Source organism: Candidatus Nitrosoglobus terrae (assembly GCF_002356115.1).
Lineage (GTDB): Bacteria > Pseudomonadota > Gammaproteobacteria > Nitrosococcales > Nitrosococcaceae > Nitrosoglobus > Nitrosoglobus terrae.
Window position 1 is genome coordinate 1 of sequence record NZ_AP014836.1, and the last position, 57,671, is coordinate 57,671.

Consider the following 57,671-nt stretch of genomic DNA (forward strand, 5'->3'; position numbering starts at 1 on the left):
TATTCATCAAATTTTCCAAATCAGCTTAATCAAGGATTAATTTTCTTAATTTTTTATACAATGTTAAATACTATAAAAACAAGGAGTATGTAATCTGTGTCATCCCCGCTTTGGGAACACTGCCTTAATCATTTAGAAGGAGAACTCAGTCCTCAAGAGTTCAATACTTACATTCGCCCCTTACAAGCAATGCAGCGAGATTCTACTTTACAGCTTTATGCGCCTAATCAGTTTGTGATTGATTGGGTACAAAATTGCGTTAAAAATCGTATTAATGCCCTCTTATTTTATTATAGTAATGGCTGCATAAATAAGGCAATCTTTGATGTTGGTTCTTGTAATCCTCAGCCACAAGTCCATGTCCAAGCACCGAGTGAGAACCTAGATCCCTCCACTAAGTGTATTAATTGGATATCTGATTCTCAGCTTAATAAATATTATACTTTTGATACTTTTATCGAGGGTAAATCAAATCAATTACCTCGTGCTGCCTCTTACCAAACTGCTGAAAACCCTGGAAATGCTTATAACCCTTTATTCATTTACGGAGGAGTGGGTCTTGGTAAAACCCATCTAATGCATGCTGTAGGTAATCATATTCGAATGCGTAGCCCTTATACTAAAGTTGCTTATCTGCATTCAGAGCAGTTTGTTGCTGGGATGATAAAAGCCTTGCAGCTAAATGCGATCAACGAATTTAAAGCTCGTTATCGATCAGTGGATGTTCTATTGATTGATGATATTCAGTTTCTTGCCGGAAAAGAGCGCTCTCAGGAAGAATTTTTTTATACTTTCAATACATTATTTGATGGCCAGCACCAAATTATCTTAACCTGTGATCGATTTCCAAAAGAAGTTATTGGATTAGAGGAAAGATTAAAATCTCGTTTTGGCTGGGGGCTAACTGTTGCTGTTGAACCACCAGAGCTGGAAACAAGGATCGCTATCCTAATAAGTAAAGCTAATCTTGAGAATATTTCCCTATCAGATGATGTCGCCCTTTTCCTTGGGCGACTCATTCGCTCTAATGTTCGAGAGTTAGAAGGGGCATTACGACGAGTAATTGCTTACTCTCGATTTACTAATCGCGCGATTACGATAGAGCTTACTCGTGAAGCATTAAAAGATTTATTAGCATTGCAGGAAAAACTAATTACAATTGAAAATATTAAAAGAACAGTTGCGGAATATTATAAAATTCGAATTTCTGATCTATCATCAAAATGGCGTTCTCGCGCTGTTGCACGACCAAGACAAATAGCTATGGCGCTTTCCAAGGAGTTAACTAATCATAGTTTAATTGAAATCGGAAACTTCTTTGGTGGACGCGATCATACAACAGTTTTACATGCTTGTCGCAAAATAAATGAGCTAACAAGCATTGACCCGCGAGTAGCTGAAGATTATGAGAATTTATTAAAAAAACTATCTACGTAATTGTGGATAACTCAGTGGATAACCCATGTATAACTATGTTAATAACTTTATACTTCAATTATATCAACATTTTTTCCACAGGGTTATACATGGGTTATCCACTGAGTTATCCACATGTTAAGATATTGATTTTTAATTAAATTTAGTCAAACCAATGTATTTTTAGCCCTTATACTACTACTACTATATATATATATATATATTAGTAATAGTATTTAATCTTTCTAAAAATTAATTTATACTAATTGCATATTTTATTTAATTAAAAGCTAATGTGGTTTTCTATCGAAAGAGAAGAGATCGTTAAACATCTAACAACCGTCTGTGGGGTAGTAGAACGACGCCATGTCCTGCCTATTCTCTTTAATGTTCTTTTAATAATTGAAGATTCACAACTTTCCCTAACAACTACAGATCTTGAAGTTGAAATAAGAACTATATTTAAAGTTCAGCAAATAGAAGCTGGAAGAATAACGGTTGCTGCAAGAAAATTCCTAGATATTTGTCGTATACTACCTTCTCGATCTACACTAGAAGTGCAACATAAAAATGGGCAGCTCCATATTCGAGCAGAACATAGTAAATTTACGCTTAGTACTCTTCCAGCAAAAGATTTTCCTAATACAAATAATTTTGATAAAGTTACAGAAATTGAGTTAACTCAAATTGAGCTAAAAAGCTTACTACAGAAAACTGTTTTCTGTATGGCTCATCAAGACGTTCGTTATTATCTTAACGGTTTACTAATAGAACTAGAGAAAGAAGAACTACATGCTGTAGCTACAGATGGACATCGACTTGCCATTGCCTCATTAAAAAAAAGACTGTTACCTGATGAAGGAAAAATTCAGGCCATTATACCTCGAAAGGCAGTACTAGAGTTAACGCGCTTATTGGAAGAATCAGATGATTTAGTACGGATTACGCTTGGAAATAGCCAAATAAGAGCTGAATTCCATGGACTATCCTTCTTTACTAAATTGATAGATGGCCAGTTTCCTGATCATAGACGGGTAATACCGATAGGCTGCGAGAAACAACTTATTATTAATCGAGAAGCACTCAAACAAGGGTTAGCTCGGGTAAATATTCTTACAAATGATAAACACCATGGGGTACGCTTATATTTTTCAAATTCAACACTACAAGCCATAGTGACTAATTTAGAGCAAGAATCTGCTGAAGAAAAAATAGAAACTAATTACGAAGGAAATAGCCTTGAGATTGGTTTTAATAATTCCTATCTTATTGAGCTACTTAACATTATTGCTTCTGAACAAGTAAAACTAGAGTTTACAGATGCTAGTAGTGGTTGCCTCATTACCCCTCTAAATGGTGATACTAGTAAATATGTCATTATGCCTATGAGATTATAGGTTTACCTTAAAAGATATTAGCATCTAGCTAGATAGTTATCCCATACCACAAATTTACATAAATAGCAACATTTATTTGTTCACGTGAAAATGAGAATAGTTTAAAAATTAATAATGGAAGTTAACTCTACATATGACTCATCTCATATCCAAGTTCTAAAAGGCTTAGATGCAGTTCGTAAACGTCCAGGTATGTATATAGGAGATACTGATGATGGTACTGGTCTCCATCATATGGTGTTTGAGGTAGTAGACAACTCTATCGATGAGACTCTAGCTGGGTTTTGTAATAAAATTACTGTCAGTATATGTGCTGACAATATCATTGTGATTTCTGATAATGGACGAGGTATTCCAATTGATATTCATAAAGAGGAAGGGCGTTCTGCAGCTGAAGTTATTATGACTGTATTACATGCTGGTGGAAAATTTGATCATAATTCCTATAAGGTTTCTGGCGGATTACACGGAGTAGGAGTATCAGTCGTTAATGCCCTTTCTTCTTCCCTCGATCTAGAAATTCAACGTGATGGTAAAATCTATCGACAGCACTATCGAGAAGGAATCCCTGATGGTTCTCTGCTAGCCACTGGTACTACTGAACGTAGTGGAACAACAATTAAGTTTTCTCCAAGCCCAAAGATTTTCTCTAATATTTCTTTTAGCTTTGATGTTATTGCCAAACGGCTTCGAGAGCTAGCTTTTCTTAACTCTGGAGTCCATATTCTTTTAGAAGACCAGCGTACAGGAAAAAAAGAGGAGTTTTTTTATGATGGCGGTATCCAAGCATTTGTAAAACATCTTAATAAGAACAAAGTCCCTCTTCATAATAATCTTTTCTATTTTCAAGAAGAAAAGGATAAGGTTACAGTAGAGTTAGCAATGCAGTGGAATAACTCCTATCAAGAGCTTTTTTTCTGCTTTACTAATAATATCCCACAGAGAGACGGTGGTACCCATTTAGCTGGGTTTAGATCTGCCCTTACTCGAACTCTAAATCAATATATTGATAAAGAGGGTTTAGCTAAAAAAAATAAAGTAAATACGACTGGAGATGATACCCGGGAGGGATTGACAGCTGTACTCGCTATAAAAATACAAGATCCAAAATTTTCTTCCCAAACCAAAGATAAACTAGTATCTTCTGAAGCTAAAACTGTAGTTGATGCTTTAGTCTCTGAGCACCTTCAGTATTTCTTACTAGAATATCCTACTGATGCCAGAATTATCGGTAGTAAAATAATAGATGCTGCTCGAGCACGAGATGCTGCCCGCAAAGCCAGAGAATTAACTCGTCGTAAAGTATCCCTAGATATTGCGGGATTACCAGGAAAGCTCGCGGACTGTCAAGAACGTAATCCAGCGCTTTCAGAGCTGTTTATAGTAGAAGGAGACTCAGCGGGTGGTTCTGCTAAACAAGGGCGTGATCGTAAAAATCAGGCGATCCTTCCTCTCAAGGGTAAAATCCTTAACGTAGAAAAAGCTCGTTTCGATAAAATGTTAAGCTCTGCAGAGATTACCACACTGATTACGGCTTTAGGATGCGGTATCGGTAATGAAGAGTATAGCCCTGAAAAATTACGATACCATAGAATTATTATTATGACTGATGCTGATGTCGATGGATCTCATATACGTACATTATTATTAACTTTTTTTTATCGCCAAATACCTAAATTAATAGAATGTGGTTATATTTATATTGCTCAGCCTCCCCTCTATAAAATTAAAAAAGGTAAGCAAGAACAGTATATTCGCGATAATACAGATATGGAAAAATACTTAATTAATTTAGCTATAGATAACGCGAAACTTTACCTAGAATCAGAAGCAAAACCTATTGAGGGAGAAGCATTATCAAACTTATTAATCAATTATCTTCGATTAAAACGCACCATTGATCGATTATCTTATCGTTATGATCCACTGTTAATTGAACAATCTTTATATCTTGAAATAGTATCTACTGGCTTAGCAGAAAAAATTGACCAATGGAAGGATTTAGCTACACAATTGGAGCTTCGTAGTAATGTTGCAGCAAAAAATAAGATACGTTATGAAATAGCCGTAGATCAAGCATTTATCCTTCATGTAAAAATTATTCGTCATGGAATCACTAACCATCAGCGTATTGATAAAGCATTTTTTACCTCCACTGAATACCAGCATATTATAGAATGTGGGAGAAATTTAATTAAACTTATAAAGGCCGGAGCTTATGTGCAGCGAGGAGAAAAACAGCAACTAGTAGCTAATATTCAAGAAGTGCTGGATTGGCTATTAGATGAAGCAAAGAAAGGCCAAATTGTACAACGATATAAAGGTCTCGGAGAAATGAATCCAGATCAGTTATGGGAAACTACAATGAATCCTAGTACTCGGCGTCTAAGTCAAGTGCGCGTTGATGATGTTATTGCGGCAGATGAAATATTTACTACTTTAATGGGAGATCAAGTAGGGCCTAGGCGGGAGTTTATTGAGTCTAACGCGCTAAAGACAATTAACTTAGATATCTAGTTTAAAATTTAGATAAAACCTGATAATTTTAACAAAGCTAGAATTTTAAAGTGCTTTTTCTACTAGCAATTACAAATTATTAAAGATATCTTTATATTTCCATCTCGTATGCCGTATAAAATCCGCTTGGTAATTTTATCTATAGCTATTTATCTGAATATTTAGATTCTAGTCTATTAATAAAATAAATATTGTGAGTTATTGGTTAGCGAGCGTACGCAGCTTAGCTGAGGCTAAATGGCTTCTAGAATCATCCAATATTCCTGATATTCTTGATCTTAAAGATTCAGAAAAAGAAGCGCTTAGCCCTTTACCTACTTCGCTTATACGTCAAATAGTAAATCTAACTCAGAATCGCTGCCAAGTTAGCGCTACTATTGGGGGTTTACCCATGAACCCAATGCTAATCAGTAATACAATAAAGGAAGTAGCCGCTACTGGGGTAAATTATATAAAAATTAGTTTGTTTCTTGATGATCGGATATCTAATTATCTTGCAGTACTGCAACCAATGACGGCGCAGGGAATCTCTTTAGTAGGTGTGGTATTTGCTGACCAGTACCCTCTCCCTCTCTTTTCTGGGATACCTTTAATCCGGCAAGCGGGTTTTAAGGGAATCATGATTGATACCGCTATTAAAAATGGCTATAACCTGTTAACTTATTTTTCCATAAAAGAGCTTGATAATTTTATTAAGCTAGCTCATAACAATGGGCTGGCTAGCGGCTTAGCAGGATCTCTCCAAATCAGAGACATACCAATTTTACTCTCCTTAAAACCAGATTATCTAGGATTTCGCAGCGCTTTATGCTATAGAGGGCAGCGCGATTCTAATCTCAGTTTGAAGGCTATATCTTTACTAAAACGTATGTTAGAAGATAATTATACCTAATAAAATTACATAAATTAAATTTTTTCTTTTAGTACGATCTCATGAAACTATAGTAATTTACCCGCTTTAACATTTAATTAATAAGGATGAATAGTAATGCAAAATGGTATTTCCTTGGCTAAATTTATTATTGAGCAGCAGCGTAATAATCCTAAGATAGCAGATGATTTTACTGGATTGCTTAATGATATTGCTGCCACTTGTAAATCTATCTCCCATTTAGTTAATCGCGGCGGCCTTATTCATATACTGGGAACTGCTGGAACTGAGAATATCCAAGGGGAGAGCCAAAAAAAACTGGATATTATTAGTAATAATGTGATGATTAAATCCCTAGAGTGGACAGGGCATTTAAGAGCCATGGTTTCTGAAGAAGTTGAAGGAATTATTTCAATTCCAAATCAATACCCAAGAGGTAACTATCTTCTTCTTTTTGATCCATTAGATGGATCTTCCAATACTGATGTTAATGTATCAGTAGGAACTATATTTTCTATTTTACGTTGTCCAGATGGGGTGAATAACCCGATTGAGAAAGATTTTTTACAGCAAGGCATACACCAGGTTGGAGCTGGATTTTGTGTCTATGGGCCTACCACTATGATGGTGTTGACAATTGGTAGCGGCGTTAGCGGTTTTACACTTGATCACGATATCGGAGAATTTATTCTTACTCATCCTAATATGACAATTCCAACAGATACAGCAGAATTTGCTATTAATATGTCTAACCAGCGTTTTTGGGAGGCTCCGGTACAACAATATATTGAAGAATGTATAAAAGGAAAAGAAGGTTCTAGGGGTAAAAATTTTAATATGCGCTGGGTAGCTTCTATGGTGGCAGAAGTTTACCGAATTCTTATTCGAGGTGGGGTTTTTATGTATCCTAGAGATAATAAAGATCCAACTAAAGCTGGCCGAATACGCCTTATGTATGAAGCTAATCCTATGAGCTTTATTGTGGAGCAAGCAGGTGGTGCCAGCTCTACTGGTTATCAACCTATTCTTGAGGTGCAACCAGAAAATATTCATCAGCGAATACCGGTTATTCTAGGATCTAAAAATGAAATAGATCGAATAGTGGCTTATCATGCTCTTCTAGCATAGTGACAATGACAGTTATCGTCGTAGCCCAAGCATTCAGCAGCTTGACGGTATTAACTGCGGTGGGAGAAATGCTACTTGTATTAATACGGGCTATGTTATAACCTGTAATTGATAACCGTCTACTCACGTTTTGAATATAAAAGGAAATGGCCTCAATTGAGGCCATTTCTGTCTTAAGGGAGCACGCAAATGATGACGTTATACATTTGAGAGCTTTTCCTTCGCTGCTAATGATTATTTAAACTTTGATTAGAATTTCACCACGGCCTAGGTTAGCCATATCACCACAGTAACGGTGTACTCTTTGTATGATTTTATTAGGATCGCCAAATTGGGTTTCAAGGTTTTTATAGGATGCCAGCATGAAAGACAGAAAACCTAGAGTATGGGTACCACAATCGTTAAAGGTTGCGCTTAATTTATTTGGGCTTTGCCAAAGTAGTAATGTACCTCGTTTCATATTATAGCCAAGATAAATCCCAGTTTTACCCAGTACGGCTATTGTGCCAGCTATCATACCAGACCCTAAATAATCACCAGTATTGCCTTCAATGAGGAGATTCCCTCGGCGCATTTGATTTCCAGCGCGATCGCCAACATTTCCAGTTACAATAACCGTTCCTCCAACCATGCCCACGTTACTTCCTAAACGAGGCGATCCTAAGAAATCGCCGCTATCACCATTAATCTTAAGTAGTCCTCCTTTCATTTCGCAAGCAGCAAAGGCATTTGTATTACCATAAATATTAATTTGACCAGTTTTCATGCCTATTCCTATATATGAGCCGCAAGATCCTTGAACCTCGATTCGGCCTCCAGTAAGATCCTTACCTATATAATCTAGCTTATTAGTTTCTCCATCAAAAATAAGATAGTTGGTATCGCCTTCTGAGACTTTGAAAATTTCATCTACCCTTAAGCGTCGGTTACCCGCTACTAAAAGAAGAGATCTTATTTCTGTTTTGGATAACCCTGATAAATTTCTTGGAATGAGAGGAGAAACATCTATTCGCTGAGCAGGAGAAGTTTGTACAGTTAAGGTGAATACCTTCATTGATGATATTGATACTACTTTAGTTATATTCTCATAAATTTAATATGCTACTTCATGATCTCTTGGAGATGGAAATGAAATGAGCCTAGTTTACCTTCATAATTTCCAGCGCTGATACGACTGATTCCATTCTTTGCTCCAAGGTTACAGGCAGCAGAAATTCCAGCATACATAGCTTTTTTAATATCTTCTTTAGAAAGACCATCAATAATAATTTCCATCACTGACTCAATCTCAGGGGAAAGTTTAGTTGAAACCTGTCCTTTAAGAGTGGGACAAAAAGCTTCATTAGTAGAAGCCTTAAGTCGTTTGTATTTAGATCCTACTTTTGAACCTGATCGAGCTACACCTCCAGGAAAAGGTGTAATAACATTAGGGATTTTATTTATTGCGCCAACGGCTGCCTCACAAGCGGCTAGGGCTTGAGTCTGGGATTGCGCTAAAATAAAAAAATTACCTCCTCCTATGGCGGTAGTTATTCCAGTAGCCTCTTCAACGAGAAATTCACCTTCCATTACTGGAATTCGCCAATAACGACAGCCATTAATAAGCTTTGATATCTGGAAGCCGTCTCCGAAGAATCGAAGATTTTTTCCTAGCGGAATATCGCTTCCAGTAATCCCGGCAAATAAAGCAGAGGTTGGGGCGGTGAGCACACATTGACTAGCTCGGATTTCAACCTGTCTAGCTAATCCTTTACTGCTCATAGCAAATAATAGGACAGCAACCCCAGGCCTACCATCTGGTGTTTCATCTGGAGCTAATTCTCGTTCAATATCCGCCTCGCAGCCACAGCCAATTATTGAAGTGGCGAACCCAGTCATCGCTTGCGCTGAGTGATAAGCCCATTTGAGATTTTGAGCAGTAATAATGGCTCTTGTGGCTTTCATAGGAAAAGCTTCAGCGAAAGTGGCATCAATCATAACTCCATTAATGATCATAATGAAGCCTCTCTATGACAAGGATGAATTTGAATATCGCTGTGCCCACCTTGGAGAATCTCTTCATCCCTTATTTTAAAGTTGCTGAGCTTTAGAGAAAGGTAACGATCAAAATAATTATTCAGATCTTTCTCTATACTATTATCAAATGCAGGCCGAACCACATGAGTAGCACCCTGGGTAACTTTTACTATCTCTCCGTTTTTGGCTACCATTTCTCCATTTTTAAAGACATAGTCAGGTTTAGCAAACATTCTTTCCTTATCTTGATACTGGGTGTAAACAGTAATATCGGCTACCGCTCCAATACCTAAATGGCCTCGATCTGAAAGACCTAGTAGCTTAGCGGCTCCCGCTCGAGTTATAATGGCTATCTCATAGAGTGAATATTCTCGATTAAGAGTACTTAAGATGCTGACTTGAGCAGCATCTGGATGAATAGTTGTCAACATATCGTTACGAAAACTACGATCCATTAACAACCGGATAAGATGAGGATAAGTAATAAATGGTGCTCCATTAGGATGGTCAGTAGTCAGGCATATTTGCCAAGGATTGGTAACTAGAAGAAAAATTTCTAGACCAATAGCCCACTGGAGCGAGTTTACAAAAGATTTATCTTTGTACTTAAAGGGGACAACCCCACAACCCGAATCGCACTCAATATCCATAAAAACCCCTTTCTTAGGATAAGCACGGCCATAGCTTGCATATTGCTGCATACTATCCGCTGATACGGATGTAGTTTGCCCAAAGAAAATTTGGCCTACATCAATGGTAATATTGGGATGGTTATTGATTGCCTCTGCAATTTGAGCTGCCCCAGAAGAAAATTTCCGGTCTCCTTCTGTACCATAGCTGTGAAATTGAATATGAGTAAGGTGCATAGGTAACCCTTCACTTCCAGCAATGGTTTTTAGCGTGGTTTTTAGATTGCCAGGAACTCCTAGATTGCAGCCATGGACATGAAGTGGATGGGGAATACCTAGCTCATATACCGCGCGTGCTAGCTGAAGTAAAATTTGGCGAGGCGTAACACCATAATAAGGCCCAGGTTCATCTAAATTTAGCTGACGCTGATTAAATTTAAAGGCGTTGATTCCGCCCGGATTGACGACTTTGACTCCCAAACATTGGCTTGCAGTGATTATCCAAGCAACATAATTATTGAGAATTTTTTGATCTTTATTCGCTGCTAGTATTCGCAACATATAATCATCATTACCTAATAGGGCATAACCTCCTTTATCTATTATTGGGATATCGCCCATTTCTAGATGAGAATGACGGGCATTCATGGGTAATATAGCGGGCTCAAAAGCTGTGGTATAGCCTAATTTTGCATATTGATAACCCGTAATGAAAGCGCTAGGAGTAGCGCGTCCACTACCAGAACGAAGTAAATCAGTATGGGCTACTGAGTAGGCCCGGTGATCTTCTGAAAGTAAGGTACGAGCAATATTTATTTTGCCGCCACCAATATGGGTATGGATGTCGATTGCTCCTGCCATTACTATTTTATTGTGTAAGTTATATTCTTGATGAGCAGGAGCATCACTAGGGGGATCAATAATACGGCCGTCACGTATATATATACTGCGGACTTCACCTTTAATTCCATGCATAGGATCATAAACAGTGCCACTCGTGAGCTTGATAAGCATAGTAGAGTTATTTTTTAAAGGCTATATCTGAGTATAGCGTTAAGGATCTCGGCCGTACTAGGTAGCCCCGAATCTCGTAATTTATATAGCGGCATAATGACTGCGTTATCAGCGCGGTAGATATGCCCCTGATGATCAATCCCTGGAGTGCCTACTGGGATAAAAACTTCTGGTACTTGCATAAGATGCATGCCCGATCGTCCTAGTACTATTGTAGGAATAGAGGTAAGTGGTGGAATGATACGTTGATCAAAGGCAGAAATCCAAATTAAAGTATCTGCCTCCCCAGAATCAAGTAATTGTTGAGTAGCATAGTGATAAGGATCATAATCCGGGTAACTTGGTGCAAAGCTAATCCTTATAGGATAACCTGTTTGCCAAGTGCAAACATGACTGGCTGTGATCTCCCCATGTAGCCCTCCTAAAGGCAGACCTGAGCAGCGAGTAGTTTTATTTACCGCTTTAATTAGCTCACCAAGTACTTGGACAGTAAGTTCAGCATGAGGGAAAGTCCATTGCTCTGTAATCCAAGTAATAACTCCATAGCGAGCTTGTTTTAATTGGTTTGCTAGATCAGTTAATTCTTTTATTGTAATACTTGCTACTGTTTTAGCCTGTAGCAGATTACCTATAATTTGAGCTTTTAACGCTGCAATAACTTCAGGAAGATCTTCTAATTTACAATTAATAATTTGAGATGGATATCCATCAGGTTGGTGGGGTTTCTGGCCATTAGGCAATTGACCTAAATAGATAATTTTTCTCTGAGATGGATCCCGATCGAAGAGTGTGTTTGTATTCCAGACATAACGTTTGAAAAATTGAGGAAAACTAGCTTCAATATCGCTACCTACAATCATTAAGAGATCAAGTCGATTTTTAACCTCACTTAAGGTAGTAGTTATCCAGCTACTATTTTGAAATGCTAGGATATTGCTTAAGAGTGATTTAGAAGCTATGTGATCAACTACGGCTCCGTAATGATCAGCAAGTGCTAATATGGCTTGAATCCCGGCTATATCAGTAGCGAGGCCTGATAGTAAGGGCAAATGGGATTGATCTAGGATTTCAACAATCTGTTTAATAGCTGCTTCTAAAGTAACCGGCTTACCTTGGATTTTAGGGGTACTGTCACCTATTTCTTGCTCAAGGGCGTACTTAGTTATTGGGCAACTACTTTCTAGAACTGTGAGACGATTACCTTCTATCTTTACCTTAAGCTCATCCGTAATAGCACCACAAAAAGGGTTGGGTACTTCATCCCATATATCATCTTCAATCCGGCGGATCATGGTTTTTCTTCTAGAACTTGAGTTTATAAACTGCTATTTCGACTATACTCTTTCTCCCTTAGATTTATAGGTATATAAATAAATGAGTTTGGCTTAAGATCTGATTTTAACTAGCTGGCATTCTATCTGATTATCATGTAGATGATGCTGAATCTGATAGAGTTTAGCGAGATTAATGTTTGGACCAATACGGACTCGATGCCAAATATTATTATCGGTAGCCGCTGTTTGAATGGTAGCCTCTATTCCTAAGAGCGCTAAGGTAGCCTTACGCTTATCAGCTTGGGTGTAATTACGAAAAGATCCAGCCTGCAAAACATAAATATCAGAGGTAATTGATTTAGATCGAGAAGTTTTGGATTCTGAAGGTGATTCTACCCATATCTTAGATTGAATTTTTACTTGCTGCTGAGGAGGAAGCGGTGATTCGATCGCTGCTACATCCATCATTTTAGATCGGGATGGTTTGGGTTTAAGGGAAGGATCGGTTGCTATCTTAGGTTGAACTTTTACTTGTTGCTGAGGAGGAAGCGGTGATTCGATCGCTGCTACATCCATCATTTTAGATCGGGATGGTTTGGGTTTAAGGGAAGGATCGGTTGCTATCTTAGGTTGAACTTTTACTTGTTGCTGAGGAGGAAGCGGTGATTCGATCGCTGCTACATCCATCATTTTAGATCGGGATGGTTTGGGTTTAAGGGAGGATTCAATTACTATCTTGGATTGAGGCTTTAATTGCCGCTGAGGAGAGGTGGGTGGGCTGAGTGTTGCTACATCCATTTTTGGTAGCAAAGTATAGAATTCAAAATGAGCTAGATTAGATTTTTTTGTTCTAGTGTTTTCATCTTTAATAGTACCTTGCGTTGCTATATTTTTATCAATCCATGGATCCCAGCTTCGGAGTGAGAATACCAAAATGCCAGCCAGTAGTCCAATAATAGGCCATGGCCAAGGTTTTAACTCTTCGTCATGAGAAGTAATTTTTTTTTCTTCGTTAGAAAGCATAGCTTACATGTACTCCGGTGCTGAGACGCCAAGTAGCGTCAAGCCATTTTTGATAACTTGTTTAACAGCTGCAATTAAAGTTAGCCGAGCATCCCGTAATTCTGGAGAATCAACTAAAAAAGTGTGGCTATTGTAATAAATATGAAGCTCTTTAGCTAAATCTAAAAGATAGTAGGCTAACAAATGAGGTGCGCTCTGAGTAGCTGCATTTTCAACTGCCTCCGGATAATAAAATAGCTGATTAATAATCGTCATTTCATGGGATTCATTTAGCTGTTTTATTTGGAATTCATCTGATTTTTGATTCCATGTTAACCCTCGTTCTTTAAGCTGCAGGAAAACATTGGCGATACGAGCATGAGCGTATTGAATGTAATAAACTGGATTTTCATTACCTCGGGATTTAGCTAATTCTAGATCAAAGTCCATGTGTTGTTCGGGGCTACGCATTATATAAAAAAACCGCGCTGCATCTCTTCCAATTTCATGACGTAGCTCTCGTAGAGTTACAAATTCACCGCTACGCGTGGACATTTGTACTTTCTCTTTGCCGCGGTAAAGAATAGCAAATTGAACTAGATTGATCTCAAATTGCTGCGAAGTAACATTCAAAGCTTGAAAAAACGCTTTGATTCGGGGTATATAACCGTGGTGATCGGCACCCCAGACATCAATTATCTTAGCGTATCCTCGCTCTAACTTATCTAAGTGGTAAGCTGTATCAGAAGCGAAATAGGTAGGCTGGCCATTTTCTCGTACTATAACCCGATCTTTTTCATCGCCAAAATCCGTAGAGCGAAACCACCAGGCACCTTCCTTTTGGTAGAGTTGACCTAGTGCTTTGAGACGATCTATCGTATGGTTTACTGTATTAGCCTTTATAAGGGAACGCTCAGAAAACCACTGATCATAGGTGATTCCGAACTCAAGAAGATCCTCACGGATATCGGTTAAAATAGTATTCAATCCTAACTCAAAAAGCTGCTGATAATGCTCCTCTCCCAGTAAACATTTAGCCCTTTTAGAAAGAGCATCAATATATTGTTCTTTATCTCCTACTGGAGCATCTAGCGGTAACTCAGCCAGAACCTCTGTGGTAGGATAGTGAAAGATATTTCCTTTTTCAGTTTTAAGATCTTTAGCGATATTTCGAATGTAATCTCCACGATAACCGCTAGCAGGAAAGGGCAAGGTTTCCCCGCATAACTCCAAATATCGTAGCCAAAGACTAGTGGCAAGAATATCCATCTGTCGCCCAGCATCGTTGATATAATATTCTCGATGAATTTTATAGCCTATAGCGGTAAGTAGGCGCGCTAAAGTATCGCCATAAGCGGCTCCTCGTCCATGCCCTACATGGAGAGGGCCAGTAGGGTTTGCAGAGACAAATTCTAAGTGCACTCGTTTACCCTGTCCTAGATTACTACAGCCAAAGGCTTCTTTTTGGTTTAATATTTCAGAAATAACCGCTTGATAGGCGGATAAAGCTAAAGTGAAATTGATAAAACCTGGACCGGCTATTTCAACCTTTTCTATCCATGAATTTTTTGGTAAACGAGCAACGATAAGCTTGGCTAAATCTTGTGGCTTTTGCTGAGCTTCCTTAGCCAGTATCATAGGAATGTTACTGGCAAAATCTCCATGGGATTTATTCCGAGTTCGTTCGATCTGGATTTTATCTGGGCTATAATTAGGTAACACGCCTTCTTGGGATAAGCAAGAAAGGGCAGCAGTAATAAGTGTTCGGAGTTGATCTTTCAAGGGACTGCCTCTTTAATAAATAGTAATTTTTAGAGGATAAAGATTTTAATTTGAGAGTTTGCGGACGAAAAGAGTGTAATATAACGGGTTTCCACCAGTAGTTACATTAAGTCCACAGGATCTACATCTAAAGACCATTTTACTTTTCTTGCTGTTTTAAGAAACTCTAATTTGGGTATCCACGTCGCTAATAATTGCTGTAGATAAGGACGAGAGCTTCCTTGAAGCAGCAGTTGGCCGCGATAATAACCAGCTCGGCGTTCCATAGGGGCAGATACTGGGCCTAATACGGTTACCATACCCTGATGGGTGTTGAGTGCTATAGCCATATCCCGAGCATTTTCAAGAAACGCTATTGGTGTGTCAACTAACGCTGATTTTGCTCTAAGCAGAGCTAAATAGCCATGAGGAGGAAATCCGGTTTGGTAGCGTTCTTCTAGGAGTATCTTAGCTACTCGATCATATTTTTGACTTATTATTGCTTGTAGCAAGAGGTTATCGGGATGTCGGGTTTGAATCAAAACTTCACCGGATTTTTCACCGCGACCTGATCGTCCTATAACTTGAAGGATAAGCTGAGCCATACGCTCACCAGCTCGAAAATCCCCGCTAAATAGACCTTGATCGGCATCCAAGATCCCGACCAAGGTAATGTTGGGATAGTGATGGCCTTTTGCGAGCATTTGCGTACCTATTAAAAGGCGATATTTTTTTTTTTGGATATCATTAAGGATTTTATCTAAAACCCCTGATCCACGGGTAGTATCTCTATCAATACGGGCAATCCCAGTATCTGGAAAAATAGATCTAAGTTTTGCTTCTACTTGTTCTGTACCTAATCCTTTTGGATATAAGAAGGAGTGATTACATTGAGGACAGTTAGCGGGGATAAGCTGATTAGCTCCACAATGATGGCAGCGTAGTCGATGGCTATCATTGTATTGATAGACTGTCATATAGGAGTCGCAGCGGCGACAAGGAATGATAAAGCCACATTCATAGCAAATTAAAGTAGGCGCAAAACCTCGTCGGTTTAGGAATAATAATGCTTGGTTTCCTTGTTCTAAGTGATGCTCTAACGCTTTTAACATCGGTGGGGAAATTCCAGCTTCTAAGGAACAAGATCGGATATCAATAAGATAAATTTGAGGAGTCTGTGCTTTGCCGGCTCGTTGCGATAGCTGTAATAAGTGATAGCGTTGACATCTAGCATTATATAGGCTTTCTAAAGAAGGGGTCGCACTGCCTAATACTACCGGTATTTTGGCCTGACGAGCCCATACAATAGCTAAATCACGAGCATGATAGCGAAACCCCTCTTGTTGTTTAAAAGAAGGATCGTGTTCTTCATCAACGATGATAATCCCAAGATGCTGAAGAGGTGCCCATATTGCTGAACGAGTGCCAATAATTACAGCAACTTTTCCTTCATAGGCGGCAACCCATACTGCTAGACGTTCCCGATCAGTAAGGCCAGAGTGCAAGACGGCAACAGAGCCTTGAAGATGACTGCAAAAGCGCTCTACAATTTGAGGAGTCAGCCCAATTTCTGGGGTCAGCACTAGCGCTTGTTGATTTTTAGCGATTATTTCCTCAATAACATGTAAATAAACCTCTGTTTTACCACTGCCGGTAACACCCTCTAATAAGAAGGGCTGGAATTTTTGCTGAGCAGTAAGAATAGTGGTAACAGCTATTTTTTGAGAGGGATTAAGTAGATGTTTAAAATGTTTTTTTGATGATTCTTGTTTTTTCCAAGCACACTCTTCTTTAAAATTTACCCAACCCTTAATGACTAAGCTGCGAAGACTACTTTGGTAGGTGCCAAATTTCTCCTTAATCTCAGATGAGGTTAATCCTTGAGGGTGGTAACGTAATAGTTCTATTATCTGCCTTTGGTGTGGAGCTCGAATGAGGATTTTTAAATCACTACTACAGCCTTTTGGAGTTAAAAACCATTGCCGATAGGTAGGTAGATTAGCTGATTTACCTTGGCGTAAAGCTCGAGGCAAGGCAGTAAAAAATACCTCCCCTGGGGAGTGATGGTAATAGTTAACAGCCCAAGTAAGAAGCTGAAGCAGAGGTGTTGGAATGATGGGGGATTTATCAAGACAGTGTTGAGCTTGCTTTAGCTTGTGAAAAGCAACTTGGCTTTGAGAAACCACAGCAATAAGAATACCTACTACGGTACGTTTACCGAAAGAGACCTGTAAGCGTATCCCAGGTTGTAGCTGCTGATATGGTATTCCATTCGGTGGGAGATAATCAAAATAGCGCCGCAAAGGGGAGTAGATAGCCAAGCGCAGGATGCAAGTGTGAGCTGCCATTAACGATATATAATATATGGTTTAGTAGCTTAAGTACTGTATAAGTTATTTTAGCTTGGGCGTTGTAGCTCATTTTCGACTTTATTGCGAACTTCTTTACCCATTAGAATCTCTATTAAGGTAAGTGCAAAATCCATTGCTGTTCCAGGCCCTTTTGAAGTCACCACACGGCCATCTACAACGACTGCTTCATCTCGTAGCGTTGTTGTAGGTAGGTTAAGTTTGTCAAGAAACCCTGGATAGCCGGTGGCATGTTTGCCCTCAAGCAGCCCTGCATTTGCAAGTATTGTAGGTGCCGCACAGATTGCAGCCGTAATATTCCCGCGTTCTGCAGTGCGCTTGAGTAGATCATGAATACGAGGATCTGAATTAAGATTATTGGCACCTAGTAAGCCACCAGGTAGCACCACCATATTAAATTCCTGCTGAGCCACTTTATCTAGGGATGTATCTGGAATTAAGCAAGTGCCACGGCTAGCAATAACGGGCTGATCATCAAGCCCAGCTGTAACTACATGGATACCGGAGCGTCGTAATAGATCAATTAGAGTTACCGCTTCAAGCTCCTCGCAGCCTTGAGCTAGGGGAATAAGAACATTAATCATAGGTATCCTCTTGGTAATTTTCATTGATTTTAATAGTTCTTTGTTTAACGGAATAGTGGCCATTAAGCTAAGAAATGGTAGGAGATAATATAATGATTAATCGTACAATGAATATTATTGTTACAGATTATAATAAAAATTGGCCCCAGATGTTTGAAGTGAAAGCAACAGTTATTAGAGATATATTAAAAGATGAGCTTGTTGAAATTCATCATATAGGTAGTACAGCAGTACCCAATTTAAAGGCTAAGTCAATTATCGACATTATGCTAATAGTTAAGGATATTGAAAAAGTTGATAATTTTAATCCAGTGATGATTGGAATAGGGTATGAGCCACTTGTAGAGTTTGGAATTAAAGGAAGAAGATATCTTCAAAAAGGTGGAGAAAATAGAACACACCAAATCTATATTTTTCAATATGATAATCAATCTGAAATAGAACGTCATCTTGTAGTTCGTGATTATCTTAAGCTGCACCATGAGGATGCAATTAAGTACGGAAAGTTAAAAGAACGACTTGCTCAAAAATTCCCTAAAGATATCGCAGGATATTGTGATGGTAAGAATGGTTTTGTACAAAATCTGGAACAAAGAGCAATTGAATGGAAACAGGAAAACAATTGAAACTAACTTTAGTTTTTCCCGCCAAAGATAGAGAGAAAAACTCTTAAACTAGCTATTTTAGTACCAGATCTAGCCCTATTAGGGTAGGAATAGGGACATATAACCTGCTTCCACTGACTAAAGAGACTTTCCTACCCTCTGGATTTACATCTCTCTCCTGAGTTTTTATTCTATTCTCTATGTTATAGAGGGTACTTTTAACGGGCTGCTAAAGCACTTAGTCCCTTTAATATGTTTAATGCCTCATATAAAGGGTAGTCCTGTGCGGCTAAAGAAGTTTTTTTATCTTGTTTTTTACCTTTGATTTTCCCTTGTTCTTCATTGCCATTTACAAGATGCCGAGAAAGATCGGATTCTCTAATAAAATCATTGGTATCAGAAAGGGAAGAGTCTGATATTTTTACGCTTTCAAGTTCAATATCTGGGGTAATGCCTTCCGCTTGGATAGATCGCCCAGAGGGGGTGTAATACCTAGCTGTGGTAAGTTTTAGCGCAGTATCCTCAGTGAGTGGTAAAATAGTCTGAACTGATCCTTTGCCGAAAGTCTGCGAACCTACTATGACTGCTCGATGGTGATCTTGAAGCGCGCCAGAGACGATCTCTGAAGCGGAGGCTGATCCTCCGTTAACTAAAACGACCATAGGCGCATTATTGAGAATATCTCCAGCGGTAGCTCGAAATTGCTGCTTTGATTCTGGCTCTCTTCCTTCTGTATAAACAACTAGTCCCTTCTCTAAAAAAGCATCTGATACTTCTACTGCAGCACTAAGGACTCCCCCTGGATTATTACGCAAATCTAAGATCAAGCCCTTGAGCTTTGTTTTGTTCTCCTTTTTAAGACCCTCGATAGCGATCTGCATATTAGATCCTGTTTCAGCTTGGAATTGGCTAATGCGGATATAGCCATAGCCTTCTTCTAAAATTCGGCTTTTAACACTTTTAACCTTAATAATGGATCGGGTAATAGTAAATTTAAGAGGCTTTGTTTCACTTTTACGAATAATAGTTAAAGTGATATCCGTACCTGGTTTTCCGCGCATTTTTTGCACAGCATCAGAAAGACTTAGATCTTTTATTGGCTCATCGTCAATACGGATAATAAGATCGCCCGCTTCAATGCCTGCTTTTTGAGCGGGCGTGTCGTCAATAGGAGCGACCACGCGGATAAACCCATCTTCCATGCCTACCTCTATCCCCAACCCACCAAACTCACCGGAGGTTCCAATACGTAATTCTTTGTAAGCTTGAGGATCTAGGTAAGCAGAGTGAGGATCTAGGCTGGCGAGCATGCCGCGAATAGAGCCGTCGATGAGTATTTTATCATCTACCGGTTCAACATAATTGCGTTTAATTTGCCCAAATATCTCTGAAAAGGCACGTAACTCTTCTAAAGGTAATGCCTCAGTCTTGCTCTCTGAGCGTTCAGCAAGGACTATTGATCCAAAAATAAGGCTTATGCCTGAGACAAGACCTAGGGTCATTGCCAATAAATAGCGTTTTGAGAAAAGCATGTATCGCTCCTACGAGAAGGCGCTTAATCCAGCAGATACGACAATATATTTTGGATGTCCAATTTTATATAGGATTCCCAAATTTTGAGAGTAAACATTCTATTAATAGTAAGCAGTAAAATCTATATATAAATATGATTAATATATCATTTTTATTTTCAAACTAGGCGGGTTTTACTGGCTAGGCTATACTAGCCGAGTTTCTTTGAAGAATACCTTGAAATAATTCCTTGTCCGTTGTTGATATTCATTGCTATTATATTTTTGATATTAAGCCCGCTCAACACTTGTAAGTGTGCCAAACAGTATTCAGTAGCAAGTATTGAATGTTTATACTTCCATCCATATGGAATGTTAAGTCTAAAAGCCTAGGTGATATGGCCTTATTAGAGTATATCCTAAAGCTTACACTAGCGTAGCTAAAATAACGAGATTTTTAATTATCTACACCCTAAAAAGATAAAGGGAATTTACTGATTATTATATTAGGATAGCTGAATCAGGATAACTATTAAATGAATATTAATATTAGCCGTATTTTTGAATTTCTCACTAATCATTGGATACTATCGACATTGCTTATAGGGGTTTTACTAGCTCTTGCTGTTGATCCATTATTGCGTCGGCTACGAGGGATTAGAAAAATATCCACAATTGAGACTACACGATTGATAAACCAAGAGAATGCTGTAGTTATAGATATTCGAGAGGAGAAAGAGTTCGATAAAGAACATATTTTGGATTCTATCAATATACCATTATCTCATTTTTCTAAGCGCTTAGAAAAATTGGATCAGTTTAAAGATCGCCCCTTAGTGATGGTGTGGGGAATAGGGCAAGGGATACTACCCGTTACAAGCCAGCTGAGTCGAAGAGGACATAAGGCTATTTATATGCTTCAAGGAGGAATGGAATCATGGCGAGAGGCAAATATGCCTTTATTTAGTAAAGCTAAAGCCAAAGAAGTGATTAAGCTTAACAAAGCTGAGACTCAGCCTTCTGATTTTAAAGAAGAAGATATTAAGCATTACTCTGAAACCAATAAAAAAATTATTCCTAGAAAAAGAGCTAAGGGTAGAAAAAGAGATAAGCGTGGATAAAACAGTACATGAAGTTGTAATGTATGCAACAGCACATTGTCCTTACTGTATTAGAGCACGAAGTTTATTAACTAGTAAGGGGATTGATTATACGGAGATACGCGTTGATCTTGAGCCTGAGCAGCGAGCAATAATGATAAATAAAAGTGGTCATCGTACTGTGCCTCAGATATTTATCAACGATCAGCCTATTGGTGGCTGTGATGATTTAATGATACTAGATCGGGAAGGAGATCTTGATAGGTTATTAGGCCTCTAGCATAAGTTTTTACGAGATATCGGGTGATATTATGACAGAAGATGGTATAGGATCGGAAGTTAATGGTAAAAATCAGCAACCTCAGTTTATTATTCAGAAGATCTACATTAAAGATCTCTCCTTTGAGACTCCTAATTCTCCCCATATCTTTACTAAAGAGTGGAAGCCTGAATTAAATCTCCAGCTTGGCAATGAAAGCCAGCACATCGCTGAAAATATATATAGCGTGATTTTATCGTTAACGGTAACAGCTAAACTAAATGATCAAGTAGCTTTTCTTACTGAAGTACAACAAGCGGGTATTTTTACACTTAGCGGTTATAGTAATAAGGATTTAGGTCCTTTGCTTGGTAGTTATTGCCCTACTATCTTATTTCCGTTTGCAAGGGAGGTGATAGCAGATTTAGTGACTAAAGGTGGTTTCCCTCCGTTATTATTAGCGCCGGTTAATTTTGATGCAATCTATGCTGAGCAACAACATTCATCAAATAAAGTAGCCGAGGTTCGGCATTGATATAAGTAATGCCGGTAATAGTGCATGCATACTAAATACCCAAAGACTCTAGTAATAGGTGGGGGGTCATGGGGTACGGCTTTAGCGGTTCTATTGGCTCGTAAGCAAGTTCCTACCTTGTTATGGGCACGGGATGATGTTCAAGTAGCCGCTATGGCTCAAGCTCGTTGTAATGAGCGTTATTTGCCGCAGATATCTTTTCCATCATCTTTGGATTTAGTTGCAGATTTAGATGATACCCTATCAGAAGTAGAGCAAGTTTTGGTAGTGGTCCCAAGCCGTGCTTTTCGGCCAATGATAGAGCGTTTAGCTGGGCGTCTACCTAATTATACCCCCTTAATCTGGGCAACTAAGGGTTTAGAGCCAAATACAGGGCGGTTATTACATGAAGTAGTGGCTGAAGTTCTAGGTACTGACTGGCCAATGGCTGTGATTTCAGGGCCTACTTTTGCCTATGAAGTTGCCATTGGGCTTCCTACAGCAATTACAATAACAGCTACTCAACCGGAGGTTTCTGCCCGTCTTGCTAGCTGTTTTCATGGGGATTCCTTTCGGGCTTACACAAGTGAAGATCTCATAGGTGTACAGATAGGTGGGGCCATAAAAAATATCTTTGCTATTGCAGCAGGTATTAGCGATGGCCTTGGATTTGGCGCTAATACTAGGGCGGCCTTAGTGACTCGTAGCCTTATGGAGCTGATTAGATTTGCCCTAGCAAATGGTGCTAGAAGAGAAACGTTAATGGGCTTATCAGGTTTAGGAGATTTAACGCTAACATGTACCGATAATCAATCTCGTAACCGTCGGCTTGGATTAGCTTTGGCTCAAGGAAAGCCGTTAGAGGAAGCGTTAGTATCTATTGGCCAAGCTGTAGAAGGCGTAGAAGCTGCTAAAATAATAATGAGAAAGGCAAGACAGCTGGGTATTGAGATGCCTATTGTAGAGCAAGTATATCAGGTACTGTACACTGGCCGATCGCCTAGACAGGCGGTTGAGGCGCTGCTTAGCCGAGAGCAGAAACCAGAGTATGTATAGGGTACTTTATGAAGTGTAATTATTACCATCAATACTTGTGGTTAAGATTATCTCTTTCTTTTATTTTATCTTTATCTTTAACAGCCTGTGATGGGAATAGCGAGGTAGTTAAGAAAGGGGCAAATGCTAGTAGTAATGAGGAGAATCGTGTTATTTGGGAAGAAGGCGAGCAATATGTGCGCTTTAATTCAAATGATAGAGTTGCTAACAATCAGCATCCCGCTGCTATTACTGAAAAAGATATGCGTGTTGTTTTGGAATCCCTTCTAGTTTCAGAACGGCAGTTTCTGAGTAAGAAATTATATCCAATTTTCTCTCCAGCTGAAATTCAAGTGCTTACGCCTGCTTTAGTTAAAGGTTTAGCAATGGCTCGGCCAGATCAAGATATTGCTTTTGTAACTATTGGCGTTCATCAGGGAGCTTTTGCTAAGGTACGAGAAGTTAATACAGGAAGAGTATTTTTTAAAAATGGTAGGCTTCAAATCATTTTTGGTATGCTCCATCAGGAGGTGCGCGATCTGGATCGTCAGACTGGCCAACCAGTTGATCGGCGACTATATCCCTTCGTAATAGGATCTCGTTTCTCTGAGGCTAGTTTCACCTCTACTATTGTCCCAGAAGAGGGTATAGCATTTTATTTAGATTCTGAAAATGGTCGAGAAAGGAAGGATTGGTTAATATTAAATGTTCCTGCTATTCTTGCCAGAACTAGTAATAGTAGTAATAGCTCTGATGAACAGATGATTAATTCGAGTCTTTTAGAAGAAATCCATCATAACAGGCAAGAGACTCAAAATCTCAAGAGAGATCTAGATGATCTCAAGGAGGTTATATTTGATTTGAAGGAGCGTTTATTAGAAATGCAACAAGAAAGCGGAAGGAGTAGTACTACGAAAGGTAGTCATAATCGCTAAAGACTCTTTGTAATCTTTAGTGATTTCTCTATAAGCTGGATCTTCGATCTCGCAGGCTGAAACCTAAAATAGGTTGCTCTATTTCTCGGGTTAAAGCAAGTGCTTTAAATAACTCTCCCATCTCGCTAGGTAAAATTAGGCGTTTAATTTGATTATTAATCTCTAAAGTATAATCGCTTACACATTTGATCTCAGATTCTGCAAATTTATCTAGCCCACAAGATAATAAAAAATCGGCTTGAGAACAGTAACCTGCTATTTTAAGGCCGTTAGTGTAGCCCGCTTCAGCGAGAGCGGTAAAGTTTACATGAGCGGTGATATCTTGTAATCCTGGCAGGATAAGCGGGTTAGAATGAGCACGGTGGCGATAATGGCACATGAGAGTTCCTTGCGCCCGTTCCCAATGGTAATACTCGTGCTGAGGAAAACCATAGTCAATAATAAGTAGCATCCCTTTTTGTAAACGGAGGGCGATTTCAGCTATCCAGCACTCCATTGCTAGATTTATTTCAGATTCGTAGTGAGTAACTGGGTTAATCAGTTTTCGTATTTCGGCGATTCGATTACTAAGTATGGGCTGGCTAAGAGGGCCTTTTCTCCATATGAACTTGCCTTTCTCATAGCTAACATAACGTTCCCAATTATGCTCACTTTCAAGTTGGATACAATGTACAGGCATGGCATCGCATACCTCATTGGCAATCACTACCCCCTGAATGTTATCTGGCAGCTGATCTAACCAGCTTATCATTGGAACAAGGTGAGGGATTTGTTGATAAAGCGTTTCTTGTTGCCGTTGACGTAAATCAGCACTGATCTCTAAAATAAGATACCGTGTGGGCAGACTGTTTTTACGTTCTAATTCACTTAAAAGATCAGCCGCCATCCGGCCGGAGCCGGCACCAAACTCTAGGATATCACCTGAACCAAGTAGGTTTAAGATTTGCTGGCATGGGTGGGAGAGACAACGGCTAAATAAAGAAGATAACTCAGGGGCAGTTATAAAATCGCCTAAAGATCCTAACTTATGTAAACCTGCCATGTAATAACCTAAGTTTGGCGTATAAAGTGCCAGCTCCATGAAAAGAGTGAAAGGGATTTGCCCGCCTGCTTGTTTAATTGTTTCTTGGATTACTTGTTGTAATTTTTGGCTATGAGCTAAAATTTCTGGATCGGGGTAAGGTAAGTTTTCATGGGGAGAGTAGAGGGGATTCATATAAGTCTATTCACAAGGATGATCTATAGCTGTAGATCAACGGGCCATAAACATTTTGAAGATGGATTGAAGGCAGCCCAGAGATCAGCGTAGGATTGACCTATAATAGGGTGGTGTAAGTGGGGAGCAATCTCAGCTAATGGCTGTAATACAAAAGCATAATTAAGGATATCAGCACGAGGTAATTGGAGTCCTAGTTGATCAATTACAACATTATCATATAGGAGTAAATCTAAATCGAGAGATCGAGAACTAAAGCGAAGAGTATTTCGTGTACGACCACACATTTGTTCAATCTTATGAAGCCCATGAATGATCGCCTGAGCTGATTCGTTCGTATCGAAACCCACTACTAGGTTATAGAAATTTTCACCTTGAAAGCCTACTGATTCACCTTCAAATACTCGTGAAATAGTCAAAGGGTCATAATACTGACGTAAGATATTCACTCCAGTACGAATATTGATTTCTCGATTAATATTGCTGCCTATACTGATATACGCACGAGCCATATCAATATCAATCGGTTATGTATTATAAACGTGAAAACTCTGGCCGAAACCGCTCAATAATGACTCCTACTCCTTGCGCTCCCCGTACAGCGCCTCCTTTGTCTACTTTGAGGCGTAGCCAAGAAACATCAAATTCATTGAGTACAATTTGAGCGATTTGTTCTGCTAGCGTTTCTATTAATAAAAATTCACTGTTGCTAACAAACTCTATCAGCCGTTTAGCCACGGCCTTATAATCACATGCATCTTGGATATTATCACTGCTGGCCGCTTTAGCTACATCAGTGGCCATTTCTAAATCTAAGTAAACTGTTTGTTTGATTCGACGTTCCCAATCATAGATTCCGATTACAGTATCAATACATAAATTGTTTAAATAGACAGTATCCATTGTATTTAGATAAATAACTATATATAGCAGATGTGATTAAATATCCATAAAATAAAGATTTTATGCCGAGATAATATTCTAATTACAATACAGAGTGTATGGCTGATCATAACATGTTGACAAATTTAATTCTGCTTGTTGCAAGCTATGCTATGGGATCTTTATCTAGTGCGATTATTGTTGCGCGGTTAGCTAACTTAGGAGACCTTAGATCTCAGGGATCAGGGAATCCTGGAGCTACTAATATACTACGTCTAGGTGGTAAGCGACTTGCCGCAATAGTTCTTCTTAGCGATGTTCTTAAAGGGTTTTTGCCTGTATGGTTAGCTTATAGATTGGAAGTAAATTCCTACGTTATTGCTGGATCAGGTTTATTTGCTTTTTGGGGTCATCTTTACCCAGTATTTTTTGAGTTTCGAGGAGGTAAAGGGGTGGCCACTGGTCTAGGAGTTTTACTGGGTTTATCTTGGCCACTTGCCTTAGTAGGGTTAACCGCGTGGTTGCTTGTATTTTGGCGCTGGCGAATTTCGTCTTTATCGGCGCTTAGCGCAGCTATATGTATTTTTCTCTCTTCTTGGATATTGCTATCATCACCAGCGATTAGGGAGGCAGCTATTATTATGGTATTATTTTCACTGTGGAGGCATCGAAGTAATGTTCGTCGGCTACTCAGTGGCCAAGAAAATCATTTAAGCAGATCGGATTAAAGCTGAGAGAGACTACTAAGAGGCCATCGAGGTTGAACATTAAATCTAGAATCAGCTCGATCTCCAGCCATAAGACGTTGGCAACCTGCAAAAGCTATCATTGCTCCATTATCAGTACAAAAAGATAATCGTGGATAATAAATTTGAACGTTTTCCTGTACTCCCATAATTTTAAGCTGCGCTCTGAGCGCAAGATTAGCGCTAACTCCCCCAGCAATAACGAGACGATTGAGGTTTGTTTGTTGTAAAGCACGGCGACATTTAGCTACTAGGGTATCGACCACGGCATCTTGGAAAGCACAGGCTATATCGGCAGCAGCTTCTAGTCCATGTTCTCGTAAAGTATTTGCCGTGTAAGTTTTTAAGCCACTAAAGCTAAAATTTAACCCAGGTCGATTAAGCATTGGGCGTGGAAAACAAAAGCGTTTGGGATCTCCTTGCTCGGCAAACTTCGCTAGAGCAGCCCCCCCTGGGTATCCTAATCCAAGTAGTTTTGCTGTTTTATCAAAGGCTTCTCCAACGGCATCATCTAGAGATTCTCCGAGCACGCAATAAGCACCTATGCGTTTTGCTGCCACTAGCATGGTATGGCCGCCTGAGACAAGAAGAGCGCAGAATGGAAAAATAGGAGGCGAAGATTCTAGTAAAGGAGAGAGTAAATGCCCCTCCATATGATGAATAGCAACTGCAGGTTTATTCCAAGCCCAAGCAAGACTGTGGCCAACAGCGGCTCCCACTAAGAGCGCTCCAGCTAATCCTGGTCCTCCAGTATAAGCTATACCATCAATATCCGTTTTGCTAAGGTTAGCATAGGCTAGAGACTCCCGAATTAAAGGTAGTAGTTTACGGATATGATCTCGAGAGGCTAGCTCTGGAACAATACCCCCATAGTCAGCATGGAGTTTTACTTGACTGTGAAGCGTATTAGCTAACAGTCCTTGATCGCTATCGAAGACAGCGACTCCTGTTTCATCGCAAGATGTTTCTATTCCAAGTACACGCATAAGTTTATAAAAATTATCTATGATTTATTAGCAATCTTTCTTTGCTTTTTTGGTTTGTAATCCGTAAAATTTTAAGGTTTTAGCTTATGAATAAATATTTTTCTATGTCAACTAAACTCAATAAGGAGATTATATGCCAAGCGTTCGGATAAAAGAGAATGAGCCTTTTGATGTTGCTATCCGCAGGTTTAAGCGGATTTGTGAGAAGGCTGGGGTTTTATCAGAGGTTCGTCGTCGAGAGTACTATGAAAAACCTACTTCAGTCCGTAAACGTAAAGCGGCAGCCGCAGTTAAACGCTCTATGAAGAAAGTAGAGCGGGAGCGCGCACGGCATATTCGACTGTATTAAGCTTAGCATATTAGGCTCATGATCTAGTAGTATCATTTAGTGAGAGTTTTATGGTAGCAGAAGTAAGTTTACTTAAAGTGCGTTTGCAGGAAAATGTAAAGAATGCTATGCGAGTTAAGGATAAGGCTCAATTAGGAACTTTAAGGATGATTATGGCTGCTCTTAAGCAAGTTGAGGTTGATACTCGGGAATCTCTGAATGATGCGCAAATTATCATATTATTAGATAAAATGCTTAAACAGCGGCGTGAAGCTTGGGAGCAATTCAAAGCTGCAGGTAGGGAGGATCTGGCTGAGAAAGAATATTTTGAGCAACAAATCATTCAAAATTATATGCCAGATCCACTGAGTAAAGATGAAATAGAGCAGCTTATTGATGAAGCAGTAGAGCAATTTCATGCAGTCTCTATAAAGGATATGGGTAAAATCATGAGTGCGCTTAAGCCGCGCATCCAAGGTCGTGCTGATATGATAGTAGTCAGCGCGCAAATTAAGGTACGACTTGCAGGATTATCTAGCTAATTCCATACTTTATAAAGTTTTGTTATTTTTTATATAGAAGCTACGTGATCTTGCCTTATTTTGTGTAGATGCTTAAGGTCTATGGGGGAGAAAATCCCGCAAGCGTTTATTGATGATCTAATAGCACGTACGGACATAGTAGAGTTGATTAATTCTCGTATTTCCTTGCGTAAAGCAGGCCGCCAGTACGTTGCATGTTGCCCTTTTCATAGCGAAAAAACCCCATCCTTTACTGTTAGTTTGCAAAAACAATTTTATTATTGTTTTGGCTGTGGGGTTCATGGAACGGCAATTAGTTTTCTAATGGCATTTGATCATCTTAATTTTGTTGAGGCAATAGAGGAGCTAGCACAGCAAGCGGGGATGGTTGTTCCTCGAGAATCTAATCAGCTTCCTGATACTTCTCATCGGAAGTTATATGAGGTATTATCCTTTGCTGCTGATTTTTATCATCAGCAGCTAAAAGTTAATGTTAACCAGAATCAGGGGCGAATTAAGGCTTATTTACGGGAAAGAGGATTAAGTCGTTCTATTGTTGCAGAGTTTAAGCTAGGTTTTGCTCCTTCTCGCTGGGATATTTTACTGTCCAATACTCAGTTATCATTAAGACCTTATCTTAAAGAGGCAGGTTTAGTAATCGATAGGGATAGCGGTCATTGTTATGATCGTTTTCGAGGTCGTCTGATATTTCCTATCCATGATTATCGTGGGCAAGTGATTGGTTTTGGCGGTCGTCTTTTAGGAGGTGAGGGATCTCCAAAATATCTTAATTCACCTGAGACATCGCTTTTTCATAAAAGGCGAGAACTCTATGGTTTATATCAAGTACGAAAATCTATTCGCAATTATGAAAAGATATTGGTTGTAGAAGGGTATATGGATGTGCTGTCTTTAGCTCAACATAAGATACGTTATGTGGTAGCTACGTTAGGAACAGCAACTACTTCAGAGCAGCTAACTCGTTTATTTCAAATGACCTCGCAGGTCATATTTTGTTTTGATGGAGATCGAGCAGGTCAAGAAGCAGCTTGGCGAGCGTTAGAAACTGCACTACCTTTATTAAAGCAAGGACGGCAAGTGCAGTTCATGTTTTTACCTACAGGAGAGGATCCGGATACATTAATACGTGCTGAAGGTCAAGTGGCTTTTGAATCTCGTTTAGAGAAAGCAGTACCGTTATCAGAAGTCTTATTAAATGGTTTGCAACGAAAAGTAAAACTCGACAATATAGATGGACGAGTGCATCTAATAGAATTGGCTCGGCCTTTTATAGCTAAAATTCCATCGGGAGTTTATCAGGATATGTTGTTTTCACGTCTTGCAGAAATAGCCCAAATTGGACAAGTAAGCCTTGCTCGTTATTTAAGGAAAAGCGAAATACCTCGTCAACAATTGAATTGTGCTATAGATATGGATTCTCCAGTACAGAAAATGATTGCTATTTTACTCCAACATCCTAATTTAATTCATATAATAGAGGATAGTTTTTCGCTCCAAGGACTAAAGGGGGTAGAGTTACAGCTATTACAAAGTTTAATTACGTTGCTGCGAAGTAATCCATATTTAAATACGGCCTCTCTACTTGAGCACTGGAAAGAATCAAAGATGGGTCAGCAATTAAGACAACTAGCGATTCGAGAATTGTTTTTAACTGATAACGATATGATTTTAGAATTAAAAGCTGCTATAGCTTGTTTACAAGCACAGGCAGCGGATGATCGGATGGAAGTACTCTCCAACCGACCTGTTTTGACTGCTGAAGAACAACAAGAGCTACTTATTTTATTAGCAGCTAAGCAGTCAAATAAGCATATTTTATAATACTATAATATAATTGTTTTTATAGATAAATAAAGTACAGTCAGAAAATTTTACTTCAGCAGCTAGCTTAGTTAATTTTAATATAATATTGAGTATATGGAACAAGATCGCCAGTCGCAGTTGAAGCTTTTAATTGCCAAAGGAAAAGATAGAGGGTATTTATCCTATAGCGAGGTTAACGATCATTTACCTGATGATGTAGTCGATCCTGATCAGATCGAAGATATTATTACTATGTTTAATGATATGGGTATTTCTGTGCATGAAGATATACCGGAGGCAGACTCTTTAGCGATCATGGATGCAGAGATTACCGATGATGAGGTAGCTGAAGAGGCGGCTGCTGCTCTTGCTTCTGTCGATGGAGAATTTTCCCGGACTTCTGATCCAGTACGCATGTATATGCGAGAGATGGGGAGTGTTGAGCTTTTAACCCGCGAAGGAGAGATTCACATTGCTAGAAGAATTGAAGAGGGTATGCACCAAGTATATCATGCCATTTCTCGGTTCCCTGATAGCGCGGCTAAGCTATTACAGCAATATAAAAGAGTAGAAGCAGGCGAAATTCGTTTGGCAGATATAGTTTCTGGTTTTTATGATTTAAAGGAAACGGATATCCATCTTAGAGAGGCTGAAGATACAATTGACTCTGCTGATATTGGTGAATCAGAAGAAAATGACAATAGCCCAGATCCATATAAAGCTAAGGAGCAATTTACTCAGCTAAAAGCACTATATGATCAGCGGTTAAGAATTATTTCTCAGGGTGATAATAAAGCATTCGCTGATGTATCAGAAGCAATGAGCGAGTGCTTCCTACAAATTAGGCTTACACCTCGGATGTTTCAGCAGCTAATAGAGGATCTACGTATGGTAGTAGCAAAAATTCGTGGATTTGAGCGTACTATCATGCACATTGTGGTAAATGAAGCTCATATGCCACGACAGGATTTTTTATCCTCGTTTCATAGGCAAGAAACGAATCTGAGCTGGGTGGAGAAACATATCCGAGCTAAAAAGCATTATTCCTCTGTACTTAGGAAGCAAAGTGCTGTTATTCTAGGAATTCAAGGGAAATTAATTGCCTTAGAGCGAGCGACTAGCATGAGTATTGCTGAGATTAAGGAAGCTAATCGCTCTTTATCTATTGGCGAGGCGCGGGCTAGACGAGCTAAAAAAGAGATGGTTGAAGCTAATTTACGTCTAGTGATTTCAATTGCTAAAAAATATACTAATCGTGGCCTTCAGTTCTTGGACTTAATTCAGGAAGGTAATATTGGTCTTATGAAAGCCGTTGACAAGTTTGAATATCGCCGTGGTTATAAATTCTCTACCTATGCTACTTGGTGGATACGGCAAGCTATTACTCGCTCAATTGCTGATCAGGCACGGACTATTCGTATTCCAGTTCACATGATTGAGACTATTAATAAACTCAGCCGGATTTCACGTCAAATGCTTCAGGAAATGGGTAGGGAGCCAACACCCGATGAGCTTGCTGAGCGAGTAGGCATGCCGAAAGATAAGGTAAGAAAGGTTCTCAAGATTGCTAAAGAACCAATCTCAATGGAAACACCTATAGGTGATGATGAAGATTCTCACCTAGGAGATTTTGTTGTAGACTCAGACGTGATATCCCCTCCTGATTCAGCGATTTTTGCAGGGCTGAAGGAGACTACTCAGCAAATACTAGCGAGTCTAACTACTCGTGAGGCTAAAGTATTACGGATGCGTTTTGGTATTGATATGAACACAGATCATACCTTAGAGGAGGTTGGTAAACAATTTGATGTTACGCGGGAACGGATTCGCCAAATTGAGGCTAAAGCCTTGCGTAAGTTGAGGCATCCATCCCGTTCGGAGCAATTGCGTAGCTTCTTGGATGCAGATAGCAGTTAGTTAAAGGCTAAATTTGGGCCTATAGCTCAGTTGGTAGAGCAGGGGACTCATAATCCCTTGGTCGTAGGTTCAAGTCCTACTGGGCCCACCATATACTTAGTTTCTTATTTTATCTAGGATTAGAGAGCTTGCTGTGATGATATGAGTAAGTGAAATAGATAACTAATCCTATTATTAACCATATTGAAAATCGAATCCAAGTGGCTCCGCTTAATTGAATTACTAAATATCCACAGGAGAGTATACCTAATAACGGGATACCAGGACTAAACGGAGTTTTAAATGGCCGTTGTAAATCCGGTTTGGTATAACGCAGTATTGCGACTCCGGCGCAGACTACTGTAAAGGCACCTAATGTACCGATATTAGTAAGTTCAACAATTTCATTGAGAGGAGTTAAGCCAGCAATACTTGCCATCACTAATCCAGTAAGTAAAATCACTCGTACTGGACTACTAGTCTTTTTATTTATATAAGAAAAAAATGGAGGTAGAAGGCCATCTCGTGAAATAGCAAAGATAATCCGGGTGAGGCCAAAATATAACACCAGTATGACAGTAGTTAAGCCTACAATAGCACCGATGGCAATCACACCAGAAGCCCATTTTACTCCTATGCGTAGTAAAGAATCAGAAACGGGTGAAGGTACATCTAGGGAGGAGTAGGGAACAATGCCCGTTAATAGAGTGGCAACTAGCATGTAAAATAAGGTGCAAATAGCAAGGGAGCCAAGAATGCCAATAGGTAGATCTTTTTGTGGATTTTGGGTTTCTTCCGCCGCTGTAGATACCGCATCAAAACCTATATAGGCGAAAAAAATACTAGCAGCCCCTGTCATAACTCCTTCCCAGCCAAAGGGCATAAAGGGTGTCCAGTAACTAGTATTAACATGGAACAAGGCAATGCTAATAAACAGTAATATAGCTGCAATCTTTACTAATACCATTATAGCATTGAGTTTAGCAGTTACTTTAGCTCCGGTTGCGAGTAGGGTACCTAATACAAGAATAATTAGCATTGCGGGTAGGTTAATCCAGCCCCCATGAGAAGGTGCTTTAATCAGCATTTCAGGAAGATGAATCCCTATAGCTGCTAGGCTGTTATTGATATAGCCTGACCAACCAACAGACACAGCTGCGATGGCAACTGAATATTCTAAAATCAGCATCCAGCCAATCATCCAAGCAACAAATTCCCCTAATCCAGCATAACTATATCCATAGGCGCTACCTGCGCCGCCGATAGAGGTAGCAAGCTCCGCATAGGATAACGCAGCAAAGGTAACTGCTATTCCTGCAACTACAAAGGAGAGGACAACTGCAGGTCCGGCATAATTTGCTGCAGCAATGCCCGTAAGTACAAAAATACCAGCTCCAATAATGGCACCAACACCCAGAAAAACCAAATCGACAGATCCTAATACTCTTTTTAAATCGGTATTTATAGCAGTACTATCGATTTCGATAGGCTTGGTTCGAAACAATTTCATTTTGATTTAGAGCTTTTTAGAATTAATCTTAGGTAGTAGCTGAGAAGCTAGGTTTATTAGTTTGATATTAGAAGTTAGAGGAAAGAGAGGATGATAATAAGTCATTTAGGTTTTTGCTTGATTAGGAATCGACTGATTTGAAAATAACAGATCCAACGCTATTTAATGCGCGCTCTGCTAAGCGTTCTCCACCTTCGGCGATAGGGTGAAAGACCAAATTAACTCCGCTTTCATACAATTTAGCATCTTCTTCTGGATAGAAGCTTGTTGTTGATAGTACGCCTTGAAAGCCATTTCGGCGTAAACTCTTAGAGAAGCGTAGCCTCGCATCTAAATCAGGCACGACCAAAATTACTCCAACCAATAATTTAACGTTAATTTTTTCCAGTAACTCAGGATCTTCTGCATCCCCGCAGATGACACGCCGTTTTTTTTCAATGTGTTTTTCAACAGATACCGGGTCAGAGTCTAGCCCCCAAACTTGTTGATTTTGTTGAACTAGCAGATTATAAGCTGCAGTACCAGCTCGGCCCATACCAATAATTAACCATTTAGCTTGCTTGATATATTCTGATTCTGCATCTGGATGAAAGCCTCGGCGTTCAAAAAACGTGAGCCATTGCTCAAAATAGATAAAAAGACTATGGGAGGCTCGACTTAGGGGAGCGGCTATGATTAATGAAATGGTAATTAGAAAAGCTAAGGTAGAAAGCCAGTTGGGGGATAAAATGTTATTTCTAACAGCATCATCAGTAACTATCAATAGAAATTCACTATAACTGAATAATGCTATTACGGAAAGAAAAGATGTTCTTGCTCTTAAGTGCAGCAGGGTTCCAAGGCAAAATTGAGTTATTGCCCTTAGTGGTAAAGAAATTATTAGGATCAATATCCATTTGCTATCTTGTAATTCTGGTAATCCCCCAAGGCCGATTTGTAAGAAAAAACCTACAAGGAAGATTTCTTTTATCCCCCAAATTACGCTTGATAATTCACCAGAGCTAGAATGATTGGCTAGTAGCATACCAGCTATTAGGGCTCCTAATTCTGGGCTTAACCCTAAAAATTCGAAGACATATCCTCCTCCAAGTGCGATAAAAATCCCATAGAGCAATAATAGCTCGCTGTGGCCGCTCCAAGTAAGGATATGTTTAAGAGGTGAACGTAATAATGGTATGCATAATAAGAGAAGTAGTGCCCATGGAGAAGGAGCGCTACCCTTAGCTGCTACTAGCATTCCCATTGCAGCTAGATCTTGCATAACTAAGATGCCAAGAGTAAGACGCCCGTGAAAAGCTCCAAGCTCACTTCTCTCTTCTAGCATTTTAGCAGCAAATACTGTGCTTGAAAAAGTCATCCCTAAGCCGAGAAATATAGCTGAAGATAGGGGCATTTCAGCCATTAGAAATAATAAACTAAACCCCACTCCAGTGAATACTAGATGAGCAACCCCAATAGTTAATACTTCTCGATTAAAAATGCTTTCAAGATTTAATTTAAGCCCGATATTAAATACTAATAGCAGTATCCCTATATCGGCTATAGTATGAATGGCTGGGCTTTCATCAACACCCCATTCTCCAAGGATAAATCCCCCTACTAAATAACCTACTAGCGGTGGGAGGTTTAAATAAGAGGCACCTAATCCTAGGATATAAGCTATGCTAATCCAGAGAATTTCCATGGGCTAAATTGAGTATGATTAAGAAAAAGAGCTAATAATAAAATCAATGTAAAATTTTTTTAGGTTTTTAGCAACTTTTTGATCTTTAATAATCGATTTTATTTAGAAGATTTTGGTACAAATAGCCGAGAAAACCATAATCCTGCTTCAAATAATAGCCACATGGGTACAGCTAATAATGTTTGTGAAATGACATCTGGGGGAGTCAATAGCATGCCAACGATGAAGGCTATAACAATGATATAAGGTCGTTTTTCTTGCAAATTCTCTACATTACTAACTCCTGTCCATACTAATAATACAGTAGCTACAGGTACTTCAAAAGCAATTCCAAAAGCAAAGAACATGGTTAATACAAAATCAAGGTACTTACTGATATCGGTCATAACAGCAATATCTTTAGGGGCTGCTTGGGTAAAAAAACCAAACATGAGAGGAAAAACTACGAGATAGGCAAAAGCTATTCCAAGAAAAAATAAAAATGTGCTGGAAATTAATAGCGGAAGGATAAGTCGGCGCTCGTTTTTGTAGAGGCCGGGTGCAACAAAGGACCAAAGTTGGTACAACAGCATGGGGATTGAGAGTGCAATGGCTATAGCTAATGTTAGTTTTAAAGGAGCAAGAAAAGGGGCGGTGACTTCAGTGGCAATCATTGAAGTTGCTGCGGGTAAGTGAGCCATAAGCGGGAGGGCTAAGATATGGTATAGATCATTAGAGAAGGGGAGAAGAGTGAGCGTAATGATAAATATGGTAATAATACTGCGAAGTAGACGGCTTCGCAGCTCAATTAGATGCCTAATTAAGGGTAACTCATCTTTATCGGAATGATCAGGTGTCGCCATCTAAATAAGACTATTTTTTATGTGGATTGCCAGCTGATTTAGAGGTGGGGGAGCTGTTATTAGTTTCATTGCTATCAGGTAAATCTATATTTTTTCTAAGGGATTGCTGAAGCTCCTCAGTTCTCAGTTCTTGCTCTACTTCTTGTTTAATTTGGCTAATTAAACGCCGTATTTTTCTCACCCATAAAGCCGTAGTACGAACAACAATTGGTATTCTTTCTGGGCCTACTACCAGTAGAAGGATAACTAGAACAACTATGATTTCCCAGAAACCAATATCAAACATAGGATAGGAGTGGGTTACTTAATTTCGTTATCTAATTTTGTCTTGTTAAGATTAGAATCGTTTTGTTTTTGATGAGGATAGCCCTCCATGTTAGCTTGTTCTTGTTTATGTTCTATAGTTTGAGATTCTTTAATATCAGAAGGCGTTTCATCATGCATAGCATTACGAAAGCTTTTTACTGCCTCTCCCAGATCGGCACCGATAGTACGCAGTTTTTTAGTGCCAAATAATACTAGTATAATTAGCAGTATGATAAGTAGCTGCCAAATACTGATTCCACTTACTCCCATAATTCTGTTCTCCACTCTTAGTTAAGGATGAATATTACCTATGTTAGAAGAAAATGGAAATGTGTTAATTCTATGTAGCATATGGGCTTTAATTACTTAACTTTGATAAAAATTACAGTTAAAATCCCGGCAGCTGGGGGCCGCCTAATAAATGCATATGTAAGTGATCAATTTCTTGACCTCCTCCCTTCCCTGTATTAATAATTATTCGAAAACCTCTATGTAGATCTTGACGGTGAGCTAGGTTAGGTAACAATAGCATCATATGGCTCATTAATCCCTCGTGTTTAGTTTCTAGCTGCGCTAGACTAGGAACATGAATACGCGGGATTAACAATAGATGCACTTTTGCTCTAGGATGTATATCTTTAAGAGCAATGACCTGATCATCTTCATATATGAGATTAGCTGGGATTTCTTTTGTTACAATTTTACAAAAAATACAATCAGGTATTGTTACACTCATAACTTTTCTCTCGATTAGCTTTTTCTTCTAAACCAGATAAGCCAAAACGTCGATCTAGCTCATTGAGTATTTGATCAGGTTCTAGTCCACATTCAACTAACATTACTAGGCTATGGAACCACAGATCAGCAGTTTCATGAATAATAGCCTTTTTTTCTCGACTTTTAGCAGCAAGTATTGTCTCGATTGCCTCTTCGCCCAGTTTCTTTAGGATTTTATCCTGCCCAGCTTGATAGAGACTAGCGATATAAGAAGATTTTGGATCTGAATTTTTACGCTCGTTTACTACTGTAGCGAGACGATCAAGAATATTGTTCATCTGTATTTTTATAGATACTCTGAGGATGTTTTAAGATCGGCTCAACAATAATCCAATTTTTTTCTTCTAAGCGTTTAAAAAAGCAATGACGGCGGCCTGTATGACACGCGATACCACCGATTTGCTCAATCTGTAGAAGTACTGCGTCATTATCACAATCTAGATAAATGGCTTTGACAATTTGGATATGACCAGATTGCTCTCCTTTCTGCCATAGACATTTTCTGGATCGAGACCAGTAGACTGCATGACCAGATTCTATTGTCATTTCTAACGCTTCCCAATTCATCCATGCAAGCATTAGGACTTTACCAGTGTCAATTTCTTGAGCAATTACAGGAATAAGTCCTTCATCGTTCCAATTTATATTATTTAAACAAAAGTAGGGCACAGCCTATAGTCTCACCTCAACACCATGAGCAAGTAAGTGTTTTTTAGCCTCTTCTATGGTATGTTTGCCAAAGTGAAAGATACTTGCAGCCAATACAGCATCTGCTTTCCCTTCTAAGATCCCTGCTACAAGATGATCTAAAGTGCCAACTCCTCCTGAGGCAATTATTGGTATAGAAACAGATTCGCTGATAGCACGAGTAAGTGGAAGATCAAAGCCTTCTCGAGTTCCATCCCGATCCATACTAGTGAGTAGGATCTCTCCAGCTCCAAATTCGGCCATCTGGTAAGCCCAATGAATAGCATCAATCCCTGTCTGTCTACGTCCACCATGAGTAAATACCTCCCATCGTCTAGGCTCATGGGGTTGAGAGACTTGCTTAGCATCAATAGCAACAACAATACATTGGGAGCCAAAGCGCTCCGCTGCCTCTTTAACCAATGTAGGTTGCTGTATAGCAGCCGTATTGATACTTATCTTATCAGCACCTGCGCTTAGCATACGCCGAATGTCTTCAAGGCATCGGATACCTCCTCCTACAGTAAGAGGAATAAACACTTGAGCTGAAATAGCCTCAACAATATGAACCATGGTATTTCGATTATCACTACTAGCAGTAATGTCTAAGAAGGTAATTTCATCTGCTCCCTGTTGATCATAGCGATGAGCAATCTCTACTGGATCACCTGTATCACGGATATCAGTAAAACGAATCCCTTTAACTACGCGGCCATTGTCCACGTCAAGGCAAGGGATAATACGTTTGGCTAAACCCATTTGTTTATTTGACTTGCCTTAAATCTTGTTTTACTAAAGCAAATGCTTGATCAAGTTGTATCTGTCCTTCATAAAGGGCTCGGCCTATTATTGTTCCAATAACACCTTTATGTTCATACTGGCATAAGGCATCAATATCTGCTAGTGAGGAAACACCGCCTGATGCAATAACCGGAATATTAATTGCTTGAGCTAGCTCACTGATAGCTTTAAGATTAACTCCCTTCATCATACCATCACGCTGAATATCCGTATAGATAATGGCTTCAACTCCGTCTTTCTCAAAATGTTGGGCAATATCTATTAAATTATGCCGGGATAACTTAGACCACCCATCAATCGCGATTTTACCTTCTCTAGCATCTAAGCCAAGAATAATATGACCAGGAAATTCAAGGCAGGCATCGGCGACAAAATGAGGCGTGTTAATAGCCTTAGTGCCAATAATGACATAGCGTACTCCTGCATCTAAGTAGATTTGAATAGTGTCTCCATCTCGGATGCCCCCGCCTACCTGAATATCAACATTAGGTAGTTTTTGAGCAATGTCATAGATAATATCAGCATTAATAGGTTGTCCAGCGAATGCTCCATCTAGATCAATTAAATGTAATCTTTCAGCGCCAGCTTCGGCCCAATGTAAGGCCATAGCAACTGGATCATCAGAGAACACCGTGTTGTCTTCCATGCGTCCTTGGCGCAAACGAACACATTTCCCTCCTTTGAGGTCAATGGCAGGTATTAATAGCATTTGGGGTTTCCTTCCAATTTACAAGTGATAATGTCTTAGCTTACGCCGTTCCATGCCAAGAAATTGGCAAGTAATTGCAGCCCAAGCTGCTGGCTTTTTTCTGGGTGGAATTGGACTACAAAAATATTGTCTTGAACTAATGCTGAGGCAAAGGGAGTAGAATAATTTGTACGGCTAGCTATTAAAGAAGGTTTATCAGGTACCGCGTAATAGCTATGAACAAAATAAAATCGACTATCTTGGGGAATATTGTTCCACAATGGATGAGCACGTTCTTGATGGACTTGATTCCACCCCATATGAGGTACCTTAAACTGATTATTATTAGTATTAAGATGAAGTACTTTTCCAGACAGTAGCCCAAGACATGGAGTGCCTTGATTTTCCTCACTAAACTCAAGTAATGCCTGCATTCCAAGGCAAATACCTAGAAATGGCCGGTCAGTAGCACATTGCGTGATAATAGTATCTAAATTTAAGCGCTGTAGCTCACGTATACAATCACGAATAGCGCCTACTCCTGGAAAAACTACCCGGCTGGCGTTACGTATTCGCTGTGGATTACTGGTGATTTCTACCCGGATATCACTTGTAGCAACCTGCTGTAATGCTTTAGAGACTGATCTAAGGTTGCCCATACCATAATCAACTACTGCAATGCTGGACATAATTTATAAACTTAAATTTGAAATGCTGCCCCTAATTTACAAAGTGCCTTTAGTAGAAGGTAATAGCCCTAATTGGCGTGTATCTTGATCTACTGCTAAGCGTAATGCACGACCGAAGGCTTTAAAAATAGTTTCTGCAATATGATGAGCATTTCGCCCTTGTAGATTGTCAATATGCAAAGTTATAGCAGCATGATTTACTAATCCTTGAAAGAACTCTTGAATGAGATCAACATCAAAATTACCAATGCGAGCTTGTTGGTAATTTACACGATAGTGTAAACTCGGCCGCCCTGAAAAATCGAGTACCACACGGGAAAGCGCTTCATCCAGAGGAACATAGGCATGCCCAAAACGTTGAATTCCTATCTTATCCCCGATTGCTTGTTTTAAGGCTTGACCTAAGGTAATACCAATATCTTCAATAGTATGGTGTGAATCAATATGTAAATCACCCGATGCTTTTATTGTGAGATCCAATAATCCATGTCTACTTATCTGCTCTAGCATATGATCGAGGAAAGGAAGACCTGTCTCAGCAGTAAAACACCCTTTTCCTGCTAGATTGAGCGTAACTTCAATACGAGTTTCTAATGTTTCTCGGTAGATGGTGGCTGTACGATTCAAGACGATCTTTCCTCCCTGATAAAGGGTCTACTTCAATATCTATTTATTACAGTATAGAAGAAATTAATTTTTAAAAGCTATACTTTTAAAGTATCTTAAAACACTCTATATATTTTGGATCTTAGTAAGTTAATCAGTTTAAGGTTTAGCTAAAGTTAAATATTTAGTAAGTTAAATGAAATCCCGCTCACAGATGTACCTAAAAGTTATTGCCTATTCTATTAATCATGGTTGCATATAGAATAAGACCCTTATAATATACTGATTTACTAAATTTGGTATCAATATAAATTTTTAGTTGCAAACTGTTTCATTTGTTCTATTATATTTATTAAATATACATATTATATATATGTTTTAAATGGATAGGAAATATAAACCGTTATTGATGTACGTTTGGCGGTTAATACTCTTTATCAGAGGGAAAGACTGGGTATTTAAAAAAATTAAGCTAATTAAGATAATAGATATTGGATAAATATCCAGAAAGGGCGATCCATATATTTAGGAGTAATTAATAATGGGTAAGAAAAATTTCTCTATTTTTTTGGGGGTCAGTATATTTTTATTGGCTAGCTCAGTTGCTCAAGCTACAAGTGATGGAGATCCCGAAGCTGGTCGGCAAAAAACAGACAGGATGAACTGTGCAGGTTGTCATGGTATTCCAGGTTATAATAACGCTTATCCGACCTACCCCGTGCCAAAATTAGGTGGACAGCATGCGGAATACATAGTATCTGCTCTTCAAGCATATAAGTCTGGCACTCGAAAGCATCCACCAATGGAGGGTACGGCTAGTGGGTTATCTGAGCAAGATATGCTTGATATTGCTGCTTTTCTTGCTAGTAAATAAATAAAATTTAAAGGTAACGAGTGATAATAGCTAAAGCAAGTCATTAAGGAGAATTTTTGATGTTAAAACGGCGATTGCTTCTACTTATTCCTATATTTGGGGTTTTTATTTCCAGTTCTGTATTAGCTGCGGCAAAAGGAGATCCAGCGGCAGGAAAAGAAAAATCTCAAGCTTGCGCTTCCTGTCATGGAGCAGATGGGAATAGTCCATCACCGCAATTCCCTAAGTTGGCCGGGCAGAATGCTGGTTATATAGTGCATGCTTTAACGGCTTATCAGACAGGTAAAAGAGAAAATGCTATGATGCAACCAATGGCAGCACCGCTCTCTGAGCAAGATAAACAGGATCTAGCCGCTTATTTTGCTAGCCAGAAAGGGCTTGTGCTCCCTTGGAAAATTACAAGGTAAATTTTAGGAGCCTTTTAAAACCCTGTACTGATCAATATTCTAAAAATCTCAGCTAGTTTTTTGGTTAGATTATCTGAGGGGGATAGGGATTGATAATTTGAGGTTAACTTAATTTAATGATATAGGGTTTTTTCAAGCTTAGGGTGCAATCATGGTTTCCAAGCGATTTGAGCTTAGTAAAAATGAATTTCAATTTATTCTTCAACCTAATAATTCACTTAGTTGGAGTAGAATGAAAATAGTTCTTTTTGCTGTAGGAGCTACCCTAGGTGTAATTTCTGCAGGGTTTGCCTTCTTAGGTCTATGGTTGGTTTTTCCATTTGCCGGGCTAGAATTGCTAGCTTTAGGTACTGCCTTTTATCTTTGTGCCCATCAAGCTCAGCGTTGGGAGGTGATTACCATTGATCAGGATGCCATTAAAGTTGAGGTTTTTCATGGCCATAAGATGACCAGAGAAACATTTAAGTTTCATCGCTATTGGGCAAGGGTTCGAATAATGAAGATCTTACCTCATACATGGTATATGAGCCACCTGATGATAGGTTCACATGGGTCTGAGGTGGAAGTAGGTGTTTTTCTTAATGAAGATGAGCGCCTTTATCTAGCCAAAGAGTTACAGGAGACTTGTAGCTTTTCCTAGTTTTATATTAGCTAGTTAGATGGGTATATAAAATATATTATATATACATATTTATGTGCTATTTTACTATCATGTTAACGATATTAATTAATTGACAGCAGGAGGGGAAATGAATGAGCCTGTCTGATAAAAAAAGCTTGTTTGCGACTATCGCAGGGGGTATAGGCTTACTTCTAATAAGTGGAGGTGCCAGTGCCGAATATGTGTTTAATCTGACTGAAGGAGTGACTCCCACTTCAAAAGAAATATATGATTTACATATGTATATCTTTTGGATTTGCGTTGCTATTGGCGTAGTAGTTTATGGCATCATGGGATGGTCTATGTACCATCATCGTAAATCTAAGGGCGCAAAAGCAAGCCAGTTCCATGAGAATACAGTGCTTGAGGTGGTATGGACGGTTATCCCGTTTTTAATTCTGATTGCTGTTGCAGTACCAGCAACCTCGGCTATGTTTCGTGCCTATAATACCTCTGACCCTGATATGACTATTAAAGTAACAGGTTATCAATGGCGGTGGCATTACGATTATTTAGATCATGGGTTTGGCTTTACAAGTACTTTGACTACCCCTATGGAACAGGTTGAGAATAAGGCGCCTAAGGGCGAAAATTACCTACTAGAGGTAGATAACTCGCTGGTGCTGCCAATTAACAAAAAAATACGTTTTGCCATTACAAGTGATGATGTAAACCATGCTTGGTGGCTACCCGCATTTGGCTTTAAGCAAGATGCAATTCCTGGCTATATTAATGATGCTTGGGCGGTTATAGAAAAACCGGGTATTTATAGAGGTCAATGTACAGAGCTTTGTGGCCGAGGTCATGCCTTTATGCCTATTGTAGTCGAGGCTAAGACTGAGAAAGAGTTTGACCAATGGGTAGCGGATCAAAAAAAGGGAAAAGAAGTCGCTTTAACGGGTAAGGAGTTAAGTAATACCGTTGCCCAACAATAGCATGAGTGAAGTAAAAGGTTTATACCTTTTACTAAAGTAAGCGTGTAATTCTCATAATTTAGGAAAAAATGAGGAAATAAGCGTAATAAATAACCGCAGCAGGTGGTTTGAATAAGGATCGATTGTGTAGAGGAGAAATTATATGAGCGTAGCAGCAGCACACGATAGTCATGCGCATCATCCCTCAGGGATCGGGCGCTGGATATTTACTACCAATCATAAGGACATTGGTACGTTGTACATGTGGATTAGCTGTATTATGTTTTTTATTGGCGGCACAATGGCGCTAGTGTTTCGGGCTGAGCTTTTTGCCCCTGGGTTACAGATTTTAGATCCACAAAAATTTAATGAACTAGTTACCCTTCATGGATTGATTATGATTTTTGGTGCCTTAATGCCAGCTTTGGCTGGGTTGGCTAATTGGCAAATCCCATTAATGATTGGCGCACCAGATATGGCGCTCCCACGCTTAAATAACTGGAGCTTCTGGATTTTACCTTTTGCTTTTAGCTTGCTTGTTGGGAGTTCGTTTGCGCCAGGTGGTGCCCCTGCTGGCGGGTGGACCATGTATCCACCTTTATTTATTCAAGGGGGACCAGGTACTGATATGGCTATTTTTGCTGTCCATCTCATGGGTCTTTCTTCCATTTTAGCTTCAATTAATATCATTACTACCGTCTTAAATATGCGCGCTCCTGGTATGACCTTAATGAAGATGCCGCTGTTTGTCTGGTCATGGCTAATCAGCGCATTTTTACTTGTTACTATCATGCCAGTACTTGCTGGTGCTGTTACCATGGAGCTTACCGATCGTCATTTTGGTACCAGCTTCTTTAACGCGGCTGGTGGTGGCGATCCAGTCATGTTCCAGCATATTTTCTGGTTTTTTGGCCATCCTGAAGTCTATATCTTGGTTCTACCCATTTTTGGAGTTCTCTCGGAAATTATTCCAACTTTTTCTCGTAAGCCCTTATTTGGCCATAACTCAATGGTATATGCCTTAGCCGCTATTGCTTTCCTTTCTTTTATCGTATGGGCCCACCATATGTTCACTGTAGGAATGCCGGTTGCGGGAGAATTGTATTTCACATACGCGACTATCATGATATCTGTCCCTACGGGTATTAAGGTTTTTAACTGGGTTGCTACTATGTGGCGTGGTTCTATGACCTTTGAGGTCGCCATGTTATGGTGTATAGCCAGTATTGTTTTATTTACAATTGGTGGCCTTACCGGTTTGATGATGGGAGTATCTTTAGTAGATTTCCAATATCAAGATACCTATTTTATCGTTTCCCATTTCCACTATGTAGTGCTGCCTATAACAGTATTCGGTACCTTTGCTGCTGTTTTTTATTGGTTCCCAAAATGGACTGGGAAAATGCTGGATGAGCGTTTAGGGAAATGGCATTTCTGGCTATCAGTGATTTCGATGAATATTATTTTTATGCCTCAAAATTTCCTAGGGTTGGCAGGTATGCCACGGCGAATTGCAGACTACTCCGTTCAATTTACAGAGTTTAATATGATGTCTACTGTAGGCGCTTTTATTTTTGGAGTGTCTCAGCTGATCTTCGTATACCTTCTTATTAAGGCAATTCGTAGTGAGGCTGTAGAAAAAGTCTCTGATCAAGCTTGGGAAAGTGCTCAAGGATTAGAATGGACTATTAGCTCTCCAGCGCCTTATCATAGCTTTACCACTCCGCCTCGTATTAAATAAAATGAGGATTAAGGTTAATTAAGCTATGTCTGATGAGCTAGAGCCTTTTCATGATCAGAGCCGGCGTCGGGCGAAAGCCCGACTCACCGGGTGGGTGCTTTTTGGAATTTCTTTAGCTATTTATTTTCTATTCATATATCTACATGTGATAAAGAGATGAATGTAGCTGGCACAAGAGAAGAAATTGATAAACATAGGCGTAGATTAGTAATAAAGCTAACTTTAGTAGTAGTAGCTATGTTTGGCTTCGGCTATCTTCTGATACCACTCTATAATGCATTTTGTAGTATTACTGGTCTGAATGGTAAGCCGAGCAGTAGCGCAGTTTCTGCTACTCAAGCTAAAGCTGTAAAAATAGATACTAACCGAACAGTTAGTGTTGAATTTATAGCAACAGTGAACAGCGATCTTCCTTGGGAGTTTAAATCTGAGGTGTATAAAGTTTCCATGCATCCTGGTGAGATCGTTAAGGCTAATTTTTATGTTCATAATTTAGAAAATCAAGCGGTGGTTGGCAGGGCAATACCTAGTATTAGTCCTGGTCTAGCAGCGAAACATTTGCATAAAACAGAATGTTTTTGCTTTACTGAGCAGACTCTTCAAGCAAACGAGAGTAGAGAGATGCCGGTAGTGTTTTATATAGATCCTGATCTACCAGAAGCTTACTCCAATATGATTTTGTCATATACTTTTTATAAGGCTAATACTTAGTTTTTTAATAAAGCTAGGGTAAAAATTGCCTATATATAATATTTTTTTTGATACTTGTAAGTGAATAAAACAGACAGCGATAGTTATACGTAGGATAACTATTATGATTAAAATAACGCGGGAGGATACATCTTATGGCGCATGCTCACGGGGAGTATTATCTACCCCAACCTAGCTATTGGCCAATAATTGGAACTATAGCTATTTTTACAACGCTTTCAAGCTTTGCTGCCTACCTCAACGGCGTTGAGATAGGCGGATATGGGATGATTGGTGGTATTGCCCTCTTATTGTTTATGATGTTTGGTTGGTTTAGGGTAGTTATTAATGAGAGTGAATCTGGGCTTTATAACGAGCAAGTAGATCGATCTTTCCGATGGGGAATGATTTGGTTTATTTTCTCAGAAGTTTTCTTTTTTGCAGGGTTTTTTGGTGCCCTTCTTTATACGCGTGTTTTTTCGCTACCTTGGCTTTTAGGTGAAGGAGATAAGGGAGCTGCCCACACCCTTCTATGGCCGGAGTTTACTGAAAACTGGCCAAGTAATGGTCCTGCTGGTATTGGCGGTGATTTTGAGTCCATGGAAGCATGGGGCATACCCGCACTTAACACACTCATTCTTCTTACGAGTGGGGCAACCGTTACTTGGGCTCATTGGGCGCTTAAGGCAGATAACCGTAGAAATCTTATTTTAGGCTTATTCTTAACTTTTAGCTTAGGGCTAACCTTTGTTGGATGTCAGGCCTATGAATATAGTCATGCTTATACTCATATGAATCTAACGCTGGGATCTGGGGTTTACGGCTCAGTGTTTTTCATGCTCACAGGGTTTCACGGCTTCCATGTGACCGTTGGCTCTATCATGCTAATCACCATTTTCTTACGCTCTATACGGGGCCACTTCACGCCTAAGCACCATTTTGCTTTTGAAGCGGTTGCTTGGTACTGGCACTTTGTTGATATAGTATGGCTAGGTCTTTTTATATTTGTTTATTGGATATAGAAGAATAGTATTAGATTTTCTTCTTCCTCTCCTACCTAGGAATCTAGGTAGGAGAGGGTATAGCCTCTATTATTTATTAATTAGATTGAATTGTCGTAATTTTTTCAGAATCAAACATTCTTGTATTGGGAGTAATAAGCCCTGTAGCATAACCGATCATTAGCAAGATAAATATCCCTATAGATAGACTAATACGCCAAGTTAAGGCTTTTACCATCTTATCTGAGTCATCCTCATTCCTTCGCAGCATAGAAAGAAGAGCACTTCCTAGCGCGTAAAGGGTAGAAATTAAGAAGATAATGATAAGTAATTTGAAGATCATAGCAGGCTCCTAAAGTTTAAAATAATGAGTAAAGGTATATATAATTTATGCCTTTATAAACTATGGAATAGCTGTTATTTTTTAATAAGTCAACCTAAGTAATTCTATTATTATTTGAGCTTAATTATAATTGTGCAGTATAGCAGTTTCATCTATTAGGAAATAATTCTTAAACATGCTGTTTCTATTTAAGGATCATAAGATAAACCCTAAACTAGGCTTGATAAGCGTCTTCTTGTTGATAACTACTGTACTAATGTCGTTAGGGATATGGCAGCTACAGCGTGCTAAAGAAAAGCGCGCAATTGAGGCTGCTACCAGTGAGCAGAATAATGACTCATTACTTTGGATTGGGGATCCTTTATTAGATGAAATAGATAATGAATATCAAAAAGGGGCTGCGCAAGGGTATTTTGATAATAAACATACTATGCTTTTAGATAATCAAATTTATCAAGGCCGCGCTGGTTATTATGTATTGACACCGTTGCGTTTAGCGAATAGCAAGAAAGGGTTGCTTATTAATCGAGGGTGGGTACCTGCAAGTTTATACCGAGAGAAACTTCCTCAAGTAGAGGATGCTTCATCCTTGCTTATCACTGTACACGGGATTTTACATCGACCATCCAATCCCCCTTTTTTCTTAGGAGAAAAAGAAAGTTTAGATTCTGCGGGATGGCCAAAATTAGTACAGTATATGGATCTTAATAAGCTTCAATTTAAAATAGGTTACTCATTGCAGCCTTTAATTCTCCAATTAGCTCTAAACGAGCCTTATGGCTTCACTCGTCCATGGTTATCATCTACGCCTGTAATAGGGTCTCAGCGGCATATCGCGTATGCTATTCAATGGTTTACTATGAGTGTAATTGCCGTAATTGTATTTGTAGTTTTATATAGACGTGAATTTAGTAATAAAAAATAATACAGCCAAGAAAGTGATAAAGGTGCAGATTAGTGAGTGATAAAGAACTTAAGATAGCAGACCCGCGGAGATCTCGATGGATTATTTTAATTATTTTTATTATCTCCGCTCTCCCTGTAATAAGTGCTTGGTGGATTTTAAAAAAATTACCAGAGAAAGGAAAATTTGCTACTAGCAATTACGGGGAACTTATTACTCCAGTAATACCCATTAAAGATAATATGATCCTTAAAATGCTAACAGATGAGAGTTTTGCTACCTCTAAGCTTAAGGGGAAATGGACATTAATTATCTTTGGATCTTCTGAGTGTACAGATAAATGCCAAGAAAACCTCTATAAAACAAGGCAGGTGCGCTTAGCTTTAGGTAATAAAGATATGTATCGAATCCAGCGATTATGGGTAACTAATAATGTAAATGCTTTAAATGGGGTAAATTGGGTACAAAAAGAGCACCCGGATTTACTCGTAGCCTCTGAAGAGGGAGAAAATAAGGAATTCTCAAATCAATTTATGCTACCAAATGTTTTGGATCCAATGATAAGCCAGCGAGTTTATATTGTAGATCCTTTAGAAAATATTATGATGAGCTACCCATCTAATGAGAAAGCTGAGCATATTCTCAAAGATCTTAAGCGCTTGTTGTTTGTTTCACATATAGGGTAATAAGTAAGCTACTATGAGCCGTTTTTTTGTCACTCTTATTTCAATAATCAGTTTTCTAGCTTTAGTAATTGTAGTATTAGGAGCTTACGTGCGTCTTTCAGATGCGGGATTAAGCTGCCCTGATTGGCCCGGATGCTATCAGCAATTGCTAGCGCCTACTACTAATCAACAAATTGATCAGGCTAATTCTCTTTATCCAGAGCGTCCTGTAGATACGGGTAAAGCTTGGAAGGAGATGATCCACCGCTATCTTGCTGGGATATTAGGCTTTCTAATTTTAATTGCTGCTGTAACTGCTTGTTTAAATCGCTCTAATCCTAAACAAATAATAGCTTTACCTTTATTTCTAGTTGGATTAGTAGGGTTTCAGGCGGCGCTAGGGATGTGGACTGTTACTCTACTTGTGCAACCTGCGATTGTAACACTGCATCTTATCGGGGGTATGGCATTATTGTCTTTAGCATGGTGGCTAGTGTTACGGCAGCGACAGGCGTTAGCACCTATTCAGCAAAGAATTGTTTGGTATTCTCCAGCTTTTAAAGCTTGGTCTCTCATAGGGTTAGTTTTTTTAGGATTACAACTTACCTTGGGCGGCTGGACTAGCACTAATTACGCAGGTTTTTACTGCCAAGATTTCCCTACATGCCAAGGACAATGGTGGCCTACCATGGATTTTCGCGATGCCTTTACGTTTTGGCGGCCACTAGGAGAAAATTATGAAGGAGGCCGGCTTACCCTTGAGGCGGCAACCGCTATTCATGTCACCCATAGAATTATCGCTATGATAGTTTTGGCAGTATTAACTGCTGTTGGCTTACGAGCGGCATTAGGGCGAGGAACTTTGGCGCTACGCAAAACTGGGTGGGTGATGATTGCGTTGGTTTTTACTCAAGTGACATTAGGAATAGCTACTGCCATGGCAGGGATACCATTAGCATTGGCGGTAGCCCATAATGCAGTAGCTGCTTTATTGCTGCTTACTGTCATTACTTTGAATCATTTGCTCCATCCCACAGGACATCCATCGCAAGGAGCTACGAAACTATGACAGCAATTACTTTAATTCTCCGGGGAGCTTTAACTAATTGGCGGGAATATCTTGTACTTTGTAAGCCACGTATTGTTTCCCTCATTGTATTTACTGCTATTGTTGGTATGTTTTTATCTGTCCCAGGTCTTGCGCCTTGGCCAGTATTTTTATTTGGTACTCTTGGTATAGGTTTAGGAGCTGCTTCTGCTGCAGCTATTAACCACTTAATAGATGAAAAAGCTGATGCCGTAATGAATCGTACGCAAGCTAGGCCTCTTCCAACAGGTAAACTTACTCGGGAGCAGGCTCTAATTTTTGCGATTACATTGGGTGTTTTGTCAATGGTAATCCTATATTTTCTCATTAACCCTTTAACAGCTTGGTTAACTTTAGCTTCTATGGTGGGTTACGGGATTATCTATACAGCATTTCTTAAACGAACTACGCCACAAAATATTGTACTAGGAGGGGCTTCTGGGGCGATGCCTCCAGTATTGGGATGGACAGCGGCCACAGGTGAATTGCATGTTCATGCCTTTCTTTTATTTCTTATTATATTTGTGTGGACGCCACCTCATTTTTGGGCTCTTGCAGTAGCGCGCCGAGATGAATATGGGCGTGCAAATTTCCCTATGCTACCGGTTACCCATGGCGTTGATTTTACTAAACAACAGGTAGTACTTTATACTTTTCTATTGTTTGCTGTTAGCTTGCTACCCTTTGTTAGTAAGATGAGCGGACTGATTTATTTAGCAGGAGCTATAGGGTTGGGAGGATATTTTTTATATCTCGCATTTGCACTTTATAGACATACTAGTAATGAGCTTGCTATGAAGACTTTTGGGTATTCTATATTTTATTTAGCAGCATTGTTTGCATTTTTACTTATAGATCACTATTTACCAAGTTTCTTATAAAATCGTCTAGCTTAGCTAGGGAGGAGTTAAGCGGTATAACTCCTCCTTGGTTTTATAATAGAAAATTTTATTTTTTAGATTAAGTTAAGATTAGCATACGTGGTCTAACACCTATAATTAATAGAGCACTAAGATAAGTAACCCCTGCAACGCTAATTAGTAATATAAGATGACTCATTCTAGTTATTAGACCCCAGTTTAACCAGCTTGCTGAAGGCGGCGCTAGCCAAAATAGCGCAGCAGCCATGAAAATAGTGGCAAGACCAATCTGCCAACTAAATGTAAACCACCCAGGTTGAGCTTGATAGCTTCCCTGTTGTTTTAAAGCCAAAAGTAGTAGAGCTGCATTAAGCCAAGCAGACAGGGAGGTGGCTAGAGCAAGGCCGGTATGGGCTAAAGGTAAAATTAAGGCTCCATTTAAAATTATGTTACTGAGCATAGCAATAATAGCAATTCGTACTGGCGTTTTGGTATCCTGTCGGGCATAAAACCCAGGGGCTAGAATTTTAATAAGCATAAAAGGAACTAAGCCAAAACTATAAGCAATAAGACTATGGGAAGCCATAATTGCATCATAGCTACTAAATTTTCCATATTGGAATAAAGTGATAAGAATTGGTTTAGCGAGTATCATAAGCCCTACCGCAGCGGGTACGCCAACAAGGCAGCCCCAACGTAACGCCCAATCAAGTGTACGTATAAAATCTTTAGTTGATGCTTGGTTGTGTTTTTCTGAGAGGCTAGGAAGTATGACCGTAGCTAGTGCAATACCGAAGATTCCAAGGGGAAACTCCACTAGGCGATCTGAGTAATAAAGCCAAGATACGCTACCAGTTACTAAAAATGAGGCAAGTAGAGTATCAATAAGAAGATTTATCTGTGATACGGAGCTCCCAAGGATAGCAGGTAACATTAATGTAAAGACTCGCTGAACGCCCGGATCTTTCCATTTAGCACTGGGTTTTGGTAAAAGTTTTAACCGAATAAGAAAAGGGATTTGAAACAATAATTGTATTAGACCGGCAAAGAAAACCCCCCACGCTAGAGCAGTAACTGGCGTTAGCATATAAGGAGCAACCCATAGTGCTGAGGCAATAAGCACTAAATTTAGAAATATAGGAGTGATTGCTGGTACACCAAATTGTTTATAGGTATTTAGGATTCCGGCCGCAAGTGCAGTGAGGGAAATAAAGAACAAATAAGGGAAAGTAACCCGTAATAAGCTGACTGCAAGTTGATACTTATCTGAGTCCCCTATAAATCCTGGAGCGAATATTACAACCCATAGTGGTGCTCCTATAATTCCTATTAGGGTTACTAGCAGCACTACTAGCCCTAAAGTTCCGGTTACTCGATTGATTAGCTGTTGGATTTCTGTAGGATTTCCTTGCATGAAGTATGATGAAAATACTGGCACAAAAGACTGAGAGAAAGCGCCTTCTGCAAATAATCGTCGTAGAAAATTAGGGATCTTAAAGGCTACAAAAAAAGCATCAGCTGCTAATCCAGCCCCAAAAGCTTGAGCGATTACCATATCGCGAACAAAGCCTAGTATTCTTGAGAATAAGGTGGCGCTACCAACAATAGCTGTAGATTTGAGTAAACTGATGCTCATAAATTAGATTGGATAGGTTGCATATTTAAATTGTTTTCTAGAAGAAAGAGATAGATTATTTTATAGATAGATATTTACAATTACTATGAAAGTTGGCATTATTTAAATTTTTAAGATTATATTCTAGGAGGTATGATTTTGGCTAATACACAGCAAGCTCGTAAACGCGTTCGTCAGGCTGAAGAACAGCGTGCTCATAATAAGAGTCAGCTTTCTATGATGCGTACTTATATAAAGAAGGTTGTGAAAGCAATTACATCTGGGGATAAAGATGAAGCAGTAACTGCTTATAAGGCAGCAGTTCCAATATTAGATCGTTTAGCGCGTAAGGGATTAATTCATACTAATAAAGCTGCTCGCCATAAGAGTCGGTTAAATGCAAAGGTTCAAGCAATAGTTTGATTTATAAAAAAATACCTGTAGGGTTAAAGTAATACTAAATTATCCCTATGAATAAGTTCTTCTTCACTAATATAACCTAATATTTGTTCTATTTGGCTGCTAGATCGACCGAGGATTCGTCTAGTTTCTTCAGCGTTATAATTAATGAGACCTCGAGCAATCTCTTGGGATTTTAAGGGATCTATGCAGCTTACAAGCTCGCCACGCGCGAAATGGCCATCGCAAGCTAGAACGCCAACAGGTAATAGGCTTCGTCCTGATTCGCTAATAACTTTAATAGCGCCTGAATCCAACTGTAAGAATCCCTTAGTTTGTAACTGGCCGGCTAGCCATTGTTTACGAGCTGCAAGAGGCTCAGTATTAGGCCATAATAGGGTACCAATAGCCTCACCTTGAGCGATCCGTTGAAGCACACTTGGCTCTTTACCTGAAGCTATAACCGTGGTAGTTCCGGAGCGCCCAGCTCGTCTAGCCGCTTTGATTTTAGTAATCATACCGCCACGCCCTAAAGCGCTTGTTCCAGAGCTAGCCATAGCATCAAGCGTAGGATCATTAGCGGCTGCTGCAGGAATGAGCTGAGCATTAGGGCTATGCCGCGGATCAGCATTAAACAATCCAGCCTGATCAGTTAGGATTACTAAAAGATCGGCTTCTATTAAATTAGCCACCATAGCTGATAGCGTATCGTTATCCCCAAAACGGATTTCCTCTGTAGCTACAGTATCATTTTCATTGATAATAGGTACAACGCCTAGAGATATAAGTGTGCGTAAGGTGCTACGAGCATTAATATAGCGGTTACGGTTAGTCAAATCATCATGTGTAAGTAATACTTGTGCTGTGCATTGATTATGCTGCTGAAACTGAGCTTCATAGGTCTGGATAAGCCCCATTTGGCCAATGGCTGCTGCCGCTTGCAGTTTGTTTAAAGTTCGGGGACGCTGATACCAGCCTAGCCGCTGCATACCCGCAGCTACTGATCCTGAGGATACAAGCACAACTTCATATCCCTTATTTCTCAGGTTAGCGATATGGTTAGCTAGATCTTGTATACGGTTAATATCTAGACTACGGTTACTGGTAGTCAGTAAGGCACTACCAATCTTTATTACCCATCGACGGGTAGTAATTAAACGATTGCGATAATCGTCCATAATTTTATTCAGATAACGTTAATTTGACTTATGCTTTTCTAGATATTGCATAATTGCGTGAGTAAGAAGCTGGCAACCTTTTCCTGTTAGCGCTGAAATTTGATAGATAGGCTTTTGCCAAGCAAGGCAAGTACGGATTTTTTGGTAATATGCTGCTTGGTCTAAGCTAGGGATTAGATCGATCTTATTCAATACAAGCCATTGCTCACGTTGCGCTAGAGCCGGATTAAATTGTTGTAACTCTTTTTGAATAGTAAATGCATTTATCACTGGATCTATAGCAGGATCGGCAGGAACGACATCAATTATATGAAGTAATAGACGAGTACGACTAAGATGTTTAAGAAAGCGAATCCCAAGTCCAGCACCTTGAGCAGCTCCCTCAATAATTCCAGGGATATCTGCCATTACAAAGCTACGATCAGAGGCAATATTTACTACCCCAAGATGAGGATAGAGGGTCGTAAAAGGATAGTCTGCGACTTTGGGGTTAGCAGCGGATACTTGGCGAATAAAAGTTGATTTACCTGCATTAGGTAGGCCGAGTAAGCCAACATCGGCAAGTAATTTAAGTTCAAGACGTAAGGCGAGTTCTTCCCCAGGCTTACCTTTAGTAATTCTACGCGGTGCTCGGTTGGTGCTACTCTTAAAGCAAGCATTACCAAGGCCACGAGCTCCCCCTTTAGCGATTAGTAAGGTTTGCTGAGGTCGAGTAAGATCTCCAAATAAATCCCCCGTATCAGCTTCCCATGCCTCAGTGCCTACAGGAACATGGATATAAAGATCCTCGCCACTTTTTCCTGCCTGTAACCGCCCACGCCCATTTTCACCTTGCTGTGCATGAAAGTGACGTTGATAGCGAAAATCTGCTAACGTATTAATATTTTCATCTGCGATAAGATAGGCGCTACCCCCTGTACCTCCATTTCCTCCATCAGGCCCTCCAAAGGGGATAAATTTCTCTCGTCGAAAACTCAGACAGCCATTACCCCCTGCCCCAGCTTGAACTTTAATGATGGCTTCATCTATAAATTTCATAAGTATTAGAGAATAGGCTATTTATCTTGATAAAATCATCGCTAAATACCCATTTATTCTTACTTATTAGCGATTGTTTTTACACTGTGATAATATTTACATAAGTACGGTTATGAGGCCCTTTAGTAGTAAATTTGACTTTTCCCGTTGCTGTAGCATATAGGGTATGATCACGGCCAATGCCTACATTGGTTCCCGGAAGAAAGCGAGTGCCTCGCTGCCTTACTAGAATATTTCCAGCTAATACCTGCTGACCTCCAAATCGTTTAACGCCTAAGCGTTTAGATTCTGAGTCGCGGCCATTTCGTGAGCTACCCCCTGCCTTTTTGTGTGCCATATTTTTATTACCTCAAGTTAGCCTGTAGAAATACTATCAATATGTAATTCTGTAAAATACTGACGATGTCCCATTCGCTTACGAAAATGCTTTCGACGACGAAATTTAATTATGGTAATTTTTTTACCTCGGCCATGATTTTGAATAGTGGCGCTCACTTTTCCACCATTAATATATGGGGTACCAACTTGAATACTGTCTTCATTAGCTACTAATAATACTTGGTCAAGTGTAATATTAGCGCCTTCATCAGCATTAATTTTCTCTACTCGGAGGATATCTCCTTCCTGGACTCGATATTGCTTTCCGCCAGTTTTAATGACTGCGTACATTGATTACTTTCCTGATTAATGAGGTTATTTCACTTAATAAAATATAAATCTTTATTAAATAAGATCTTACTTAAATATTATTATAACAAAGATAATTTTAAACTACTCTCCTTTAAATAGTCGAGAGGGAGAGATGATATGATGTGAAATCTAGCAATTTTTGAGTATAACAAGGTATTATTAGCTACGATGTTAGCATATACAAAAATCTTATTTTATTTAACTGGGTTTTAAAAATATTTTGAATATACAACCCATTTACGATCTCATCGCTGATGATATGCAATCTGTTAATGCAATGATTCAGCAGCAATTACGTTCCGATGTAATACTTATCAATCAGTTAGGTCATTATATTATTAATAGTGGTGGGAAACGGTTACGTCCAATAGTAGTTTTACTGAGTGCTCGTGCTTTTGATTACTTGGGCTCAGAGCATATTGATATAGCAGCTATTATTGAATTTATTCATACTGCTACTCTACTTCATGATGATGTGGTTGACTCTTCGCAGTTACGACGTGGGCAAAAAACAGCTAATAATATTTGGGGTAGCGAGGCGAGTGTTTTGGTGGGTGATTTCCTCTACTCTCGTGCTTTTGAAATGATGGTAAACGTAAATAGTATGCGCGTAATGGAAATTTTAGCCCATACTACTAATACCATCGCTGAAGGTGAAGTGATGCAGCTCCTCAATTGCCATGATCCTGATACAAGCGAAGAGCGATATTTAAATGTTATACGTAGTAAGACAGCTAAATTATTTGAGGCGGCAACTCAGCTAGGTGCGGTGCTGTGCTGTCGGCCTACTGCTGAGGAAGAAGCAATGGCGGCCTACGGTATGCACTTGGGAACAGCCTTTCAGCTAACTGATGATGTGCTAGATTATAGTGCTTCCAGTAAAGATTTAGGTAAAAATATAGGTGATGATCTGGCAGAAGGTAAGCCGACATTACCTCTTATTTATGCAATACGTAATGGGACCACCTCGCAGGCTAAAATTATTCGAGATGCTATTGAGAGTGGAGGTCTTGATAATTTATCCGATGTTATTAAGACTATTGAGTCTACTGGAGCTGCTGCTTATACTGCAGAAATTGCTCGCTGTGAAGCTGATAAGGCAATACAGAAAATTAGAAATATTCCAGCTTCACCTTACCAAGAAGCGCTATTAAATTTAGCTAAATTTGCAGTTTATCGGACTTATTGATATATCGGGGTGTGGCTCAGCCTGGTAGAGCACTGCCTTCGGGAGGCAGGAGTCGCTGGTTCAAATCCAGTCACCCCGACCAATATTTAGTAACTACTTTAGGTGAAGTAGTCAATTTTGGCTGATGAGTTCTGTAGTATTGAGGTATTTACTACAACAAACAAACTCACCAGCCTAGAAGTTAGTTCTTTGTTATGAATAACTTTAAATAAATTTGAAGGAGCAATATTAATGCTTAACGTGTATTGCTATTTAGTAGGTTCTACATAGCTGTTGTTATGTTTAAAGAACCATTCATAGCCTTTTAACATATAGTCCCAGTACATAATCGGTAAGCCTGTAACTTTAATCCACCAATTAAGCCACCGTTCTTTACGTGGATCAAGAGGAAAAGTAGGCGTTACTTTTCCGCCATAGATAAACTCAGCCATTATGATCTTTCCGTAGGCGGTAGTAAGAGGACAAGAGGCGTAGCCATCGTAGCCTTCT

At 39.3% G+C, this 57,671-nt stretch carries 61 protein-coding genes and 2 tRNA genes (1 of these 63 running past the window's edge); 31 read left to right on the plus strand and 32 right to left on the minus strand.

Annotated features, from left to right (window positions below):
• The first annotated feature begins 96 nt into the window (after positions 1-96).
• The 5 genes from dnaA to TAO_RS00025 all read left to right on the plus strand — a co-directional run bounded on the left by dnaA (position 97) and on the right by TAO_RS00025 (position 7,329).
• Positions 97-1,437 carry a chromosomal replication initiator protein DnaA gene (gene dnaA / locus TAO_RS00005; RefSeq protein ID WP_096526045.1) on the plus strand — a complete coding sequence of 447 codons (1,341 nt, stop codon included), beginning with the start codon at positions 97-99 and terminating at the stop codon, positions 1,435-1,437.
• A gap of 272 nt (positions 1,438-1,709) precedes the next feature.
• A complete protein-coding gene (gene dnaN, locus TAO_RS00010; RefSeq protein WP_096526046.1) occupies positions 1,710-2,813 on the plus strand; it encodes a DNA polymerase III subunit beta in 1,104 nt (367 codons plus the stop codon).
• 114 nt (positions 2,814-2,927) lie between these two features.
• Positions 2,928-5,330, plus strand: a complete 2,403-nt coding sequence (gyrB, locus tag TAO_RS00015; protein ID WP_096526047.1) for a DNA topoisomerase (ATP-hydrolyzing) subunit B — start codon at positions 2,928-2,930, stop codon at positions 5,328-5,330.
• 193 nt (positions 5,331-5,523) lie between these two features.
• Positions 5,524-6,222, plus strand: a complete 699-nt coding sequence (locus TAO_RS00020; protein WP_096526048.1) for a (5-formylfuran-3-yl)methyl phosphate synthase — start codon at positions 5,524-5,526, stop codon at positions 6,220-6,222.
• A 96-nt stretch (positions 6,223-6,318) separates the two neighbouring features.
• Positions 6,319-7,329 (plus strand): class 1 fructose-bisphosphatase, encoded by a 1,011-nt coding sequence (locus tag TAO_RS00025; protein ID WP_096526049.1) that lies wholly within the window; start codon positions 6,319-6,321, stop codon positions 7,327-7,329.
• Positions 7,330-7,567: 238 nt separating this feature from the next.
• Here TAO_RS00025 and TAO_RS00030 read toward each other — a convergent pair whose 3' ends face one another.
• The 8 genes from TAO_RS00030 to TAO_RS00065 all read right to left on the minus strand — a co-directional run bounded on the left by TAO_RS00030 (position 7,568) and on the right by TAO_RS00065 (position 17,978).
• Positions 7,568-8,383: a formylmethanofuran dehydrogenase subunit C gene (locus tag TAO_RS00030; protein ID WP_096526050.1), complete on the minus strand. Its 816-nt coding sequence runs from the start codon at positions 8,381-8,383 to the stop codon at positions 7,568-7,570.
• Positions 8,384-8,430: 47 nt separating this feature from the next.
• The gene (gene fhcD, locus TAO_RS00035; RefSeq protein ID WP_096526051.1) at positions 8,431-9,324 is read right to left on the minus strand and encodes a formylmethanofuran--tetrahydromethanopterin N-formyltransferase; all 894 of its coding nucleotides are present in this window, start codon (positions 9,322-9,324) and stop codon (positions 8,431-8,433) included.
• Positions 9,321-10,988: a formylmethanofuran dehydrogenase subunit A gene (locus TAO_RS00040; protein WP_096526052.1), complete on the minus strand. Its 1,668-nt coding sequence runs from the start codon at positions 10,986-10,988 to the stop codon at positions 9,321-9,323. The genes fhcD and TAO_RS00040 overlap by 4 nt, the downstream gene beginning before the upstream one ends.
• Positions 10,989-11,002: 14 nt before the next feature.
• Positions 11,003-12,280, minus strand: coding sequence for a formylmethanofuran dehydrogenase subunit B (locus tag TAO_RS00045; RefSeq protein WP_096526053.1), 1,278 nt, complete (start codon positions 12,278-12,280; stop codon positions 11,003-11,005).
• A gap of 93 nt (positions 12,281-12,373) precedes the next feature.
• Positions 12,374-13,285: an SPOR domain-containing protein gene (locus TAO_RS09795; RefSeq protein ID WP_231910507.1), complete on the minus strand. Its 912-nt coding sequence runs from the start codon at positions 13,283-13,285 to the stop codon at positions 12,374-12,376.
• Between the two features lie 3 nt (positions 13,286-13,288).
• Entirely contained in the window at positions 13,289-15,046 is a 1,758-nt protein-coding gene (gene argS, locus TAO_RS00055; RefSeq protein ID WP_096526054.1) for an arginine--tRNA ligase, read from the minus strand.
• Positions 15,047-15,147: 101 nt separating this feature from the next.
• Positions 15,148-17,373: a primosomal protein N' gene (locus TAO_RS00060; RefSeq protein ID WP_096526055.1), complete on the minus strand. Its 2,226-nt coding sequence runs from the start codon at positions 17,371-17,373 to the stop codon at positions 15,148-15,150.
• 50 nt (positions 17,374-17,423) lie between these two features.
• Positions 17,424-17,978, minus strand: coding sequence for a DJ-1 family glyoxalase III (locus tag TAO_RS00065; RefSeq protein ID WP_096526056.1), 555 nt, complete (start codon positions 17,976-17,978; stop codon positions 17,424-17,426).
• A 92-nt stretch (positions 17,979-18,070) separates the two neighbouring features.
• On the opposite strand from TAO_RS00065, the gene TAO_RS00070 reads away from it, so the two are divergent.
• Positions 18,071-18,604 (plus strand): GrpB family protein, encoded by a 534-nt coding sequence (locus TAO_RS00070; RefSeq protein ID WP_231910508.1) that lies wholly within the window; start codon positions 18,071-18,073, stop codon positions 18,602-18,604.
• Positions 18,605-18,801: 197 nt separating this feature from the next.
• On the opposite strand, the gene TAO_RS00075 is transcribed toward TAO_RS00070, so the two are convergent.
• Positions 18,802-20,115, minus strand: a complete 1,314-nt coding sequence (locus TAO_RS00075; RefSeq protein ID WP_096526057.1) for a S41 family peptidase — start codon at positions 20,113-20,115, stop codon at positions 18,802-18,804.
• Positions 20,116-20,630: 515 nt separating this feature from the next.
• On the opposite strand from TAO_RS00075, the gene TAO_RS00080 reads away from it, so the two are divergent.
• From TAO_RS00080 to TAO_RS00100, 5 genes are read left to right on the plus strand one after another with little or no spacing between them, the layout of a single operon-like run.
• Positions 20,631-21,215: a rhodanese-like domain-containing protein gene (locus TAO_RS00080; protein WP_231910509.1), complete on the plus strand. Its 585-nt coding sequence runs from the start codon at positions 20,631-20,633 to the stop codon at positions 21,213-21,215.
• A complete protein-coding gene (gene grxC, locus TAO_RS00085; protein ID WP_408607613.1) occupies positions 21,208-21,474 on the plus strand; it encodes a glutaredoxin 3 in 267 nt (88 codons plus the stop codon). The genes TAO_RS00080 and grxC overlap by 8 nt, the downstream gene beginning before the upstream one ends.
• Before the next feature lie 31 nt (positions 21,475-21,505).
• On the plus strand, positions 21,506-21,988 hold the full coding sequence (gene secB / locus TAO_RS00090) for a protein-export chaperone SecB (RefSeq protein WP_096526058.1): 483 nt from the start codon (positions 21,506-21,508) through the stop codon (positions 21,986-21,988).
• A 24-nt stretch (positions 21,989-22,012) separates the two neighbouring features.
• The gene (locus TAO_RS00095) at positions 22,013-23,023 is read left to right on the plus strand and encodes an NAD(P)H-dependent glycerol-3-phosphate dehydrogenase (RefSeq protein ID WP_096526059.1); all 1,011 of its coding nucleotides are present in this window, start codon (positions 22,013-22,015) and stop codon (positions 23,021-23,023) included.
• Positions 23,024-23,031: 8 nt separating this feature from the next.
• A complete protein-coding gene (locus tag TAO_RS00100; RefSeq protein WP_096526060.1) occupies positions 23,032-23,937 on the plus strand; it encodes a hypothetical protein in 906 nt (301 codons plus the stop codon).
• 28 nt (positions 23,938-23,965) lie between these two features.
• On the opposite strand, the gene TAO_RS00105 is transcribed toward TAO_RS00100, so the two are convergent.
• From TAO_RS00105 to folB, 3 genes are read right to left on the minus strand one after another with little or no spacing between them, the layout of a single operon-like run.
• Positions 23,966-25,153, minus strand: coding sequence for a class I SAM-dependent methyltransferase (locus tag TAO_RS00105; protein WP_096526061.1), 1,188 nt, complete (start codon positions 25,151-25,153; stop codon positions 23,966-23,968).
• A gap of 23 nt (positions 25,154-25,176) precedes the next feature.
• Positions 25,177-25,665, minus strand: a complete 489-nt coding sequence (gene folK / locus TAO_RS00110; RefSeq protein ID WP_096526062.1) for a 2-amino-4-hydroxy-6-hydroxymethyldihydropteridine diphosphokinase — start codon at positions 25,663-25,665, stop codon at positions 25,177-25,179.
• Positions 25,666-25,687: 22 nt separating this feature from the next.
• Positions 25,688-26,056, minus strand: a complete 369-nt coding sequence (gene folB, locus TAO_RS00115) for a dihydroneopterin aldolase (RefSeq protein WP_096526063.1) — start codon at positions 26,054-26,056, stop codon at positions 25,688-25,690.
• A 113-nt stretch (positions 26,057-26,169) separates the two neighbouring features.
• On the opposite strand from folB, the gene plsY reads away from it, so the two are divergent.
• On the plus strand, positions 26,170-26,763 hold the full coding sequence (gene plsY / locus TAO_RS00120) for a glycerol-3-phosphate 1-O-acyltransferase PlsY (RefSeq protein WP_096527680.1): 594 nt from the start codon (positions 26,170-26,172) through the stop codon (positions 26,761-26,763).
• Here plsY and tsaD read toward each other — a convergent pair.
• Complete coding sequence (gene tsaD, locus TAO_RS00125; protein ID WP_096526064.1) at positions 26,760-27,767, minus strand: tRNA (adenosine(37)-N6)-threonylcarbamoyltransferase complex transferase subunit TsaD; 1,008 nt, start codon at positions 27,765-27,767, stop codon at positions 26,760-26,762. The genes plsY and tsaD overlap by 4 nt on opposite strands.
• A gap of 133 nt (positions 27,768-27,900) precedes the next feature.
• Here tsaD and rpsU point away from each other — a divergent pair, with 133 nt between their 5' ends.
• From rpsU to TAO_RS00150, 5 genes are all read left to right on the plus strand, one after another.
• Positions 27,901-28,116, plus strand: coding sequence for a 30S ribosomal protein S21 (rpsU, locus tag TAO_RS00130; protein ID WP_096526065.1), 216 nt, complete (start codon positions 27,901-27,903; stop codon positions 28,114-28,116).
• A gap of 50 nt (positions 28,117-28,166) precedes the next feature.
• Positions 28,167-28,637, plus strand: a complete 471-nt coding sequence (locus TAO_RS00135; protein ID WP_096526066.1) for a GatB/YqeY domain-containing protein — start codon at positions 28,167-28,169, stop codon at positions 28,635-28,637.
• Between the two features lie 81 nt (positions 28,638-28,718).
• A complete protein-coding gene (dnaG, locus tag TAO_RS00140) occupies positions 28,719-30,458 on the plus strand; it encodes a DNA primase (RefSeq protein WP_096526067.1) in 1,740 nt (579 codons plus the stop codon).
• Positions 30,459-30,554: 96 nt separating this feature from the next.
• Complete coding sequence (gene rpoD / locus TAO_RS00145; RefSeq protein ID WP_096526068.1) at positions 30,555-32,357, plus strand: RNA polymerase sigma factor RpoD; 1,803 nt, start codon at positions 30,555-30,557, stop codon at positions 32,355-32,357.
• A 15-nt stretch (positions 32,358-32,372) separates the two neighbouring features.
• Positions 32,373-32,448, plus strand: a tRNA-Ile gene (locus tag TAO_RS00150).
• A gap of 18 nt (positions 32,449-32,466) precedes the next feature.
• Here the strand turns inward: TAO_RS00150 and TAO_RS00155 are convergent.
• The 12 genes from TAO_RS00155 to hisB form a co-directional block, all read right to left on the minus strand.
• On the minus strand, positions 32,467-33,846 hold the full coding sequence (locus TAO_RS00155) for an amino acid permease (protein WP_096526069.1): 1,380 nt from the start codon (positions 33,844-33,846) through the stop codon (positions 32,467-32,469).
• A gap of 121 nt (positions 33,847-33,967) precedes the next feature.
• Complete coding sequence (locus TAO_RS00160) at positions 33,968-35,530, minus strand: cation:proton antiporter family protein (RefSeq protein ID WP_096526070.1); 1,563 nt, start codon at positions 35,528-35,530, stop codon at positions 33,968-33,970.
• A 98-nt stretch (positions 35,531-35,628) separates the two neighbouring features.
• The gene (tatC, locus tag TAO_RS00165) at positions 35,629-36,372 is read right to left on the minus strand and encodes a twin-arginine translocase subunit TatC (RefSeq protein ID WP_096526071.1); all 744 of its coding nucleotides are present in this window, start codon (positions 36,370-36,372) and stop codon (positions 35,629-35,631) included.
• 10 nt (positions 36,373-36,382) lie between these two features.
• The gene (gene tatB, locus TAO_RS00170) at positions 36,383-36,658 is read right to left on the minus strand and encodes a Sec-independent protein translocase protein TatB (RefSeq protein WP_096526072.1); all 276 of its coding nucleotides are present in this window, start codon (positions 36,656-36,658) and stop codon (positions 36,383-36,385) included.
• 14 nt (positions 36,659-36,672) lie between these two features.
• Positions 36,673-36,948 carry a twin-arginine translocase TatA/TatE family subunit gene (gene tatA / locus TAO_RS00175; protein WP_096526073.1) on the minus strand — a complete coding sequence of 92 codons (276 nt, stop codon included), beginning with the start codon at positions 36,946-36,948 and terminating at the stop codon, positions 36,673-36,675.
• Positions 36,949-37,066: 118 nt separating this feature from the next.
• Positions 37,067-37,414 (minus strand): histidine triad nucleotide-binding protein, encoded by a 348-nt coding sequence (locus TAO_RS00180; protein ID WP_096526074.1) that lies wholly within the window; start codon positions 37,412-37,414, stop codon positions 37,067-37,069.
• Positions 37,395-37,733, minus strand: a complete 339-nt coding sequence (locus TAO_RS00185) for a phosphoribosyl-ATP diphosphatase (RefSeq protein ID WP_096526075.1) — start codon at positions 37,731-37,733, stop codon at positions 37,395-37,397. The genes TAO_RS00180 and TAO_RS00185 overlap by 20 nt, the downstream gene beginning before the upstream one ends.
• Positions 37,717-38,124 (minus strand): phosphoribosyl-AMP cyclohydrolase, encoded by a 408-nt coding sequence (hisI, locus tag TAO_RS00190; protein ID WP_096526076.1) that lies wholly within the window; start codon positions 38,122-38,124, stop codon positions 37,717-37,719. The genes TAO_RS00185 and hisI overlap by 17 nt, the downstream gene beginning before the upstream one ends.
• A 3-nt stretch (positions 38,125-38,127) precedes the next feature.
• On the minus strand, positions 38,128-38,901 hold the full coding sequence (hisF, locus tag TAO_RS00195) for an imidazole glycerol phosphate synthase subunit HisF (RefSeq protein ID WP_096526077.1): 774 nt from the start codon (positions 38,899-38,901) through the stop codon (positions 38,128-38,130).
• A gap of 4 nt (positions 38,902-38,905) precedes the next feature.
• A complete protein-coding gene (hisA, locus tag TAO_RS00200) occupies positions 38,906-39,652 on the minus strand; it encodes a 1-(5-phosphoribosyl)-5-[(5-phosphoribosylamino)methylideneamino]imidazole-4-carboxamide isomerase (protein WP_096526078.1) in 747 nt (248 codons plus the stop codon).
• A 35-nt stretch (positions 39,653-39,687) separates the two neighbouring features.
• Positions 39,688-40,320 (minus strand): imidazole glycerol phosphate synthase subunit HisH, encoded by a 633-nt coding sequence (gene hisH / locus TAO_RS00205; RefSeq protein WP_096526079.1) that lies wholly within the window; start codon positions 40,318-40,320, stop codon positions 39,688-39,690.
• Positions 40,321-40,356: 36 nt separating this feature from the next.
• A complete protein-coding gene (gene hisB / locus TAO_RS00210) occupies positions 40,357-40,947 on the minus strand; it encodes an imidazoleglycerol-phosphate dehydratase HisB (RefSeq protein WP_172419023.1) in 591 nt (196 codons plus the stop codon).
• Positions 40,948-41,467: 520 nt separating this feature from the next.
• On the opposite strand from hisB, the gene TAO_RS00215 reads away from it, so the two are divergent.
• The 7 genes from TAO_RS00215 (at position 41,468) to TAO_RS00245 (ending at position 47,235) form a co-directional block, all read left to right on the plus strand.
• Complete coding sequence (locus tag TAO_RS00215) at positions 41,468-41,800, plus strand: c-type cytochrome (protein ID WP_096526081.1); 333 nt, start codon at positions 41,468-41,470, stop codon at positions 41,798-41,800.
• A gap of 59 nt (positions 41,801-41,859) precedes the next feature.
• On the plus strand, positions 41,860-42,207 hold the full coding sequence (locus TAO_RS00220) for a c-type cytochrome (protein ID WP_096526082.1): 348 nt from the start codon (positions 41,860-41,862) through the stop codon (positions 42,205-42,207).
• A 151-nt stretch (positions 42,208-42,358) separates the two neighbouring features.
• A complete protein-coding gene (locus tag TAO_RS00225) occupies positions 42,359-42,847 on the plus strand; it encodes a DUF2244 domain-containing protein (RefSeq protein ID WP_096526083.1) in 489 nt (162 codons plus the stop codon).
• A 113-nt stretch (positions 42,848-42,960) separates the two neighbouring features.
• A complete protein-coding gene (gene coxB / locus TAO_RS00230; RefSeq protein ID WP_096526084.1) occupies positions 42,961-43,803 on the plus strand; it encodes a cytochrome c oxidase subunit II in 843 nt (280 codons plus the stop codon).
• A 142-nt stretch (positions 43,804-43,945) separates the two neighbouring features.
• Positions 43,946-45,523, plus strand: coding sequence for a cytochrome c oxidase subunit I (gene ctaD, locus TAO_RS00235; protein ID WP_096526085.1), 1,578 nt, complete (start codon positions 43,946-43,948; stop codon positions 45,521-45,523).
• A gap of 90 nt (positions 45,524-45,613) precedes the next feature.
• Positions 45,614-46,234, plus strand: coding sequence for a cytochrome c oxidase assembly protein (locus TAO_RS00240; RefSeq protein ID WP_231910511.1), 621 nt, complete (start codon positions 45,614-45,616; stop codon positions 46,232-46,234).
• A 134-nt stretch (positions 46,235-46,368) separates the two neighbouring features.
• Entirely contained in the window at positions 46,369-47,235 is an 867-nt protein-coding gene (locus TAO_RS00245; RefSeq protein ID WP_096526087.1) for a cytochrome c oxidase subunit 3, read from the plus strand.
• A gap of 76 nt (positions 47,236-47,311) precedes the next feature.
• Here the strand turns inward: TAO_RS00245 and TAO_RS00250 are convergent, their stop codons facing one another.
• The gene (locus tag TAO_RS00250; RefSeq protein WP_096526088.1) at positions 47,312-47,557 is read right to left on the minus strand and encodes a twin transmembrane helix small protein; all 246 of its coding nucleotides are present in this window, start codon (positions 47,555-47,557) and stop codon (positions 47,312-47,314) included.
• A gap of 175 nt (positions 47,558-47,732) precedes the next feature.
• Here TAO_RS00250 and TAO_RS00255 point away from each other — a divergent pair, with 175 nt between their 5' ends.
• From TAO_RS00255 to cyoE, 4 genes are read left to right on the plus strand one after another with little or no spacing between them, the layout of a single operon-like run.
• The gene (locus tag TAO_RS00255; RefSeq protein ID WP_096526089.1) at positions 47,733-48,482 is read left to right on the plus strand and encodes an SURF1 family protein; all 750 of its coding nucleotides are present in this window, start codon (positions 47,733-47,735) and stop codon (positions 48,480-48,482) included.
• Between the two features lie 32 nt (positions 48,483-48,514).
• On the plus strand, positions 48,515-49,147 hold the full coding sequence (locus TAO_RS00260) for an SCO family protein (protein WP_231910513.1): 633 nt from the start codon (positions 48,515-48,517) through the stop codon (positions 49,145-49,147).
• A gap of 13 nt (positions 49,148-49,160) precedes the next feature.
• Positions 49,161-50,195 (plus strand): COX15/CtaA family protein, encoded by a 1,035-nt coding sequence (locus TAO_RS00265; RefSeq protein ID WP_096526090.1) that lies wholly within the window; start codon positions 49,161-49,163, stop codon positions 50,193-50,195.
• On the plus strand, positions 50,192-51,094 hold the full coding sequence (gene cyoE / locus TAO_RS00270; protein WP_096526091.1) for a heme o synthase: 903 nt from the start codon (positions 50,192-50,194) through the stop codon (positions 51,092-51,094). Before TAO_RS00265 ends, cyoE begins: the two co-directional genes overlap by 4 nt.
• Before the next feature lie 79 nt (positions 51,095-51,173).
• On the opposite strand, the gene murJ is transcribed toward cyoE, so the two are convergent.
• Entirely contained in the window at positions 51,174-52,709 is a 1,536-nt protein-coding gene (murJ, locus tag TAO_RS00275; RefSeq protein WP_096526092.1) for a murein biosynthesis integral membrane protein MurJ, read from the minus strand.
• A 138-nt stretch (positions 52,710-52,847) separates the two neighbouring features.
• On the opposite strand from murJ, the gene rpsT reads away from it, so the two are divergent.
• The gene (gene rpsT, locus TAO_RS00280) at positions 52,848-53,111 is read left to right on the plus strand and encodes a 30S ribosomal protein S20 (RefSeq protein WP_096527682.1); all 264 of its coding nucleotides are present in this window, start codon (positions 52,848-52,850) and stop codon (positions 53,109-53,111) included.
• Between the two features lie 23 nt (positions 53,112-53,134).
• Here rpsT and proB read toward each other — a convergent pair whose 3' ends face one another.
• The 4 genes from proB to rplU form a co-directional block, all read right to left on the minus strand.
• Positions 53,135-54,265, minus strand: a complete 1,131-nt coding sequence (gene proB, locus TAO_RS00285) for a glutamate 5-kinase (RefSeq protein ID WP_096526093.1) — start codon at positions 54,263-54,265, stop codon at positions 53,135-53,137.
• An 18-nt stretch (positions 54,266-54,283) separates the two neighbouring features.
• Positions 54,284-55,303, minus strand: coding sequence for an Obg family GTPase CgtA (cgtA, locus tag TAO_RS00290; RefSeq protein ID WP_096526094.1), 1,020 nt, complete (start codon positions 55,301-55,303; stop codon positions 54,284-54,286).
• Between the two features lie 79 nt (positions 55,304-55,382).
• The gene (gene rpmA / locus TAO_RS00295) at positions 55,383-55,640 is read right to left on the minus strand and encodes a 50S ribosomal protein L27 (RefSeq protein WP_096526095.1); all 258 of its coding nucleotides are present in this window, start codon (positions 55,638-55,640) and stop codon (positions 55,383-55,385) included.
• Between the two features lie 17 nt (positions 55,641-55,657).
• Positions 55,658-55,972 carry a 50S ribosomal protein L21 gene (gene rplU, locus TAO_RS00300; protein ID WP_096526096.1) on the minus strand — a complete coding sequence of 105 codons (315 nt, stop codon included), beginning with the start codon at positions 55,970-55,972 and terminating at the stop codon, positions 55,658-55,660.
• A gap of 241 nt (positions 55,973-56,213) precedes the next feature.
• Between rplU and ispB the strand changes: the two genes are divergently transcribed.
• Positions 56,214-57,182 (plus strand): octaprenyl diphosphate synthase, encoded by a 969-nt coding sequence (gene ispB, locus TAO_RS00305; RefSeq protein ID WP_096526097.1) that lies wholly within the window; start codon positions 56,214-56,216, stop codon positions 57,180-57,182.
• Positions 57,183-57,187: 5 nt separating this feature from the next.
• A tRNA-Pro gene (locus tag TAO_RS00310) sits at positions 57,188-57,264 on the plus strand.
• Positions 57,265-57,430: 166 nt separating this feature from the next.
• Here the strand turns inward: TAO_RS00310 and TAO_RS00315 are convergent.
• Positions 57,431-57,671: the end of an NAD(P)/FAD-dependent oxidoreductase gene (locus tag TAO_RS00315; RefSeq protein WP_096527683.1), read on the minus strand. 1,013 nt of this gene lie beyond the right edge of the window; only the last 241 of its 1,254 coding nucleotides appear in the window; its start codon lies off the right edge, out of view — the gene reads right to left on this strand; its stop codon occupies positions 57,431-57,433.

Bases quoted from the DNA above. Each gene is read 5' to 3' on its own strand.
- dnaN (WP_096526046.1), top strand. From the start codon at position 1,710: ATGTGGTTTTCTATCGAAAGAGAAGAGATCGTTAAACATCTAACAACC.
- gyrB (WP_096526047.1), top strand. From the start codon at position 2,928: ATGGAAGTTAACTCTACATATGACTCATCTCATATCCAAGTTCTAAAA.
- TAO_RS00025 (WP_096526049.1), top strand. From the start codon at position 6,319: ATGCAAAATGGTATTTCCTTGGCTAAATTTATTATTGAGCAGCAGCGT.
- TAO_RS00030 (WP_096526050.1), bottom strand. From the start codon at position 8,383: ATGAAGGTATTCACCTTAACTGTACAAACTTCTCCTGCTCAGCGAATA.
- fhcD (WP_096526051.1), bottom strand. From the start codon at position 9,324: ATGATCATTAATGGAGTTATGATTGATGCCACTTTCGCTGAAGCTTTT.
- TAO_RS00040 (WP_096526052.1), bottom strand. From the start codon at position 10,988: ATGCTTATCAAGCTCACGAGTGGCACTGTTTATGATCCTATGCATGGA.
- TAO_RS00045 (WP_096526053.1), bottom strand. From the start codon at position 12,280: ATGATCCGCCGGATTGAAGATGATATATGGGATGAAGTACCCAACCCT.
- TAO_RS09795 (WP_231910507.1), bottom strand. From the start codon at position 13,285: ATGCTTTCTAACGAAGAAAAAAAAATTACTTCTCATGACGAAGAGTTA.
- TAO_RS00060 (WP_096526055.1), bottom strand. From the start codon at position 17,373: ATGGCAGCTCACACTTGCATCCTGCGCTTGGCTATCTACTCCCCTTTG.
- TAO_RS00065 (WP_096526056.1), bottom strand. From the start codon at position 17,978: ATGATTAATGTTCTTATTCCCCTAGCTCAAGGCTGCGAGGAGCTTGAA.
- TAO_RS00070 (WP_231910508.1), top strand. From the start codon at position 18,071: ATGATTAATCGTACAATGAATATTATTGTTACAGATTATAATAAAAAT.
- TAO_RS00075 (WP_096526057.1), bottom strand. From the start codon at position 20,115: ATGCTTTTCTCAAAACGCTATTTATTGGCAATGACCCTAGGTCTTGTC.
- TAO_RS00080 (WP_231910509.1), top strand. From the start codon at position 20,631: ATGAATATTAATATTAGCCGTATTTTTGAATTTCTCACTAATCATTGG.
- secB (WP_096526058.1), top strand. From the start codon at position 21,506: ATGACAGAAGATGGTATAGGATCGGAAGTTAATGGTAAAAATCAGCAA.
- TAO_RS00095 (WP_096526059.1), top strand. From the start codon at position 22,013: ATGCATACTAAATACCCAAAGACTCTAGTAATAGGTGGGGGGTCATGG.
- TAO_RS00100 (WP_096526060.1), top strand. From the start codon at position 23,032: ATGAAGTGTAATTATTACCATCAATACTTGTGGTTAAGATTATCTCTT.
- TAO_RS00105 (WP_096526061.1), bottom strand. From the start codon at position 25,153: ATGAATCCCCTCTACTCTCCCCATGAAAACTTACCTTACCCCGATCCA.
- folK (WP_096526062.1), bottom strand. From the start codon at position 25,665: ATGGCTCGTGCGTATATCAGTATAGGCAGCAATATTAATCGAGAAATC.
- folB (WP_096526063.1), bottom strand. From the start codon at position 26,056: ATGGATACTGTCTATTTAAACAATTTATGTATTGATACTGTAATCGGA.
- plsY (WP_096527680.1), top strand. From the start codon at position 26,170: ATGTTGACAAATTTAATTCTGCTTGTTGCAAGCTATGCTATGGGATCT.
- tsaD (WP_096526064.1), bottom strand. From the start codon at position 27,767: ATGCGTGTACTTGGAATAGAAACATCTTGCGATGAAACAGGAGTCGCT.
- rpsU (WP_096526065.1), top strand. From the start codon at position 27,901: ATGCCAAGCGTTCGGATAAAAGAGAATGAGCCTTTTGATGTTGCTATC.
- TAO_RS00135 (WP_096526066.1), top strand. From the start codon at position 28,167: ATGGTAGCAGAAGTAAGTTTACTTAAAGTGCGTTTGCAGGAAAATGTA.
- dnaG (WP_096526067.1), top strand. From the start codon at position 28,719: ATGGGGGAGAAAATCCCGCAAGCGTTTATTGATGATCTAATAGCACGT.
- rpoD (WP_096526068.1), top strand. From the start codon at position 30,555: ATGGAACAAGATCGCCAGTCGCAGTTGAAGCTTTTAATTGCCAAAGGA.
- TAO_RS00155 (WP_096526069.1), bottom strand. From the start codon at position 33,846: ATGAAATTGTTTCGAACCAAGCCTATCGAAATCGATAGTACTGCTATA.
- TAO_RS00160 (WP_096526070.1), bottom strand. From the start codon at position 35,530: ATGGAAATTCTCTGGATTAGCATAGCTTATATCCTAGGATTAGGTGCC.
- tatC (WP_096526071.1), bottom strand. From the start codon at position 36,372: ATGGCGACACCTGATCATTCCGATAAAGATGAGTTACCCTTAATTAGG.
- tatB (WP_096526072.1), bottom strand. From the start codon at position 36,658: ATGTTTGATATTGGTTTCTGGGAAATCATAGTTGTTCTAGTTATCCTT.
- tatA (WP_096526073.1), bottom strand. From the start codon at position 36,948: ATGGGAGTAAGTGGAATCAGTATTTGGCAGCTACTTATCATACTGCTA.
- TAO_RS00180 (WP_096526074.1), bottom strand. From the start codon at position 37,414: ATGAGTGTAACAATACCTGATTGTATTTTTTGTAAAATTGTAACAAAA.
- TAO_RS00185 (WP_096526075.1), bottom strand. From the start codon at position 37,733: ATGAACAATATTCTTGATCGTCTCGCTACAGTAGTAAACGAGCGTAAA.
- hisF (WP_096526077.1), bottom strand. From the start codon at position 38,901: ATGGGTTTAGCCAAACGTATTATCCCTTGCCTTGACGTGGACAATGGC.
- hisA (WP_096526078.1), bottom strand. From the start codon at position 39,652: ATGCTATTAATACCTGCCATTGACCTCAAAGGAGGGAAATGTGTTCGT.
- hisH (WP_096526079.1), bottom strand. From the start codon at position 40,320: ATGTCCAGCATTGCAGTAGTTGATTATGGTATGGGCAACCTTAGATCA.
- TAO_RS00215 (WP_096526081.1), top strand. From the start codon at position 41,468: ATGGGTAAGAAAAATTTCTCTATTTTTTTGGGGGTCAGTATATTTTTA.
- TAO_RS00220 (WP_096526082.1), top strand. From the start codon at position 41,860: ATGTTAAAACGGCGATTGCTTCTACTTATTCCTATATTTGGGGTTTTT.
- TAO_RS00225 (WP_096526083.1), top strand. From the start codon at position 42,359: ATGGTTTCCAAGCGATTTGAGCTTAGTAAAAATGAATTTCAATTTATT.
- coxB (WP_096526084.1), top strand. From the start codon at position 42,961: ATGAGCCTGTCTGATAAAAAAAGCTTGTTTGCGACTATCGCAGGGGGT.
- ctaD (WP_096526085.1), top strand. From the start codon at position 43,946: ATGAGCGTAGCAGCAGCACACGATAGTCATGCGCATCATCCCTCAGGG.
- TAO_RS00245 (WP_096526087.1), top strand. From the start codon at position 46,369: ATGGCGCATGCTCACGGGGAGTATTATCTACCCCAACCTAGCTATTGG.
- TAO_RS00250 (WP_096526088.1), bottom strand. From the start codon at position 47,557: ATGATCTTCAAATTACTTATCATTATCTTCTTAATTTCTACCCTTTAC.
- TAO_RS00255 (WP_096526089.1), top strand. From the start codon at position 47,733: ATGCTGTTTCTATTTAAGGATCATAAGATAAACCCTAAACTAGGCTTG.
- TAO_RS00265 (WP_096526090.1), top strand. From the start codon at position 49,161: ATGAGCCGTTTTTTTGTCACTCTTATTTCAATAATCAGTTTTCTAGCT.
- cyoE (WP_096526091.1), top strand. From the start codon at position 50,192: ATGACAGCAATTACTTTAATTCTCCGGGGAGCTTTAACTAATTGGCGG.
- murJ (WP_096526092.1), bottom strand. From the start codon at position 52,709: ATGAGCATCAGTTTACTCAAATCTACAGCTATTGTTGGTAGCGCCACC.
- proB (WP_096526093.1), bottom strand. From the start codon at position 54,265: ATGGACGATTATCGCAATCGTTTAATTACTACCCGTCGATGGGTAATA.
- cgtA (WP_096526094.1), bottom strand. From the start codon at position 55,303: ATGAAATTTATAGATGAAGCCATCATTAAAGTTCAAGCTGGGGCAGGG.
- rpmA (WP_096526095.1), bottom strand. From the start codon at position 55,640: ATGGCACACAAAAAGGCAGGGGGTAGCTCACGAAATGGCCGCGACTCA.
- rplU (WP_096526096.1), bottom strand. From the start codon at position 55,972: ATGTACGCAGTCATTAAAACTGGCGGAAAGCAATATCGAGTCCAGGAA.